This window comes from Vicinamibacterales bacterium, assembly GCA_036496585.1.
In the GTDB taxonomy this organism is placed as follows: domain Bacteria; phylum Acidobacteriota; class Vicinamibacteria; order Vicinamibacterales; family 2-12-FULL-66-21; genus JAICSD01.
Map to the genome: position 1 here is coordinate 1 of DASXLB010000072.1, position 57,671 is coordinate 57,671.

Genomic DNA, 57,671 nt, shown 5'->3' on the forward strand with positions numbered 1-57,671 from the left:
CGTTCGCCGGCATACGCTCGCGCGTGGGACGGCGACTAACGCACGTGCTCTCTACCCGTGGCCGCGGCCGCCGTGATCGTAGTCCCGCCTTTTCTTGTCCTTGTCCCAGTGGTGGTCGTGTTCCACCCTTCCGTGGTCGCCTTCCCAATACCCGTTGTAGTAATGCTGGCCTTCGTAGCGAGGTCCAACCCATCGCGCACCCGCGTACGGCGACTTCGTCCAGTAGCCGTTATGCCACGCGTAGTGGCTCCCGACGGGATACCAGTACCCGTCGATCCACACGTATTGCGGTCCCGGCCTCGCCGGCGCCGCATGCACCACCCGCGGCGCGGGCGGCGGCCCGATTCTGATCCCGAGTGACACTTGCGCGTCGACCGTTGATCCGACTCCGAGCAGCAGCACGCCCAGTAGTAGTGTCGTTTTCACAAGATGACGCATATCAGTCTCCGACTGGTCTTCCTGCAACGGGTGTGCCGTTCCCAAGCGCCGACTCGAGTGTGGAGGTCACATCGGGAAGGGTTACCTGATTGCCCTGGGCACGAGGTCCGCGTCCGTCAACGTCTGAAGAAACGCGAGCAGATCTTCGAGGTCCTGATCCGACATCGGCGGCGAACTATGACGCGGCCGGCCGTCGAGCGGCATCTGGGTGTCGATGTTGCCGCGATACGGAGCAGGCAGATCATCGAATTTCTGCACGACGCCGTCCACGCTCGGATACCACAACTCCGGGTCCGTGTCGCGCGTGTTGTAGAAGCGGAGCACGTCGCGCAACGACTTCATCTGCCCGTTATGGAAGAACACCTTCCGGGTCGCGACGTTGCGCAGCGTCGGCGTCTTGAACATTCCGCAGTACCTCGCACTCTCCGGCAGCGGGTGGTCCAGCCGGCCGCAAAGCCCGAGATCGGAGTACGCCGGATCGCGATTGGCCGGAATGTCCCGGTTGCGTGGCACACCGATCGCCGCATAGGTGAAGTCCGTGAAGAGGCGCACCGAACCGTTCAGCCCAGCGCCGTTGTAGTGGCAGGCGAAGCAGTTGCCTTTCGCCGGATCGTTGTAGACGGAAAAGCCACGACGCTCCTGCGGCGTCAGCTCGCCGCCGACCTTGTTGCTCGCATACCGATCGTACTTGCTCGTGTAAGGGTGGAAGCTGTCGTCCTCGAGCTGAAACGTCTGGAGCGCGGTCGCCGCCGCGCGAAACGCTTTGTCCGTGTCCGAGAAGATGCCGCGGCCAAACGCGTCTTCGAATTCGCGCGCATTTGCTGATGCCGCGATCCTGGCGACCACATCCGCCGCGTCGCGGTTCGCCATCTCGTTGGCCGCGAGCAACGGAATCCGCGCCTGTTCGGCCAGCGTCGGCGCGCGCCCGTCGAGCGTCAGTCCGCCGCCGGGGCCTGGTTTGCTGGTTCCGTCCGGATTGTCCAGCAGATCGCTGTAGGGCGGCGTGTATTCGCTGTAGCGCAGGGACGGGGCCGCGCGGGTGCCGCGGTCGCCAAGCGTCGGGCCTCCCGGCTGCACGGCGAGATCGTTCGGTGGTGCATACGCGTGCGCGGGGTCGTGACAGGTGGCGCAGGACATCCGCCCTGATGCGGACAGCGATCGATCGAAGAAGAGCGCCTTGCCAACCTTCGCCGCCGGGCTCACTGCGGCCGATGCCGCGACGAAAGGGAGTCCGCTCAATGCGAGAGCCGCCCCGATCAGGACCAGACAGCAGGAGGTGCGCGTCATCGTCTCGTCGACTGGACGAGCGCCTCGTCGCGGGTCAGCGCCCAGGCGTTCAGCTGAGTGGCGTCAGGACCGCGCTGCGGACCGGACGTCGTGAGGAAGCCGCTTTTCTGCAGATAGTCCGCGGGAATCGCATAGGCATGATTCATCGCCCGCACGGCGTCGAAATGCGGGTCGCCACTCTCGACGTATTCCGGCAGCTGCGTCGGGTGGGCGTCGATGAACCTCTGCGTGTATTTCGTCCGGTTCATGTATGACCAGTCGTCCCCGGGATCGGCGAGGCCGAACATATCCTGAATCGTCCGCACGAAGGAGATGTGGCTGTAGGCGTCGCTGTCGACGACGTGCTTGGGGGCCAGCGGCTGGTTGGTGAGGACGCAGAAGATGCTGGTGCCGTGCCCTTTGTTGCCCTGGCTGTACTGCGCGATCGACTCGATCGAGACGGAGCCGTCGGCGTTCTTCGTCAACGCGCCGAGCGATCGGCCCGCAATCGTGCGTCCTGCGCTCGGATTCCATCCGCAGCAAGCAGTGAAGCCGGTCGTGTCCTTGCCCTCGTCGAACATGATGACGATCGCGGTCCGCTTGTCGCGGTTCGTCCAGACCGACGACGCCTGGATCTTCCGGATGAGAACATCCACGAAGGTGTCACCGCGATACACGATCGCGTCGCCGCCGCAGTCGCTTGCCGGCTGCAGCGTCGGGTTTGCCGCCGTCGTGCCCTGGGTCTTCACGCCGTGCATGTCGTCGCACTGGTCAGGCTCGAGGAAATTGAGGTTGCCGACGTCGCCGCTCGCCAGGTCGCTCCCGAACTGATCGACATTCCATCCCGCCGGCGTCGTCAGGGCCGCCTGCATGGCCGCGTCCCACTGGCCGCCTCCCAGCGTCCGGTTGTTGCGGACGAATTCCGGTGAGTTGCGGACCGCCTGGAAATTGACCGAGCCGTTGTGCTTGGTCGCATACAACCGCGCCGGCAGGCGCAGCATCAGACCAGGCACCCCGATCGCGCCGACGGGGCTGTCGGCGGGATAGACCCGGTCGGGCGCCAGGATCGTCTCGTCAGCCGCGCTGTCCAGCCGCCAGTCCCGGCCGGGATTCATCGACTCGCTGTAGACCCGCCACGTCATTCCGGCGGCCGACATGGCGGAGAAGAGGTTCGGCCTGTTCCTGATGTTGTGATTGGTCGGATTGGCACAGGGTGGCATTCCCACAGGCAATGGATCCTCGGGCAGGTCGGCCGAGTCCCCCTCGGGCACGCAATTCCACGGGGCATCGTCGGTGATGCCGAAATCATCTCCGGCCGCCAGGGCGAGGCGGTTGGGCTCGCTCGGATTCCCGGTCGAGAAGTAACTGGTGAACTGATTGCCGCTCTTCAGGTAGTCGTTGATCTTCGGGGCGAACGGCGACCCGACAATCGAGGACGTGGCCTTGTTCTCGAGCATGACGATGAACAGATGATCGTAACGCGGGATCGCCTCCAGGTTCATCGCCTCCTGCTGTGCCGCTTTGATCGTGAGGTCATGCCGATCCGCCATCGCCGCCGCGAGGGAGAAGCGGTTTGTCAGGATGACAGACTCGCGCAAGAGTGACGCGCGTGTGCGCCCGTCCGTGATCGTGGCGGGATCGCCGGCAACGGCCTCGGCAGGGACATCGATCCGCGACCCCAGCGTCTGCTGGGCGGTCGCCTTGTCCAGGCCATCCGCCTCCATCATCCGGACGATTTCAGTGGACAGCGGAGAGACGACGACTGTTCGCGAACCGAGATCCACCAGCGCGCGCAGCACGAGATGGCGGGGGACCGCCTGATCATCGATGGTCGCATCTGTGGAAATGTCGGCGACGAGCGGCCAGCCGTCCGGATCGGCCAGCACGAACGCGCCCGCGGCGTCGGTCGTTGTCGTCGGCTCGCCGGGCCCGCAGACGCCGTCGTTGTTGGCGTCGGCGCAGATCTGCGCGTGACGATAGTGCGCGGCCGCAGCGACGGCGGGCCAGGCACCCGGCGCGCCACTGAAGCCGCTGCCTGCGACGACTCCTTGGATCTCGGGAGTCGCTGGCCGCTGTACTCGACCTTGAAGGAAGACCGGTAGGCAGGCGGACGATATCGCCAGGAGGATCACTCGTCGCGATGCTATCGATGTGAACGGAGACATGTCAGGCTATCCCTTCGGGGTGATCTTGCCGGAACGATACTGCGACTTCGTAAACGGCACGTTACGCCGCCGCGACTGATTCATCCTCCATTCATTTTCCTGTCATCCAGCGTTCATGCTCGCGGTGCGCAGTCGCGAAGTTGCGCAGACGTGATGCCGGCGTCACAACCCGGTTACGACAAGTCTCTAGCCTGCGGGTGCTCGACGCGGACGATGCCAAACGCCAACCGCCAGTTGGGGTCATCCGCCCTGAGATTGGAGGCCAATGTCCATGCTCACCCGCGCGTCAACTGTGTCCATTCTGCTCTGTCTTCTGATCGTACCCGCGACCGCGCGGGCGCAAAGTGGAAGCGCCTCCATTCGGGGACGGGTCACTGATACGGCGGGCGGCGTCCTGCAAGGCGCGATCGTGACGCTGACGCCCACTGCCGCGAGTGCCGTGACCGACACGCAGGGCGCCTACAGCATCGCCGGGCTGCCGCCGGGCTCCTACACCGTAGAGGTGAACTATGTCGGCTTCACGGTATTCACCAAGATAGTCGCGGTGGCCGTGGGCGCCGCGACACAGGTGGATGCGACACTCGCCGTCGCGGGGCACAACGAAGAGATTTTGGTGTCGTCGGAGCGGCCGAGGGGCGAAGCGTTGCAGATCAACCGCCAGCGGACCGCAGACAACGTCGTCCAGGTCCTGTCGTCAGAGGTAATCACCAGCCTGCCGAACGCGAACATCGCGGACGCCGTGGGCCGATTGCCGAGCGTGACGCTGGAGCGCGACGAGGGCGAAGGCAAGTACGTGCAGATCCGCGGAACGGAGCCCCGCCTGAGTAACACGACGGTCGACGGCGTGAACCTGCCCTCACCCGAATCGGGTGTCCGCCAGATCAAGCTGGACACGGTGGCCTCCGACCTGGTGGATTCGATTGAGATCAACAAGACGCTGCAGGCGAATATGGATGGCGACGGCATCGGCGGGAGCGTCAACCTGCGGACCAAGACCGCAGCCGAGCGGCCGATGGTGATGCTGTCGGGGATGGGTGGATTCACGCCGATCATCGGCGGACGAGGAGTGGCGCAGTTTGGCGAAACAATCGGCCGGCGCTTCGGCAGCGAACACCAACTGGGCGTGCTGGTTGGCAGTACCTATGACTACAACGGCCGCGGCATCAACGACATCGAGCCGTCGCCGACCGTCACGAGCGCCAGCCCCCACTACGACAGCATGGACCTTCGCGACTACATGTACTACCGCAAGCGCTGGGGCGTCTCGGGAAGTGGGGACTATCGACTAAGCAACGCGTCCAGTATCTCCGTGCGGGGCCTGTACTCGGCATTCCGGAACTGGGGCCAGAAGGGCGTGTTCTCGCTGAACGACGGAGACGTGCCGGCGGCGAGCATCGACTGGCGCCGGCCGGAAACCGCGGTCTCGAACGTCGTCGCCGACGGGCGGCACATCATGGGGCACGACTGGCTGACCTGGAGCGTCGCGGGGTCGCGCTCGTGGAGTTCGGGCGGCAGCGGCGGCGCGAATTTTAAATGGAACGGCGCGGATCCGAACTGCGCCTACGACCCGGCGGCGACGACCGATCCCAACCTGCCGCAGTTCAGCTCGTCGTGTTACACCGCCGGTCCGACCAACACGACAGACATCGGGAACTACGCGCTGACGACTTGGCAGCCACCCACGAACGGCAAGTCGGTGCAGTTGAATTGGCAGGGCGCGGCCGCCTTCGGGAAGAATTACCGAGTGGGAGAACGTTTCGCGACGTTCGAATTTGGCGGGAAGATTCGGGACAGCCACAAGGACAACGATACAAACAGCCCGAAGTACACGGTCCAGAAGGGCCTGACGATCCCGGCGGCGCAGTTTGCCGGCAGCTTCACGGACCCGAACTACTACGATGGCCGCTATCCGTGGCCGCCGGCGATCGCGGACTACAGCCAGATCCAGAGCTACGTCGCGGCACATCCAGAGCAGTTCACGTTCAGCGGCGGGCCTGGGCCGAACAAGTCCAGCTTCGACCTGACCGAGCGCGTCACGGCGGGGTACGTCATGAACACCATGGACCTCACGTCGCGCGTGCGGCTGGTGGCCGGTGCCCGAGTCGAGTCGACGCACGTCGACACCTTGAGTTTCCAGGCCAGCACCGGCCAGCAAGACTTCAAGGGAGGCGGCGACTACACGGACGTGCTGCCCAGCGCGGCGCTGAAGTTCGCCACGTCGGAGAACGCGAACATCCGGGTGGCCTACAGCAGGGCGCTGTCGCGGCCAGACCCGTCGGACATCACGAAAGCCGTTGGTATACCCGACCTGACGCAAAATCCGCCGACGGTCAGTCTGGGGAATCCCGATCTGAAGCCGGAACACGCGAACAACTACGACATTCTGTTCGAACGGTATTTCACTCCGCTCGGGATGGTGCAGGCGGGGTACTTCTACAAGTCGCTGACGGATCCGATCATCGCGACAGAAACGCGCCCGACCAGCGGTGAGTGGGCCGGGTTCCTGGTGTCGCAGCCGGGCAACGCAGGGAGCGCGACCCTGCAGGGCATCGAGATTGCCTACCAGCAGCACATGAACTTCCTGCCTGGAGCCCTGGCTGGATTCGGCCTGTCCGCCAACTACAGCTATACGACGTCAACCGCGCATGGCATCCCGCTCAGGACCGACAGCCCGGCGCTGCTGCGGCAAGCGCCGCACACGTGGAACTTCAGTCCGACCTACGACCGCGGGCCCCTCTCGCTCCGGCTCGGCGTCAGCTACAACCAGGCGAACATCTTCGCCTACCAGTACCAGAACCTGAACAGCGACGGGACGCCGATGGCACCGGCCGATCTGACAGCGGGGGGCACCGCGGGGCCGGGCGGCGACAACTACCTGTACACGCACCTCCAGATCGACGCGCAGGCGGCGGTGCGAGTCGCCCATGACCTCACCGTAGTGGTATCCGGACTGAATCTGAACAACGAGGTGTTCGGCTTCTACAACGGCAGCCCGCAATATGTCGTGCAGCGCGAGTTCTACAAGCCAACGTTTGCGATAGGCATCCGTTTCAACCCGTCGCTCAAGTAAGAGGCGGCGCCGTGAACAATTCGCTCTCGATCACGTCGGCCTCATTCTGTCGATCCCGTCGTCTCAATGTTGACGTGCGAAACAGCCGAAGCCGGTGGCGCTACTTCTCGGCCTCGCCGGCCAGTTTCGTCCGCACGGTCTGGATCCAGTTCAACACGACCCGGATTTCCGATGGGCCGGCGGCCTCGTCGACGCGCTCAAGGATCAGAAACCGCCCGTCGGTCGACATCTCGATCGATCGGTTCCGGCTCGTGCGAGGAAGATCGACGACTTTGACCGGTCTTCCCACCGGCATGCCGCTGTCGGGATTGATCGCGATGCGGCTGATGCTCGGACCGTCGAGGTACTGCACGCCGCGGCCATCGGCGGTCCACGTCGGGTGCCGACCGCTGGGCGCGATCGGCCAGCTGCGTGTGGCGTCGCCGGCCGGACCGACCACGATTTCCGGAGTGCCGCCCTCGAAGTCGATGTGCGTGATCCATTTGCCGTTGGGCGAGAAGGTGGCTTCGACTTGTGCGCCGACGCCGGACGCGAGCGGGCGCACGGCATGTGGCGGCGCCGTCGAGACGCCGAACAAACTGAGCGTGGGATACTCCTGGATGTACGCGATGGTCCGGCCGTCGGGCGACCACGCCGTCGGATAGAACCGGCCGCTGTCGGTACCGGCAAGCTTCTCCGATCGATCGCCGCCGTCGGCGGCAATCGTAAAGAGCCCCTTCTGTGCGTTCGACCAGAACACCAGACGGCGGCCGTCAGGGCTCCAGGCGAAATCGTCGACGGACTCTTCCCGCGGCGTCACGCGTGTGAAACCGTCGTTCGTTGTGTCGAACACCCAGAGGCCGGATACGCCGTGATCGAGTATGGAGAGCGCGATCCGGTGGCCATCCGGCGAGACGTGCGCGGCGCGATAGGGCTTCGGCTCGAGCGGCAGGGCGTCGGTCGTGCCGTCGCGGTGCAGCCAGACGACGCGGGACAACGCATCGCGATGCTCCGCGGCGACGTACGCGAGAGTGCCGTTGGCCGCGACAGAGTAGTCGGCGGCGCCGGTGTCTTTCGTGAGGATGCCGTCGACCAGCGCGACGGGCGGTGTGGTGACCGTCAGGGTCCGCAGATCGAAGCCCGTGCCGTAGAGGACGCCGCGGACGATGTAGACGAGGTGGCCGTCGGCCAGATAGCGCGGCATCGAACCGTCCGGCACGAGAACGCGCCACGTCGTCGCGCCGCGCGGCAGCACGGCGATGGCCAGATTCCCGTCCTCGCGCATGATCGTGAAGAGCGTGCCGGCGCCTCCAGGCAGCACGTCGGGCCAGACATGAAGGAGCTCGCCCCGCGAGCGATCAGGTGTCGTCAAGACGACCGGCGTGCCGCCGTTCGCCGACACCTGGAAGAGTCCGGCCCACCGCCTCGCGGTCGCAAACACGATGTGCCCCTCGTCGTCCCAGCTGGCGCCGCGCAGATCGTCGAGCCTGGCGAGAGGGCAGAGGGCGGTCAGCGAGCCGCCGGCGATAGGTGCCTTTGCCAGCACCGGCGCGAGTTGATCGCCAACACTCGTCTGAAACACCACCCAGGCACCGTCGTGAGAGAAGAAAGGCGCGTGAGGATTCTGTCCGAGGTTGGGCAGCGCCACAGGCTCGAAGGCGTCCACACGTCGTGAGAGCAGCTGTGTGGCGCTCACGCGCGCCCCTTCGGGATCCAACCGGCGGCTGGCGTAGATGATGCGGCGCCCGTCGCGCGAAATCGACAGATCGGGAGTCGCGTCCCCGATGACCAACGACGCGCCTGAGGTCTGCGCGAGGGTGAGACGTGCGACATCGGCCGCAGGTTGAACGCTGCGAGGCCAAGCTGCGACGGCAATCGCGCCGGCGAGTGCGGCGAGCGCGATCCAGCCGGCCCGGCCGATCCGCCGGCCGCGCTGTGGCGTCCGCGGGTGCGACGGGTCGTCCGGCCCGGCTGATGGCACAGCGAGCTCGAGTCGAGCGTCGCCGATATCGCGAAGGCGCAGTTTCGGATCGCGCTCCAGGCAACGCTCGATCAGGTGCCGGATGCCCATCGGTGTCGACGGCGGGAGCGCTCCCCAGTCCGGGGGATCGCGGAGCACCGCCGATAGCGTGTCGCTCACACTCTCTCCCCCGAACGCTCGACGGCCCGAGAGCATTTCGTAGAGCACGCATCCGAATGCCCAGATGTCGGCTCGCTTGTCGACGGCCTTGCCCCGCGCCTGCTCTGGCGACATGTAGGCCGCGGTGCCGACGATGATCCCCATCTCGGTCGCCCGCGCCGTGACTGTCGGCGATTTCATCGCGTCGACGCTCGACCCGCCGGCAGGATCAATCGCTTTGGCGAGGCCGAAGTCGAGCACTTTCACCGCGCCGTCGGGACGCACCTTGATGTTCGCTGGCTTGAGGTCGCGATGGACGATGGCCTGCTCGTGGGCGGAGTCGAGCGCGTCGGCGATCTGTCTCGCCATCGGCAGCGCGTCGACGAGAGGCACAGGGCCGCGCGCGATCACGGCCGAGAGGTCCTCGCCTTCGACGAGTTCCATGACCAGCGCCGTCGTCCCTTCGGATCGCTCCAGTCTGTAGATCGCGGCGATGTTCGGATGGTTGAGGGCTGCGAGCACTTCCGCTTCGCGCTGAAAGCGGGCCAGGCGCTCGATGTCATCGGCAACCGCCGCCGGCAGTACCTTGATTGCGACGGACCGTTTCAGGTTCGTGTCGGTGGCCTTGTAGACTTCGCCCATGCCGCCGGCGCCGATCGGCGAGTCGATCTCGTAGGAACCGAGGCGGGCTCCCGGTTTCAGCAGCGTTGAGTCCTCCGCGGCACGGTGTCGGAGATGATAGCCAACTTGCGCCGTGAATGACAGCACGACGAGGCGCGTGCGCGGATGACAGTTCTCGGGGCACTATGACGAAGAACATGGGCAAGAGGGAGTGATGCTGGCGACATTTCGCGCTCTGATGGTCGCGCTCGGAGCCGTCGTCTACGCGACGCCGCTCGTCGCGCCGACGGTCACCATTGACGACGTCACCATCATCAATGTTGTGACGGGGAAGCTGTCCCCCCACATGACCGTGGTGGTCGACGGGAACCGGATCGCGAGCGTGGCGAAGACACGCCCCGGCGCGGCGCATTCGGGGACGGTGATGGACGGCACCGGCATGTATGTCATCCCGGGCCTCTGGGACATGCACGTCCACGCCTTTTTCAACAACGACACGTCGCGCTTCCACACGGCCAGCGAGCTGATGCTCCCGCTCTTCATCGCCAACGGGGTCACCGGCGTGCGCGACATGGGGAGCAATCTCGACGGGATCCTCGCCGCGCGCGACGCTGTGGCGGCGCACCAGCTGATTGGGCCCAGGATTGTCGCCTCCGGACCGATGCTCGACGGGCCCACCTCGCGCTACAAGGTGATCATCAAGGTGACCACGGCGGAAGACGGGCGCGCGGCGGTGCGGGAGCTGCACGACCGAGGGGTGGACTTCATCAAGACGCAGTCGCTCATCCCGCGCGACGCCTACTTCGGGCTCGCCGATGAAGCGGCGAAGCTCGGGATGCGCTTCGAGGGGCACGTCCCCGACGCGATCCGCGCGCAGGAGGCAGTCGCCGCGCACCAGCACTCCTTCGAGCACCTCCTCGGCGTGTTCGGCGCGAGCACGACCATCGAGGACGAGTTCATCGCCGGGAAGAAACTGTCGAACGCCGAAGTCCTCGCGGCGCGGTCCGAGGCGAACGAGAAGGCGATCATCGCGCTGCTCGCGAAGAATCAGGTGTGGCAGTGCCCGACGATCCTCTCCGACCTGGGGACGGCCGCCGATGTCGTCTCCGATCCTGGACTGCCTTACTGGCTCAGGAACACGGTGGACGAGTGGAAGCAGCGTTCGCTGCGCGCGCTCGACTCCACCGACACCGCGGCGGCAGAGGTCAAGCAGCGGTTCGGCCTGTGGGAGCTGTCGCTGACGATGAAGCTGCACGCTGCGGGGGTGCCGTTTCTGGCAGGCACCGATGCGCCTCAAGGGTTCGACCTCGTCCCCGGCGCGTCGCTACACAGCGAGCTCGACTGGCTGGTGCGAGCCGGGTTCACGCCGCTCGAAGCGCTGCAGACCGCCACCATCAACCCCGCCACCTACCTCGGTAGGACGAAGGATCTAGGGACGGTGGAGGCGGGGAAGATCGCGGACATCGTCGTGCTGGCGAGGAATCCGTTGGCGAGCATTGGCAATACGCGATCTGTCGTGGCCGTCGTCGCTGATGGGCGGTTCTACTCGACGACGGAGCTCAACAAGCTCCGGCTGCATCTGATGGATGTGGCCGCGAAGTAGTCGGCTCGCTGGCGGCGGTTCGCTCGTAACGCTGAACGGCGCTCTGCACGTTGAAGAACAGACGCTCCAGACCGAGGGTCCGGCCAAGCGCGGACTGCTGAACTACCGTGAGCACTTCGGGGTTGAGCGCCGCCATCCACACCGTCACCCCCTGCTGGCGCAGCCGCTGTTCGGCTGCGATCAACAGCTTGAGGGCCGTGTACTCGATGTCGATGAGCCCGCCGCAGTCGAGCAGCACCGTGGTCGGCTTCGACTCGTCGATCAGCGACAGGAGCCGGTCGCCGATGCCCTGGGCATTGAGGAAGAAGGCTCGCCCCTCGATCCGCGCGATGAGCAATCCCGGCCACGACTCGTCATCCGCATGCTCCCTGGAACGCGGCCGGAACACGTCGGTGCCGCGCTTGCGGCCGAGGACGTGCACCGTCGGATGAAAGGCCTGCTGTGCGAGCGCCAACAGCGAGACAATCACCGCCACCACGATGCCCTGGAGCGTTCCCAGCAGCAGCACCCCGACGAACGCGATCACCGCCCACCGGAATTCGATGCGGCGGACGGCCCGAATGTCGAGGAATTCGATCGGCTGGATCAGGCCCACCGAATAAGCGACGACGACCGCCGCCAGCGCCGCCTGCGGCATCAGGCCGATTAGGGGACCGAGTACCAGGAGCGACGCGATCGCGATTCCGGCTGTCACCAGGCCGGCGGCCTGGGTGCGTGCACCGGCCTTCCGGTTGACCGCGGTCTGGGTCGTACCTCCCCCTGCCGGCATCGCGCCGAAGAGCCCTCCCGCGACATTCGCCGCCCCAACCGCCAGCAGTTCCCGATTCGGCTGGAGACGCGGTTCACCAGGCGCGGCGAAGGCGCGCGCGGCAGCGATGCCTTCGGTGAAGCTCATCAAAGCGATGCCAATCGCCGCCGGCCCCATCCCCCACATGACGTCGAGGCGTGGGGGGACCAGTCTGGGGAGGCCGCCAGGTATCGCGCCGATCACGGCGACACCCGCGTGATCGAGTCCGAGCAGCGCGGATGCGCCAATCGCGAGACCGATCGCGATGAGTGGGGCGGGCGCGTGCGGAAGGAATTTCTCGACGAGGAAGATCACCGCCAGTAACGACACGGCGAGGACCAGCGTCGTCATCGAAGTCTGCGGTACATGCCGGATGATCGAAAGCAGATCCCTGAAGAAGCCAGCCTTGTCGATGTGGATGCCGAGCAGCTTCGGAATCTGATCGACGACGATCACCAGGCCGATGCCAGACTTGAATCCGGTCAGGACTGGTTCGGAAATGAAGTTGGCCACGAAGCCAAGCCGGATCGCCGATGCCAGCAACAGCAACAGGCCAACCAGCACGGTCAGCGTTGCCGAGGCCGTGATCAGTTCCGCACCGCCGCCAGGGGCGACGCGCCCCAGCTCCGCCGCCGTCAGGATGGCCAGGGTCGTCGTCGTGCTGACGCTGAGCGGCCGCGACGTCCCGAGCAGGGCATAGATCACCATCGGCACGCTGGCGGTGTAGAGCCCGACCTGCACTGGCAGGCCGGCGATGGTCGCGTAGGCGAGCGCCTTGGGCACGACGACGGCCGCGGTCGTCAGGCCGGCAAGGATGTCCAGGCGCAGCACGCCCTTCGAGGAGCCTGAGGCTCCGATGGTGACCGCGTGAGATCCAAGATCCGCTGTCATCGACGCACTCAGGGCCTCAAATCCCGAAATCCCATCCCGCGTGACCGGGACACGCAGGTTCACCCGCGCCCGAGCGGCGTCTCAGGCTTACTTGGACGCCAGCACCTGGCGTCCGTAGAGCGGTTGGATCGGGCGCGCGTCATGCGGATAGACCTTGCCAAAGGCGTCGGCCTGACCCTGTGAAATCTGCTCGGGCGTTTTCAGCACGAACCACGTGACGTTCTCGCTGCAGGGCGGAGTCGTGAGCGATCCCGCAAACGTGTAATACCCGTGATCCCGCGGCAGCAGGCCCGTCGCGTCGACCTGCACATCGTCCAGCTTCTGTTCCGGTCCCTCTTGCGTAGGCAGGTGCTGCCAGAGACCTGCGACGGTCGGGTTCGCAGCTCCCGCGTCAAGCAGGACGGCGACGACGGCGATCCTGCCATCGGGGGCCGTGTGCACGAGGTGCGCGACCATATCAAAGCTCTTGCCGTTGATTCGCTCTTCGCTGGGATGATGGAAATGAAACTGCGTCAGCTGGTATCGCGTGTCGCCGATGGTGATGAAGCTGCCCGGCGCGTAGTTGACCTGAATCGCGTGACCGTTGTTGACGATGTGCAGCGGCGTGCTTTGATAGGCGAACTGGATCGGCGGCAAGTCGGCCGGCTTGGGAGATCGGATGTCGATCGGGGCCTGCTGATGGCCCACCCGGCAGGCCCCGAAGGCCTTGTCGAGATCGCCCCAGTGATCGGGTCCGGTGCTTCCACCGTAGGTCCAATGCGGTCCCGTATGCTCCTGAGCGAACGCAGCGCCAACGACGAGCGCAACGGTTGCGAACACTCCGCATATGAGGGTCACGCGTCGAGTCGTCAAGGTCGTCATGGGTGCCTGCTCCTCGTGTCTTACGCGGGCTTACGATGCACGGCCGTATCTGTCGTCCCGAACGCTTGTTCCTGGGTGAGGCGCTCCGAGAGTCGTCCTTTCTCCGACGCCAGCACGTCGGCGGCGGTGAGCCGGCCGAAGAGGTCGAGCAGGCGCGCGATCACGCCGGTCCAACCGGTCTGGTGACTCGCGCCGAGACCCGCGCCGTTGTCTCCGTGGAAATACTCATAGAAGAGAATGAGATCGCGCCAGTGTGGATCCTCCTGGAACTTGGCCGTCCCGCCGTAGACCGGACGGCGACCGTCCGCGTCCCTCAAGAAAATCCCCGCGAGGCGTCGGGAGATCTCGTGGGCGACCTCGAAGAGCGTCATCCGGTGGCCGGATCCGGTCGGGCACTCGACCGTGAAGTCGTCGCCGTAGAAGGCGTAGAGGTTGAGCAGCCCGCGAACGATGAGCGTATTCACCGGTATCCAGATGGGACCCCGCCAGTTCGAGTTGCCACCGAACATTCCCGTGTCCGATTCACCCGGGAGGTAGGAGACGCGATGGGCGTCAGGGCCGACATGAAAGACAAACGGATGATCCTGGTGGTGGCGCGAGAGTGAGCGGATGCCGTAGGGGCTCAGGAACTCGTTCTCATCGAGCAGATAGCCGAGCACCCGTTCGAGCTGCTTCTTCGAGAGCGGTGAGAGCAGGCGGCGCCCGGCGTAGCCGATGAATCCCTCAGCGGTCGGAGCGACCTGCGCCACGACCTCGGGATAACGCTCTTTGTACAGCTTGACGAGCTCCAGGAGCCGAGGGTGTCTGGCGATGTCGTCCTGGCCGAAAATCGTGGAGGCACAGAGGGGGAGCAGCCCCACCATCGATCGAACCTTGAGCCGGGTCGCCGATCCGTCCGGCAGCCGCAGGACATCGTAGAAGAACCCATCCGTCTCGTCCCACATCTCGTCATGGTTCTCGCCGATGCGGTCCATCGCGTAGGCGATCCACATGAAGTGCCGGAGGAACGTGAAGGCGGCCTCTTCGTAGATGGGATCGTGGTCGGCGAGGATGAGCGCGATCTCGATCATGTTCTGGCAGTAGAACGCCATCCACGCGGTGCCGTCGGCCTGTTCGAGCGACCCGCCGGTCGGGAGCGGCGCGCTGCGGTCGAAGACGCCGATGTTGTCGAGGCCCAGGAACCCGCCCGCGAAGACGTTCCGCCCCTCGGGGTCCTTGCGGTTCACCCACCAGTTGAAATTGAGCATGAGGCCCTGGAACGAGCGCTCGAGGAAAGTGACGTCCGCCCGTCCGAGGCCGCTCTCCATCTTGTAGAGAAAGAGCGTCGCCCACGCATGGACCGGCGGATTGACGTCGCTGAAGTTCCACTCGTAGGCGGGGATCTGCCCATTCGGATGGCTGTACATGCTTCGCAGCATGAGGAGCAGTTGCTCCTTCGCGAAGTCGAAGTCGACGATCGACAGCGCCAGCGTGTGGAACGCGAGATCCCAGGCCGCGTACCACGGGTACTCCCACTTGTCGGGCATCGAGATGATGTCGCCGTTGAACATGTGGAACCAGTCGGCGTTGCGGATCCGCCGCTCCGAGCCCCCGAGGAGCGGATGCGCGTCGTGCTCTTTCAGCCAGGTATCTACATCGAAGAGGTAGTACTGCTTCGACCAGAGCATCCCCGCGAGCGCCTGGCGGTGGACCCGCCGCTCGTCCTCGTTCAGCGAGCCGGGAGCGATCCGATCGTAGAATTCGTCGGCATCCTTGCCCCGGGCGGCGAGCGCTGCGTCGAAGCTCACCCCAAACGGCTTCGCTGGCTGCGTCGCTGACAATCGCAACCGGACGACCGAGGCGCCGCCCGCCGGCACGTCGAGGATGTAACGCGCGGCAGCCTTCGTCCCGGTCTTCTGCGGGTTGACCGCCGCAGCGTCTCCAGAGACGACGTAGTGGTGGAAGGCGTCCTTGACGAAGGACGTCGGGTTCGGCTGTCCCCACAGGCGGGAGGCGTTGCTCTCGTTCTCCGTGAAGAGCAGCTCCGGACCGCCGTCGCAGGCGAGCGTATAGTCGCCGAGCTCGGGGTGGGTGGCGTGGATCGCTCCGTCGCGTTCCCTCAGGAGCGGCCTGGCGCCTTCCTTGCCCCACGACCAGGTGTTACGGAACCACAGCGTCGGGAGGACGTGGAGGCGCGCGGCCTCGGGCCCGCGGTTGTGCACCGTCACCTGGATCAGGATGTCCTCGGGCCCTTCCTTCGCATACTCGAGGAACACGTCGAAGTAGCGATCGTCGTGGAAGGCGCCGGTGTCGAGCAATTCGTACTCGAATTCTTCCCTCGACCGCTGCCGGCTTGTCTCGACAAGATCCCGGTAGGGGAACTCCCGCTGGGGATACTTGTAGAGGTACTTCATGTACGAATGGGTGGGGGTCGAATCGAGGTAGAAGTAGTACTCCTTGACGTCCTCGCCATGATTCGACTCGCCGTTCGTGAGCCCGAACAGGCGCTCTTTGAGGATCGGATCGCGCTCGTTCCAGAGCGCGAGCGCGAAGCAGAGCCGCTGGCCATCGTCGGAGAGGCCGCCGAGGCCGTCCTCACCCCAGCGATAGGCGCGCGAGCGGGACTGCTCGTGCGTAAAGTAGTTCCACGCGTCGCCCGACTCGCTGTAGTCCTCGCGCACGGTCCCCCACTGCCGCTCGCTCAGGTACGGCCCCCACTTCTTCCAGGGAATCCCCGCTTCCCTGGCGTCGTTGAGACGACGCTGCTCCGAGACGTCGACGGTTGGCGACGACCGGTCCGGCCCCTGCGCGCTCTTGGGCACGGCCGCCTGTGCTGATCCCGTTGGTCTATTCGGCATGATCCACGTCCTGCACCGTCGGTTTGCACGGCACTCCCTCCCAAATGCCGTGGCTCGCAACGGAATACCGTGCGCTTCTCGAAGAGGCCGGTATCGAGTTCCCTGGAAGACTGAGGAAGAACACGATCTGGCGCGCTGGCGCACGTCGGGGCGTGCACGACCTGCGCCAGAGACGATTGCCTGCGACAACCGCTTCCCGCCGCAGTACCCGAAGCACACGTGTGGTGGCGGCGCTCCGGAAAGGCACGTCAGAATTGTGTCAGAACTGTGTGACAGGCCAGACCGGGGCCGACGGGATTGACCTCTTACCGCGTGGACGATCCGGTTGTCGCCTGACCCAGCGAGGGACCGATGCGACCGGTCGCCTCTCCGAGCACGACAATCACGCGGTGGGTCTGGCCGTCGTCGAGGAGCGGGATGTGATCGGGATCAACCGGCGATCCATCGAGTTCGGCGGATCGCGGTCCGCACGCCCGATGATCCGGGTTACTCACCGAAATGTGATACATCGTGCGACCGACCCGCCACTCGATCGAGAACTCGGGCCATATCAGCGGCACGCACGGCGCAACGCTGAACGTGGAACCGGCGCGGCGTAGACCGACGAGTCCTTCGATGGCCGCCTGGTACATCCACCCCGCAGACCCGGTGTACCACGTCCAACCCCCGCGGCCGAGATGCATGGGATGCGCGTAGACGTCCGCCGCCATCGCATACGGTTCCACCCGATATTGCTCGATGCCGTCCGGGGTGCGGGTGTGGTTGATCGGATTGACCATGTGGAAGAGTTCCATCGCTTCGTCCCCGAGACCGAGGCGCGCCAGCGCGATGATCGCCCACAGCGCCGCATGCGTGTACTGTCCGCCGTTCTCGCGCACGCCGGGCAGGTATCCCTTGATGTACCCGGGATCGTGAGGCGTGCGATCGAACGGAGGCGTGAGCAGCAGGACGATTTGTGCGTCACGCCGCACCAGATTGGCGCGAACGGCTTCCATCGCGCGCGCGGCGCGGCGGGGGTCGGCTTCCTGCGAGAAGACCGCCCATGACTGGGTCAGCGAATCGATCCGGCACTCGTCGTTCTGCGCAGATCCCAATGGCGTGCCGTCGTCGAAATACGCCCGACGATACCAGTTGCCATCCCACGCGAGTTCCAGCATGCCGGTCAGCCACCTGACCTCGCTCCGGTAGCGCTGGGCCCGGTCGCTGTCACCGCGTTCGTCGCAGATCGCGACGTATTGCTTGAGAATGACGACGAGAAACCAACCAAGCCAGACGCTCTCGCCGCGGCCGAGTTGTCCGATCCGGTTCATGCCGTCGTTCCAGTCGCCCGAGCCGATGAGCGGCAGGCCATGCGCGCCGTATTTCAGCGCCCGCTCGATGGCGCGAATCGCGTGATCGAGAATCGTGGCTGTGGTGTTCGACACCGAGGGCAGGCTGTAGGTTTCGCTCTCGTCCGGCGCGAGCGGCGGCGCCTCGAGAAATGGCACCACCTCGTCGAACAGCGACTGATCGCCGGTTCGGTCTACGTAGATCGCGGCCGCATACGGCAGCCACAGCATGTCGTCGGAGCAGCGCGTGCGCGTGCCGCGCCCGGCCGGCGGATGCCACCAGTGCTGGACGTCGCCTTCGACGAACTGGCGCGACGCGGCGAGTACCAGGTGCGCACGGCAGAGTTCCGGTCTCGAGTACAGCAGCGACAGGACGTCCTGAATCTGATCGCGAAACCCGAACGCGCCTCCGGGCTGGTACGGTCCGCTTCGCGCCCAGATGCGGCAACTCAGCGTCTGATACAGCAGCCACCGGTTCACCAGCAGATCGAACGAGTCATCGGGGGTATGGACCTGTATGGCGCCGAGAGTGTCGTCCCAGAATCGGGCCGAGCGGCCGATCGCGTTTTCGACGGCATCCAGGCGGGAGTAGGTGGCGGCGAGCGCGATGGCCTGCGCCCGGTCACGCCCCTGGCCGAGCACGAACGCCACGCGCCGCGTCTCGCCGGGAGGGATCTCGATGGCGATCTGCAGCGCGCCGCAGGAGTCGAGGCCGGCGCCCAGCTGTCCGCCCAGGCTATCGCGAAACAACGCGGCCGGCGCATTGAGCGTGCGGTTCCGGCCGATAAAGTCCCCGCGATCGCACGTGATCGAGCGCGGCTGCTCGGTGGCGTGCAGAAACGCGATGCGGTCCTTGAAGTCGGTGTTGTAGGCGTTTCTCGCGAGAATGGCCCCCGTCGAATCGTCCCGCTCGCACACCACGAAGCGGCGCTCGCCGAAACGCGGCGGACCGAGCACCCATTCGACGTAGACGAACGCCGAGACGCGTCGCGTCGTGTTCGACGTATTGGTCAGCGTCAGCCGTGACACCTTGACTGGATCATCCGGCGCGACGGCGACCGCGAGCTCCTGCTCGAGTCCGTCGATCGCGTAGTGAAAATACGACATTCCAGGCGAGTGACGGATCACCCACGACCCCGACTGTGCTGAACGGGAGAGCGGGCCGGGCGTCGCCCCCCAGACCGTGCCCGCCTCTTCGTCGCGGAGGAAGATCGCTTCTCCCGTCGGGTCACTGATCGGATCGTTGGCGAACGGGGTGAGGCGGTTCTCGCGACTATTGCCGGCCCAGGTATACGCCGCGCCCGACGCGCTGAGCGCAGTCCCGAACTCGGCGTTCGCCAGGATGTTCGACCAGGGAAGCGGGGTCTCGCGATCGCCGTCGAGCACAATCACGTATTCACGCCCGTCCGGCGTGAAGCCGCCGACGCCATTCTCCATCACGCGCGGACCGACCGAGGCGTGAACGGGCGCCGGCGTTGGGGCGCGCAGGGCGCTCGATTGCGGAATGATCTCACCGCGCGACAACCACGGCGCCTTGCGATCGAGCTGCGGCGCGAGCCCGCCGAAGTCGCCGCGCAGCACGATCCGCGCAACCGCCGAGAGCAGATGCCGATCGACGTCCGGCACGCCGTCCGACCGGACCAGGAACATCCCGCCCGGCTTGTCGAGCCAGCCCGCCCATCGCGGCTCCTGCATCAGGCTGGTGAGGTGCGCGTGCACTTCGTCGAGATAGTCGGCCGGGTGATCGTTGACAATCACCACGTCAGCGCGAAGATCCTTGGTCCGCCAGTACTCCTGCGCGTGCAGCAACTGCCGGACGAGGGCGATTTCGCTGACGTCGGCGACGTGGACGAGGAGGATCGGCAGGTCGCCGGAGATGCCGCGGCCCCACAGATTGGTCTGACCGAAGATGTTGCGGGCGATGTCGTCGGGGCTCATGCCCGACGGATCCGATCCGAACACGCGCGACGCCAGTCGATCGAACAGGATGGCCTGATCGTCGGTCAGTCCAAGGTGCTGAAGCGTGATGTGGACGTGCGTCGAGGCCATCGAGAAGGCGCGCGCCGCCGCGCTTGCGTCGCGGTACTTGTGGATCAGCGCCAGCGCCGTCGGTCGATCGTGCGCGACGCCGGTGGCGAAGGTGACGCGGACGAAGGCGCCCGGCGCCAGCCGCACCCGTTCGCGAAGCGCCGCCACCGGATCGAGCACCGCGCCGGTCGTTCCCGACAGCGCGCGGCCGTCGAGGGCGGCCGGGTTCGACGGTGACCGTCCACGCCCGAGGAAGCGTACACGGTCGGTCTCCCATTCGACGGCGCCGCCGAGCCGGCCGTCGACGGCGAGCACGTGAAAGGCCCAGGCGTGCGGTTCTTCCGCCGAACGCGGGCGTCGGCTGAACAGCAGGCCCGCACTCTGCGCGTCGTATTCGGTTTCGATGAACAGCTTGCCGAAGGCCGGATGCGCGAGATCGTCCTCTGGACGGGCGAGGACCATTTCAGCGTAACTGGTGACCTCGATCTCGCGCGGACGGCTGCCCCGGTTGGTGATCGACAATCGCCGCACCTCGACGTCGTCTTCAGGCGACACGACGATCTGCAGCTGCGTATCGAAGTCGCCGTCCCGGCGCCGGAGCGTGACCTTCTCGAGCTCGAAGACCGTCTCGAATTCATCCGGCTCGCGGCAGATCGGTTGATAGGTGGCCGACCAGACGCCGCCCGACCAGGGATCTCTGAGGTAGATGAAGTGCGCGCCGGCGTCAGAGGTGCGGTCGTCGCGGCGGCGGGTCACCGACAGACCGTTCCACATACTCGATCCGCCGCCGGCATGGGTCAGCGCTACCGTGTAGCGGCCGTTCGACAGGAAATGCGTATGCGGACTTCGGGTATGCGGCGTTTGGAATCGCCGTGACACGGCCGCGCCAATCGACGGCAGCGCCCGGCTCCCTTCCGCCGGCCGCGCCTCTGCCAGAATTGCTTCACGCGGCACTCGCTCCTGGAGCAGCAGCTCCGTGGCCTTGACGCGGGCGTCGGCGTGAAAGCGCGTCACGAAGACGTCCTCGAGAAGCACGTTGGCGAGCGCGACCAGCGACATGCCCTGATGGTGGGCAAAGAAGGCGCGCACGATCTCCGGCTGGCCGTCGCCGGCGGCCGGGTTGTCGTCGGCTGCCGGCTTCCGGGGACGGTTGTCCATCGCTTCGTAGAAGCCGAAGCGGCCGTCGATGCCCTGGCGGGTCAGCCGCCGGAAGTTCGACGCCGCCGCGGCCGGATCGATGAGGCTGCCAAGGGCGGTCGCATAGGGCGCCACGACCAGGTCGTCGGCGAGGCCACGTTTGAATCCCAGACCAGGCACGCCAAACGCCTTGTACTGGTAGTTGCCGAAGCGATCGGTGAACGCGTAGGCCGATTCCGAAATACCCCACGGCACGCCGCGTTCGTTGCCGTACTCGATCTGCCGGCGAAGACTGGCGCGGCAACTCTGATCGAGCAGCGTGCCAGGATAGCTCCGCAGCAGCAGTTGCGGCATCAGGTATTCGAACATCGTCCCGCCCCAGGACATGAGGGTGGCGCGGCCGTCGATGTTGGTGACGAGGCGGCCGAGATGAAACCAGTGCTGCTGCGGGACGTCGCCCTTGGCGATCGCGACGAAGCTGGCCAGCCGCGCTTCCGACGCCAGCAGATCGTAGAACGAGGTGTCGCGACGGCCGGGCCCTTCGGCATCGGCGAGGCGAAAGCCGATCGAGAAGATTCGGCGGCGGCGATCGTAGAGAAAATCGAACCGCATCGCGAGTGCGAGCGCTGACGCGCGTTCAGCGAGCCGGACGAGAAGGTCGGCCGGGGGTGCCGCGGCCGGAGCGCCCAACGCGGCGACGCAGTCTCGCGCCGCCGTCGTCCAGAAGGCGATGTCGCTCGATATGCCGGATGACACCTCGCGATCGGAGACCGACCCCGCGACCTCCGCGAGTTCCTGGGCGATGGCCGTAAGCGGGATGGTATCGCCGCCGGCCGCTTTGCGAGCCTGCGACGCGAGCTCGCGTGCGAGCCGATTGAGGTGTGCGATGGCGTCGCGACGCGGCGACTCCTGCGGCGGGACCGAGGAGGTTGCCTCCGAGAGCAATTCGGCGGCGTCGACGATCCCCTCGAACCGCTGCGTCGGGCTCTGCGGCTCGGCGGTGAGCGCCAGCAGGCCTTGCGCCAGGGCGATCAGGGCCGCCGCGAGATTGCCGCTATCCACCGTCGAGACGTAGCGAGGGTGGAGCGGCGCCAGCGTCGCCGTGTCGTACCAGTTGAGGAAGTGCCCCTCGTGCTTCTCGAGTCCTTCGAGCGTCGTCAGGGTTCTGTCGAGACGGGTGATCAGGGTGTCGGTGGTGAGATAGCCGAGATCGTGCGCAGCCAGCGTCGACAACAGCGTCATCCCGATGTTGGTGGGCGAGGTACGCCTGGCCAGGCGCGGCTCATCGCCTTCCTGGTAATTGTCGGGCGGCAGCCACGAATCGGCGGCCGTCACGAAGGTTTCGTAGTAGCGCCACGTCTTTCGCGCGATGTGGCGCAGCAGGCGCCGGTTGCGATCGCTGAGCGTGCGCTCGCGCGGTCCGACCGGCTTGCTCAGCCAGTAAGCGACGGCGGGCGCGATGACCCACAGCGTCAGGAAGGGGAGTGCCGAGGACAGCGCCGCTGGGCGGACGATCGAAACCAGCAGCGCGACGACCGCCGCGATGATCGGGCTGGCCATCATGTCGGCGGCAAATCGCAGCACGGCCCGTCCGCCGGCGATGCCGGCGGCACGCGCCGCCGTCGCGGCGGCGGTTTCCCATTCGAGCAGACGGCGTTTGGTGATCGTCAGCCGCACCAGCGTCAAGACGATCGCGTGCATCGTGTCCCACGCGTGGTAGGCGAGGAACGTCACGCTGAGCGCGACCTGGGCGAGCGCAATCGCCGAGTCAGCGCGGAGGTTTCGCCAGTAGACCGGGAAGGACTGCGCCTTGCGCGGTCCGATCACCATCTGCGCCACCAGCGGCAGCAACTGCGCCGCCATGACCGCCAGCACGGTCGCGGTCCAGAACCAGTGGGCGCCCGGCAGCAGCACCCAGCCGCCGACCAGCAGCGCCAGCAGCGTCGGCGAGACGAGACTGCGGCGCAGGTTGTCGAGGATCTTCCAGCGCGAAATCAGCGGGAACGAATTGCGCTTGAATCCGTGGCGCGTCGGGACGAACGGGAACAGCCACAGGAGGATCTGCCAGTCGCCGCGGATCCACCGGTGCTGCCGCCGCGCATGCGCAAGCACGCTCGATGGATACTCGTCGACCAGCTCGACGTCGGACACCAGCGCGACACGCACGTGCAGCCCTTCGAACAGGTCGTGTGAGAGCAGCGCGTTTTCCGGCACCGAGTCTTCCAGCGCGGCGGTGAACGCGTCCACGTCATAAAGACCCTTTCCGGTGAAGATGCCTTCGCGGAAGACGTCCTGGTAGGTGTCGGAGACCGCCGTCGTGTACGGATCGACGCCGGTGTGACCTGCGTAGAGCCGGGCGAACAGCGATCCGGCGGCGCTCGTGAACGTGACGCTCACGCGCGGCTGGAGAATGCCGTAGCCATCCGTCACGCGGCCGACGGCCGGGTCGAATGCGGGTCGGTTGAGTGGATGGGTAATGACGCCGATCAACTGGCGGGCGGCGTCCCGCGGCAGCCGGGTGTCGCTGTCGAGCGTGAGGCAGTAGCGAACCTGCGGCAGGATCGCGGCGTCGCCGACCGCAATCACGAAGCTGGTGTCGGTGGCGCCGCGCAGCAGTCGGTTGAATTCCTCGATTTTTCCCCGCTTACGCTCCCATCCCATCCACAGCCCTTCCTGCTGGTTCCACTGGCGGGTGCGGTGGAACAGAAAGAAGCGGTCGGCCCCGCCAGCGTCGCGGTGCTTCTGGTTGAGCTCCTTGATGGCGTCGGCCGCCGCCGCGAGAATCTCAGCGTCGAGCGGCAGCGTCTCGGCGCTGGCATCCTTGAAGTCGCTCAGCAGGGCGAAATGAATATTCGGATCGAGATTGCCGAGCGCCTGCACCTCGAGGTGGGCGGCGAGGTCCTCGGCGCGCGCGACGCTGTCGAGAATCGTCGGCACGATCACCATCGTGCGCGCCGACGCGGGAATCCGCGCCAGATCGAGTCGCGGCAGGCGTCGCGGCGGGATGAAGCGGCCGAGCAGCCGCTGAAGAATCTGGATGGTCAGCTCGCTCGTCGGCACGATGGAGAGCAGGACGACGATCAGCAACCATGGCCACCGCCACCCATGCGCGTGTGCGTAGGCAACCATGAGCGCGACCAGCGCCGCCGTGCCTGCCGCAATGGTGCCGAGATATCCCGGGGTCGCCAGCCGAAAGAATTCGCGACGGAGACGCGCCCCGATGCGAGGCCGCCACCCGATACCGCGTTCGAACTGCTGGCGGCCGTCTCCGATCAGGTAATAGCCGACGTGCGCTTGACGGGCGTCCGGTGTACGTTCGGCGACTTGCCGGGCGCGCTCGATGCTCTTGAGCGCCACGCTGACCTGGCCGTCGCCCGTCGGCTCGGCGAGTTCCTCGACGGCATGCCGATAGCGGTCGCGGCTGGCAAAATCCATCAGTCCGTAAACGGCCACCGGATCGCGCTGCAGAATCTGCTCGACCAGACTGACGCTCTCGAAGAATTCACTCCAGTCGAACGTCGAGACGAGCCGCAGGCTGCCAATCAGATTCGCCATGAACGTCTGTTCGGCTGCCTGGTGCCGCGCTTCGGAACGGATGGCATCCTCGACGGTCTGGCCACGCGCCGCCAATGCGGCGTCGAGTTCGCGCCGCAGCGACGCGGCTGCTTCCCGCTCGCGCGAGCGCTGCAGCAGCCGAATGACGAATGCCGGATGTACCTGTGACGGCCAGCGATCGCGGACGTGCGCCCGGGTGTCGAGCGCGTCCACCAGTCGGTCCGCTTCCAGGCGGTGAGCCCGGCTCGTCTCGAGCACGTCCGCTCTCGTGCGGAGGTGGTCCATCAGCGCGAGCTTCAATGCCGACGGCCACGCCCACAGTTCCCCCATCGTCAATGGCGTAACCGACTGAAAAGCCGTAACGAATCGGTGCACACGTTGCGGGTCGAGCCGCCCGGCGCTGCAGCGAATCAGCTCGAGCGCCATGGCGTAGACGCGGGGCGTCCCGGCGAACTCGTCGGCGGGAACCTGCGGGAGCCGCCGGAAGAAGCCAGGCGGCAGGTCGTGATGGATGTCGCGGAGTGCGGCGACGACGATATGGAAATTGTCGAGCAACCACTCGGCTGCAGGTGACGACGGCTCGCCGCGTTTGGCGTCCTCGGCAAGCGCGGTGTACACCCGCCGCAGCGTGTCCGAATGCTGGCGGAGCCGCTTCAAGTGGGCGCGACTGCTGCCGCGGTGTCGCAAGGAGACCGTGAGCAGAGCCGCCAGTCGCCTCGCATGGTCCTCGAGCGGTTCGATACCGAGGAGCTCGATGCCGCCAAGCGTCGAAGGATGGACGCCTGGATCATGCATCGGTTGACGGTCCCTCGTTTCTCGTGGGGCAGTACGGATTCATGAATGATGTTAACTCGGCAACCGGCTGGTCCGCGGATTTCTGAATGAACTCATCCGTGCCGAAGCGTGCTCATCCGCTCGAGACTCCACGCGAAAGGGGAGTCGGCGCCCGAATTGCTGTACACAGCGCAGGAGGTTACTGATGCGCATGCGCATTCCGGTTCAAGTCGGTGCGTACATGATGATTGCTCTGCTATTTACCGTCGTCCAGGCCAAGGCGGCCGATACGCCAGACGCGTGGCTGACCGCCAAGGCCAAAGTCGCGCTGATGACCACCGAAGGCATCCGGACGACTCATCTGAATGTCGACACGGTCAACGGCGTGGTGACGCTCCACGGACAGGTGCCGGCGGCTGATCAGAAGACGAAGGCGGCAGAGGTCGTCACCAAGCTCGACGGGGTGAAGGAAGTGAAGAACCTGCTCCAGGTCGTGCCGAGCGCCGAGCGTAAAGCCGTGAAGCGGTCAGACGACGAGATCAAGAAGGAGCTTGATGGCGCGTGGAAGAGCCACAAGGCGCTGGACGACAGCGGCATCAAAGTCCAGTCGGTGAACGACGGAGTGGTGCTGCTTTCGGGCACCACGAAGTCGCACGCCGCATACGTGGAATCGGTCGAGATCGCGGACGCGGTCCGCGGCGTGAGACACGTATCGTCGGAAGTCGTGCTCGAACCCTCGAAGTAGCATCGCCTCACGACGTCGCCGGACCTGGCTCGCCGCCAGGCCGGCGACTTCCTGCCGACTCGAGCCAGCCACTCGTCCGCGTCCGCTGATCGCGTAGACTTTGCGCGACACATGAGTCTCGCTTCCGGTACGCAGCTGGGGTCCTACCAGATCGTGGGGATGCTCGGCGCGGGGGGCATGGGCGAAGTCTACCGCGCCCGTGACACGTCGCTCGGTCGCGAGGTCGCCATCAAGGTCCTGCCGGCGTCGTTCTCGGCCGATGCGGAGCGGCTGCGTCGCTTCCTCCAGGAAGCCCAGGCCGCCGCGGCGCTCGATCACCCGAACATCCTGGCGATCTACTACGTCGGTCAGCACGACGGCGCGCCGTTCATCGTCTCGGAGCTGCTCAAGGGCGCGACGATACGCGAGCGGTTGCAGGACGGCGCCCTGCCGCTCCGCAAGGCGATCGACTACGCCGTCCAGATCGCGCGCGGCCTGGCGGCGGCGCACGACAAAGGGATCGTCCATCGCGACCTGAAGCCCGACAACGTCTTCGTGACCGAGGACGGCCGCGCCAAGATTCTCGACTTCGGCGTCGCCAAGCTGCGTCACGACGACGCGCCGGGTGATTCGACGCGCACGATTCAAACGGGCGAGGGTGTGGTGCTCGGCACCGTCGGCTACATGTCGCCGGAGCAGGTGCGCGGCCAGCCGGTGGATGGTCGGTCGGATCTGTTTTCGCTCGGCGCAATGCTCTACGAGATGGTCTCGGGCCGCCGCGCGTTTCACAAGGCCACCGCCGCCGACACCATGAGCGCCGTGCTCAAGGACGATCCGCCCGAGGTCAGCGCCGGCGATCGCGGCGTGCCGCCGGTCGTCGATCGCCTCATTCGCCGCTGTCTCGAGAAGAATCCGCACGAGCGTTTCCAGTCGGCGCGCGACCTCTCGTTTGCGCTGGAAGACACGACCGTGGCCTCGTCCTCCGGCGCGCACGCCACCACGATGGGAGCCACGGCCGCGCGTCCGCGATCGCCGCTGGCCGTCGCGGCCGCAGCCGTCATGCTGCTGGCGGCGGGTGTCGCCGGCGGGGTGTGGTCGGGCCTCGGACGGCACCCCGCGGCGACCCCGGTCTTCCAGCGTCTGACCTTCCGCCGTGGTCCGGTGCTCACCGCGCGCTTTGCGCCAGACGGCAAGACCATCGCCTACGGCGCGGCGTGGGACGGCAATCCGTCGGAGACCTACGTCGCCACGACCGACAATCCGGAATCGCGCTCACTCGGCTTTCCGAAGACAGATCTCTACGCCATCTCAGCCACCGGCGAACTCGCGTTGTCGCTGCGGACGCATGACCCGTTTCCGCCCCGCGCCGGCGTGCTCGCACGGCTGCCGCTCCTCGGCGGCGCCGCGCCTCGCGAAGTACGGGACGACGTCGAGTTCGCCGACTGGGCGCCGGACGGATCTATCGCGGTGACGCTCGACACCGGGGTCGGCGACCGCCTCGAGTACCCGATCGGGACCGTTCTCTACGAGAGCCTCAACGCGATCCATCACATCCGCGTGTCGCCGGACGGCGGCCGCGTCGCGTTCTGGGAGCCCGCCGACGGCGGCCTGGCGGTCGAGGTCATCGACCGCGCCAGGCAGAAGACGATCCTGGCGGGCGGCTGGCTCGACGTCGAGGGGCTGGCCTGGACGCCGGCGGGCGACGAGATATGGTTCTCGGCGCGCGACGCGAGCGGCTGGGGCATCTTCGCGGTGACGCCGGCGGCGAAGGGCCGTGTGGTGATGCGCTCGCCGGGTCAACTCCTCCTGCACGACATCGCCAAGGACGGGCGCGTCCTCGCCGCGCGCGAATCGCGAGAGAGGGGGATCCGCTTCGCGGGAGCCACTGGCGAGGAGCGCGATCTGTCCTGGCACGATCGCTCGGCACTCGGCGACCTGTCTGCCGACGGCCGCCGCTTGCTCTTCTCTGAGGTCGGCGATGCCGGCGGCGCCGCCGGCTCGCTCTACCTCAGGAACACCGACGGGTCGCCCGCAGTCCGCCTCGGCGACGGCGTCGGTCTGGCGCTGTCGCCCGACGGCCAGTGGGCCCTGGCGTCGGCGGTGTCCGGATCGTCGATGACCCTCCTGCCGACCGGGCCCGGCGCGGCACGGACGCTGGCGAAAGGCAACCTCGCGTACTACTGGGCGCAGGCGGTCTGGACACCCGACAGCCGCAGCGTCATCTTCTATGCGAGCGAGGCGAAGCGCGGACCACGATTGATCGTGCAGCCCATCGACGGCGCTCCGCGGGCGGTCGGTCCCGAGGGGCTGCTGGCCGGGCTCGCCCTGTCGCCAGATGCCCGGCAGATCGCGACAAACGTCGATGGCAAGGGGTATCTCATCGACGTGGTGAGCGGTGCGACGAAGCCCTTTCCCGCGATCGACGGGCGCCGGGCGATGGCCTGGGCGGCCGACGGCCGTTCGCTGTTGACCTACACCACTGACATCGCGATGACCGTCAGCAAGCTCGATCTGGCGACCGGCAGAGAATCAGCCTGGAAGACGTTCATGCCGGCCGACCGCGCCGGCGTCGTGGCCATCCTCGGCGCGCGTATCACGCCCGACGAGCGGTCCTACGCCTATACCTACGCGCGTCGCCTGTCGGAGTTGTATGTCATCAGTGGCCTGAAGTGATGCGGCCGCGCTCGGCGGGTGGGCGGACCGACAGGCGTCGGCGTCTCACGGAGCCCGACAAAGAGCATCAGGCCCGCCAGCGCAACCCCGTCCGCAGGGTCGCGCCGGCGGCCCGATTTCAGGTCACGCTCGTTTGATGGCGCGCGTCAGCGCGACGAGGATCACTGCGCCGACGAAGGCGACGATGATCGATCCGATCACGCCGCTGCCAGGAAGGATGCCGAGAGCGCCGAACAGCCACCCGCCGATGACGCCGCCGACCAGACCGAGAAGGATGTCGACGAGGACGCCATAGCCGCCGCCCTTCATGACTTGGCCTGCGAGCCACCCCGCGATCAAGCCCACCAGAATTGCGTAAATCACAATCACCCTCCATCCGGACCCAGGCGCAAGAGCTGGTCCGGCAGCAGCATAGCCCAATCGGCCCCAGGGGGGCACCGCCGCTGGCGGAACACCTTGCCGAACGCTGCCCACTCAGTCGCGTTCGTAGACCTCGCCTTCGATGTCGCCGAGCTTGGCCTGCACGAACGCGGCGGCATCGCGCACGCCCTGGTTGTAGACCGGCGGACCGAGCTGACGCACGAAGAAGTCGAGCAGCGCCTCGGCGCGAAACGCGCTGAGCCTTTCGTCGAACTCGGCCGCGTGGTATTCGGTGATCGATGCGAGCACCGCGGTGCGACGCTCGGCCGAGAGCCGGATTTTCATTGGCGAGGAACGTTGTGGTGAAGCCATGCCCGTCGAGTCTACCTGCTGCCAGACGGCCGGCCCTGCTTCAGCGCCGCGCGTATACAGTAGCGCCATGAACTGGCTGATGTTTGCGTTGATCTCCGCACTCGCGGCGGCTGCCACGGCCATTCTGGCCAAGGTCGGTGTCGAGGGTGTGCCTTCGAATCTCGCGACGGCGATCCGCACGGTCGTGGTCGCAGTGTGCGCCTGGCTGCTGGTCGGCGCCACGGGAGAAATCCGCGGCGCGATGACGATCTCACGCCGTTCGCTCGTCTTTCTCGGCCTGTCGGGCGTCGCGACGGCCATTTCCTGGATCGCCTACTTCCGGGCGCTGCAACTCGCGCCGGCGTCGCGGGTGAGCCCGGTCGACAAGCTCAGTCTTCCATTGACGATTGTCCTGGCGGCGGCGCTGCTCGGCGAACAGATCGGCTGGCGTGTGACGATCGGCGTGTCGCTCATGACGGTCGGCGCCATCCTCACCATCGGTCGCTGATCGAAGCCCGCGCGTCATTTGACCGTCGTCGCAACGGTCGCCGCGTTGTTCAGGGGCTTCGGATCGCGCGTATCGGCGACCACGGCGGCGGCCGCGACGACCAGACCTGCTCTTGACACTTTCACCCTGACCGTGAAGGTGAGCGACTGGCCCGAGGCCAACGTCGGCACGCACCACGCCCAGACGTCGTTGGTGCCGATCGCGGGTTGCGGCGTCGCGGACACGAGAGACGTACCCGGGCCGGCGAGCAGGGCAACCAGCGCGTTCGATGCGCCGGCCGGCCCATTGTTCTTGACGATCACGGTATAGGCGAACGTCGAGCCTTTCGTCGTGGCGCCCGGAGCGCTCAGGGTGACCGAGAGATCGGCCGACTTGTTCGCCGCGGCGGTCACTGTCACCGCGAAAGGACCCACGACGGCATCGGGAGTGACGCCGTTCGACGCGACGACACTGTAGTTGAACGTCGTCGTGCCCGACGGCGGCGTTCCCGTCAGGGCGCCCGTCGTGGCATCGAGAGTCAGCCACGCGGGTGCGTTGGAGAGAGCAAACGCTGGAGCGGGGATACCGCTGGCTGCGAAGGTGTACGAGTACGCCGCACCGGCGGTTGCGGTCAACGGTGGCGCGGCGGCGGTGAACTGCGGCGCCGAGTGAGCTGCCGTGACGACGGCCGTGGACTGCGTCGTCTGCGAGAAGCCACCGCTGAATACGGTGATGGCGACGGGATAGGTCCCGCCCGCGGCCCACGTGTGTGTGCCGGTGACGACGAACGTGCCGCCGCTCGAAAGCAACCCCCCGACCGACACCTGGTTGTCTCCCCAGTGGACCGTCGCCGAATACTCATTCAAGGTGTCTTGCGCGCCGATCGGCGGGAACGTGGCCACTGTTCCGGCAAACATCGAACCGGCGGTCGCCTGAATCGCTGGCGCGGTCACCGTCAGGACGGGCGTCGGGACGATCGCGGCCAGCATGTATTCGCCAAGTCTGGTCAGCCGAACCGTGATGGTGTGCGACACGAGATCGACCGCGCAGGCGGTGCACGGAGACTGATCGACCCACGCCGTGCCGCTCCACCAGTACAGGCTGAGCCTCGAGGCGTCGCGAATTCGCGCCGCAAGAAGATCGGTGTCGCGAAACACGAGAGTCGCCAGCGGCGCGTCTACGAGCGTCGTCACGGGCGCGCCCGACAAGGCGTCCACCGCCGTCAGTGTGAAGTCGAGTCCCGCGAACCTGAGCGCTCCGACCGGCCCCGTCGGTGTATCGGTCTCGGTGTAGGCGAATGTCGAGATCGCTGGTGTCACGTCTGCCGGCAGGCTGATCTGCCCGCGTCCATTCGGCAGCAGCAGGGTCGTTTGAGCCGCCGCCCCTTCGGAAGGGGAACCGTTCGTCGATGCGGTCGGCACCGCTGCGGCATCTGCCGCGGTTGGAGTCGGCTCGTCGTCAACCCGCGGTCCGCCCGGCCCAGGGTCGTCGCCGAGAGGTGCCACCTGTGGTGTCACGGTGACATGGAATGGCTGCGTGTCGTCGAAGCCGACCGCATTCGTCGCCACTACGGAGTAATCGAACGACGTCGTGCCGACAGGTGGTGTTCCGGTCAAGTGGCCGGAATCCTCGTCGATGGAGAGCCAGGACGGCCCGAACATCTTCAGAGAGAAGGTGGGATCGGGCGAACCCAACGCGGCGAACGTGTAGGTGTACGGCACACCTTCGAAAGCGACGGTTGGCGGGCTGGCGAGCGTGAGCAGCGGCGCGCTCGGGGGATCGGGCGCGGTGGCGCCGCCGCCGTTCCCGCTCGTGCTCGCAGCGGGACAGCCAGCCGCCGCCGCATTGGGGCCCAGGTCGATCGCCGCCGGCCAGCCCGCAACCTGCGCAGTGAACGTGGCCGGGCCGGCCGACAGGGTGATGGCCGTTGCCGGCAGGCCTCCTGCGCTCTTGAGCGCCGGAGCGGGCGTCCGAGTCGAGTAGAGCGTAATCGTCACGGGGTTTGCCGGCGCCGGATCGGTCGGGTCGGTGTGCTGATCGACCAGTCCGAGAACGTCACCACACGGCGAGAACTGCACCCAGGTCGCGAGGCTCGACGTAAAGGGGAGTTGCTGGACGTCGGTGTTCGACGGCAGGCTGACCAGCGTCAGCATCGGGCTCGTGGCCGTCAGCGCGACATAGGTGAAGCTGCTGTCGTCGGGCGCGAATCCCCAGAATTGCGAAGATGCGCCTTTGTACGGCTTCGCCACCGGAGCATGAATGGGCTGCCAGTTGTGACTCACGACGGGCCCGGCACCCGATGCGATATTGAGGATGAGTGTGTCGCTGATCGGCGGCGGGGTACTCTGCAGCTGCGCGGTGAGCAGGTATGTGCCAAGCGGGCTGAACCCGACCGAGCCATTGGTCGAGCCGCCGCTGAGGATCGGAATGGGCGACGACCAGACTTTCGTTGCGGGGTGCGCGCCCACGAGGTTGTACAGCTCGATCGTATCGACGCCACCTGCCTGGTAGTGGACGACGAACAGCTTGCCGTCGGGGCTGAAGCCGTAGGCGTTCGACCAGTCGTCGGGCCAGGTTGTCACCGGCGGCGCCGTAAACGTCATCACCACAGCGTTGGCGGGGGTCCTGATCGTCAGGCTCGTGGGCGCGTTGAGGGGACCACCAACGACCAGTCTGAACGGGAATGCCGGTGGCGCGGTTTGCACGGGCGGGACGACAACCGGATCGACGAACAGGCCGGTCGCCGTGCAGCCGCAGGCGCCGGTCCCGCCGCTACCGCCTCCGCCGTTGCCGTTTACCTGCGCGGTTCCGGTGAGGTTGACGATCTGGGTCGACGGATTCGCCGCGTCGGTGAATGTGAGGACGGCCGTACGCGGGCCCGCAGCCGCCGGCGTGAACGCGACCGTCACGACGCACGTGCCACCGCTGGGCACGCTCATATTCGAGCACTGGTCGGACACGATCGAAAAGTCGGCGGCGTTGATCCCGCCGAGCGCCACCGAGACGACTGCAACCGATCGGGTGGCTGGATTGGTGAGCGTCAGCCTCGTCGACTGGCTGGACGTTCCGACGGTGGTGTTCGGGAATCCGGCCGACGCGGGTGCCACCGCCGGCGCCGGCTGAGGCGTGAACTCCTCGAGCCGGACGACCTGCGGCGAGAAGGCGTCGTTGTCGTTGATGACCAGCGTGGCCGCATGGCTGCCGGCGCTCGTTGGCCTCGACACGACCCACACGACGCACGACGTTCCGGGTGCCAGCGTGGTCCCCGAACACCGGTCGTCGATGACGAAATTACTGCCGTCAGCCGCCGCCAGCGTCACGCTCGATACGGCGAGCGGCGCCGTGCCGGTGCTGCGGATGTAGACGGCGCGCGCCGGCGAGGCGACGCCCACCGGCGAAGAGGGGAAGCCCAGGAGCCTCGGCGTGACGAACCCGCGGGCTGGCCCGCCGCCGATATCGAAGCGTCCGACCGCCCCAGGCGGTGCGTTGAACCAGATGCCTTCGTCGGATCCGCCGGCCAGGTATCCGACGTTCTGCGCCGGAACCGGATACGGGGTGACGACTCCATTGGCCGTGTCGAGCGCGATCAAAGACGGGATGAAGGCGCTGCCATCGAACGTCGAGCCCAGTGCCCAGATTCGGCCATCGGCGCCAGCCGTGATCCCCGAGCACCCGACCGTCCACACCGGCAGGGCCAGGGCGATGGGCGTTCGGACGATCTCGCCCGAATTGGCGGCCACCGCGAAGCGAGCCAGGCTGCACACGCCGTTGCCGGAGGTCAGGAGCGCATAGAGGTTACCGTCCGCGCCGAGCGCGGCGGCACGTGGGTCGGAGGGCGTCGCCGTGAAATCGATCGCCAGGCCATTGGTGGCGAGTCTCAGGAAACCGCTCGGGGTTCTCGACGGGTTGCCGTCCGTGTTCGCGAGTCCGATCCAGGTCGTGCCATCGGGGCCGGCGGTCACGAACGACGGGTCGGCGCAGATGCTGCGTGCGTTGGCCGCGAGCCAGGCGGTCGTCACGCTGTAATCGACGGGCGCCTTCCCGGCCGCGTACTTCGTCACGAGGACGTCGCCGCCGCAGGCCCGCGCCTTCGCGTACCAGAAGGCATCGTCTGGGCCGCTGCCGACGGGGCCGAGCACGCCCGACTGGGGGTACTGCTGTTTGGAATTGCCCGAGGCAATGTCGAGCCACGCCGGGAAGCCCGGGGCACGCGTCTCGAGATAGGCGTACGAGCCGTCGGGCAGAGACGTCAACCCGGAGGGAATCCATCCGCCTGACTGCACCGCTCCCGGGACTTCCTGCACGCCGGCGGTCGCCGACACGCGGCCGATCCCCGGGGGAGAGTCGCGCGAACCGGCCTCGTCGAACAAGACCGACCCGTCTGCGGCTGGCGCGAGTTCACGCGGCTGCGCCGCGACCGACGTGCAATGGAGGGCGCCTTGGAACGGCGCGGCGGCCCTGGCCACGCCGGTTCCGCTCAGCAGCACCGCCTGCTGACCTCCTGCCGCGTTGTCGGAAAACGACAACGTTGCGGTCGAGGCGCAGGCCAGAATCGGAGCGAACGTGACGATCAGGGAGCACGACTGACCTGGCGGGAGTACCGCCCCGCCACAGGTGTTGGCGCTGATGGCAAAATCGCCGGGCTGATTGCCGCCCAACGTTATGCCGGTCACGGAGAGCGGCCCGGATCCCGTACTGCCGAGCGTCACGGTGACGCCGCTCGACGCGCTGCCGACCGCGATCTGACCGAACGCCACCGCCGTTGGCGCGAGCTGCGCCGCCGTGAGCGGGGTCACACCGGAGCCGCTGAGCGTCACCGTCTGCGGGGACCCGGCCGCGTCGTCGTTGACCTGGAGAGTGGCCGAGCGCGGACCGAGACCGGTCGGCTCGAACGCCAGGACGATCTGACACGTTTGGCCCGCCGCTATCGGCCTGCTGGCGCAGGAATCGGCCACGATGGTGAAATCCCCCGGATTCGCGCCGGCGACCGCAGTGGTGCCGAATGACGCCGGCCCGGATGCCGTTGCCGTCACGGTGATCGGCGTGGACACGGCACCAAGCGCCTGCGCGCCGAAGTCGAGGGTCGTCGCGTCGAGCGTCACGCCGCCGGCGGAACCCTGCACACGGCGGATCACGCCGTTGCCCGAGTCGGCGATGAACAGGGCTCCGGCCGCGTCGATCGCGAGCCCCTCCGGATGATTGAACGTCGCGCTGGTCGCCGGTCCGCCGTCGCCGGAGTAGCCGATGCCGTCGGACCCGAGTCCGGCGACGCGGTTGACGCTGATCAGCGCGTCTCCCGCGCACAACAAGCGGCCGTCGTCAGGTGTGAGCCGGTATATCGAGTGGGCCCTGCCGTCTTCACTGACATACACGCGGCCCAGGGCGTCGATAGCCAACCCTCCCCACGATCGCACGCTTCCGGAAGGAAAGTCCGTCCAGTAGACGAGGCCGTCTCCATTGCATGAGATCTGGCCGTTGAAGTCGTCGGCATAGGCGACGTTGTCGTCGGCGTCGACGAGCAGGCCGCGGGATCCCGCGCTCGCATCGAACGTGTCGATGCTGCCGTTGGCGGTGACGACTCTGACGACGTGGACGTCGTTTTCCCCGATCCAGACGCTGCCCCGTGAATCGACCGCCACAGAGACGGGGCCGTTGAGCGCCGCTGTCGTCGCCGCCTGATGGTCGCCGTCGCTGATGCCGTAGCGCACCCCGGTCCCTGCGAACGTGCTGATGATTTCGTCGCCGGCACCGGTCACGAGGCCATCGGCGCCCGCGGCGATCCGGCGCACGACGCTGGCGCACGGATCGGCGACGAAGAGGTCGCCGCCCTGACCAAAGGCGAGTCCGGCGGGGCAGTTCAGACGGGCCGCGACCGCGGGCGAGTGATCGCCGGTCGACCCGGGGACGCCGCTGCCGGCCACGGTGGTGACTGCGTGAGTGATGGCATCGCGACGGCGTACGCGGGCGTTGCCGGAATCGGAGAAAAACAGGTTGCCGGCGTGGTCGATGACCAAGTAGGAAGGCTGATTGACAGCGCTGCCGCCTGGCAGGCCGTCGCCCACATAGTCGGGACCAGTCTGGACCGCGCTGCTGATGGTTTGCGCCAGCGAGACGCGACGCAGGCGGTTGTTCTGCGAATCGACGACGAGCAGGTTCCCAGCCGCATCGACCGCGACGCCCGTTGGAAACGCCAGCGCCGCGCCGATCGCGGCGGCGCCGTCGCCGGCGTGTCCCGCCACGCCGACGCCGGCCACGGTCGCCAGCTGGTTCGACGCGGCCAACAGGACGCGGACGCGCTGGTTCGAGGTGTCGGCGATGAAGAGGTTGCCGACGCCGTCGAAGGCAAGGCCGGTCGGCATGAACAGACGGCCAGCCGTCGCCGCGCCGCCATCACCAGAGAAACCGGGCGTCGTGGTGCCCGCCACCGTCGAGATGATCTCGCTCGTATCGACCCGCCGCACGACGTTGTTCCCGGTGTCGGCGATGAAAAGGTTGCCGACACCGTCGAAGGCGAGGCCGCGCGGATGATTCAGCTTGGCGTCGATGGCGGGGCCGTTGTCGCCGGCGTAGCCGAAGGGGTTGTACCAGTCGCCGTCGAGGAAGATCGACGGACTGCCAGGGTTGCCGCCCGCCGCCAGATAGACGACGGTATCGGCGGTGCCGTCGATCCGGCCGCCGCCCTCCGTGCTGATCCGGTAGACGATGTCCCATGCTTCGTCGGCCACGAAGAGATCGCCGCTGCCCGGTTGGAACGCGAGCGCCCCTGGTGCGGCGAGATAGGTGAACAACGCGTCGTCGCCCTCGATGTCCTGCGGGTTGACCCTTCGGGATTGATTGCCGGCCACCGTGACGACTCTGCCCGACGCCACGTCGATGCGGCGGATCTGATGGGTGCTCGGTTCGGAGAAGAAGATGCTGCCGCCGGCGTCGATGGCGAGGCCGTTGCGGCCGGGGAAGACCGCGGCCTGCAGCGCCGGCACGTCGTCGCCGGTCGATCCGCCGGCGAGGCCGGCGATTCGTGTCGTCGTGGTCCCGCTGAGGCGGTAAATCGCGCCCGGCCTGTCGGTCGCGAAATAGACGGCGCCGGAGTTGCGGTCGACGGCGACGGCGATGACCTCCGGATTTCCCACGACAGTCGTGACGACCGATTGGGCCGCCGTCGGTGCGGTGAGGCACGCCCAGCTCAGCACCATTAGAGCGGCGCGAAGCGCCCCCTGCCCCCAGCTTTTGCCTTGTCGTGTCGCGGTCGAGTTCATCCAACCCTCCAGCTGTGATCGGTCCCATGAGAGAGCGCGTCAACTGCGGTGGAACCGGATCACGGTCGCGGGTGATCCGCTTGCCTGGCGGTTGACGCGTTCCTTCCTGAGGCGGCGTGTCAGGGGGCTGGCCTTTCCGCTCACGCCGCGACGGCTGCGCTCGCGTCGGCCAGGGGACGCCGGGAGGGGCGGTGGTATGCTCGCCGAAAATGGCGGATTCGAGCTCCGGGGCGGATATCACCACCCTGTTGCGGCGCTGGCAGGAGGGAGACGCGCAGGCGCTCACCGACCTTACGCCATTGGTCTACCGCGAACTGCACGGCATCGCCGTGCGTTATCTCTCCCGCGAGCGTACCGGCCACACGCTCCAGAGCACCGCGCTCGTCCACGAGACGTTTCTCAAACTGGTCGACCAGAATCGTGTCGACTGGCAGAGCCGCACCCATTTTTTTGGCGTGGCGGCACAGCTGATGCGCCGGATCCTGGTCGATCACGCCAGGCGTACGGGGCGCGTCAAGCGCGGCGCGCACGTCCTCAAGGTCTCGCTCGACGACAATGTGGACGCCGCCGGCACCGACGCCCTGGACCCGGCCGACATCCTGACGCTCGACGAGGCCCTGGTCGCGCTGGAAGCGGTGGACCCGCGGCAGTGCCGGATCGTGGAGCTGCGGTTCTTCGCCGGACTGACCGTTGAGGAGACGGCGGAGGCGATGAAACTCTCGGCCGGCACGATCAAGCGCGAATGGGCCGTCGCCCGGGCGTGGCTCTATCGACAAGTGACCACGGGACCCGAGTGAAGATGACGCCTGACGCCGAACGCTGGAGCCGCATCAAGACCGTGTTTCTCGAGGCGGCGGCGCTCGACCCGTCGGCCCGCCCGCAGTGGATCGCGAACGCCTGCGACGGGGACGCCGAGTTGGTCCGCGAGGTCGCCACGCTGCTGCAAGCCCACGACAGCGCCGGAGATTTCCTGGCGTCGCCAGCGCTGGCGGTGCCCGAGGCCGCGGCCGCGATGGTCGAGGCGACGCGGCTCAGCGTCGAGCAAACCGTTCCAGTGCGCTGCGGTCCCTACCGGATCCTGCGTGAATTCGCCCGCGGTGGCATGGGCGTCGTCTATCTGGGCGCGCGCGCCGACGATCAATTCGAGAAGACGGTGGCCATCAAGATCATTTCCGGCCACCTGCTCCATCCGGCCGCGCTCCGACGCTTTCACGATGAACGCCGGATCCTGGCGATGCTCGATCACCCAAACATCGGCCGTCTCCTCGACGCGGGCGCCACCGAAACGGGCGTGCCCTACGTCGTGATGGACTACATCGACGGCCAGCCTCTCGACGAATATTGTGCGACGCGCGCCGTCCCGATTGCCGGCCGCGTCGCGCTGATGATCAAGGTCTGCGCCGCCGTTCAGCACTCACACCAGCATCTGGTCGTCCACCGCGACATCAAGGCGCGAAACGTGCTGGTGACACCCGACGGGGAGCCCAAGCTGCTTGATTTCGGTATCGCCAAGCTGCTCGATTCGACCGGGATCGACACCAGCGTCACGCGGACGGGCCTCCGCACGCTGACACCCGACAGCGCGAGCCCCGAGCAGGTGCGAGGCGAACCGGTCACCGTGCTGACCGACGTGTATTCGCTCGGCGTCCTGTTGTATCGACTGCTGGCCGAGCGGAGCCCCTATCGCGGCAGCATGACGACGGAGTCCTCGATCGCGCGCGCGATCTGCGAAGAAGAGCCGATCGTGCCGAGCAGTGCCGCGGCTGCGGAGCCGTCCGCGAGCGCGGAGGACCTCGCGGCGGCGCGCCACCGCGCACGGGAGCTGCGCGGCGACCTGGACCTGATTACGCTCAAAGCGCTCGACAAGGATCCTCGGCGTCGCTACGGCTCGGTCGAGCAGCTCGCCCAGGATCTGCAGCGGCATCTCGACGGCCGGCCGATTGTCGCGGCGCCCGATTCATGGGGCTATCGCACCCGCAAATTCGTGGCGCGGCATCGTGGCGCTGTCGGTGCGGCCGCGCTCCTCACGCTGTCGCTCGCCGCGGGTATTGCCGCAACGGGCTGGGAGGTCCATGTCGCGCGGCAGGAACGCAACCGCGCCGAACGGCGTTTCAATGACGTGCGCCGGCTGGCGAATTCCTTCCTGTTCGAGTTTCACGACGCGATCGAGGGGCTGCCGGGATCGACCCGGGCCCGCGAGCTCGTCGTCCGTCGCGCCCTGCAGTATCTCGACAGCCTGGCCAATGAATCGGCGCACGATCCCTCACTGCAGCGCGAACTGGCCAGCGCCTATGAGCGGGTGGGCGACGTCCAGGGGCTGCCATCGTTCGCCAACCTCGGCGACACTCCAGGCGCGATCCGCAGCCACCTGGCGGCGCTGACCCTGCGCGAGCCGCTGGCGGCGTCGAGCCCGTCCGACCCGGCGCTGACGCGCGAGCTCGCCACGACGCACATTCATCTCAGCAGCCTTCTCGAGGTGACCAGTCAGCTGCCCGCGGCGATCGACCACGCCCGGCGCGCGCTGGCGATCCGCGTGGCGCTGCAGTCGTCCGGGCCCGACGGCGTTGACGACCGCGTCGCGCTCGCTGCCGGCTATCACCAGGTCGGGCGCGTCATGAGCGCAACGGGCGACTGGAAGGCGGCGCTCGACAGCGCGCAGCGCGAGGCGGCGGTCTTCGAGTCGATTCTGACGGCGGATCCGGGCAGCAGCCGCGCGCAGCGCAACGCCGCCATCGGCTACCGTCAGCTGGGTGCACACCTCGAAAGAGCGCGCGATCGTGATGCCGCGCTGGCCAACTATCGCAAGGCTGTCGCGCTCGACGAGCGCCGCGCCGCGGCGAGTCCTACGGATCGGCAGGCGCATCTCGACCTGTCGTTCGACTACGGCGCGATCGGGTATCTGCTCTCGACGCAAGGGAATGTCGAGGAGGCCCTGCGCAGCTATGCGCAGGCGCTGTCGTTGCGGGAGGCAGCGGCGGCGGCGGATCCGAACGACGTCGAAGCGATTGAAGCGGTCGGCCGGGCTCATCTGAGCATCGGTCAGGTGCTGCGCCGTGCCGGCAGGGCGCCGGAGGCCATCTCCGAGTTTCAGAAAGCCCTGCCGATCGCGCTGAAGCGGTCTTCGGCGGATCCGGTCAATCGATCGACCGGCGATCACGTAGCCAACGTCTACGGCGCTCTCGCGGGAGTCAACGCCGAGCGGGCCGCGACGACCACGGACCGTGCCGAATCCGCGCGTGCCTATCGCGCCGCTCGCGGCTGGGCGCAAGAGGCACTGGCGATCCGCACCGTCCACCGCGCGTCCGGCACGACCCCGTCGTCCGCCCAGAGCGAGATCGACTCCCTGACGGCACTCATCGCCAAGTGCGATCTCGCGCTGAATGGATTGGCCACGGTCTCACCGCCGGCCGGCGGATTGCGGCGTCGATAGGCGGCACGGCTGACGTGGTTCAAGACGACCGCCCGAGAGTCCATTGAACGTTCGTGCAAGTCTGGGATATCGTGCGCTGGACACTCATCCCGCCAGTCGGCGGGTGTGCCGCCACATCAAGGGGGCAACTATGACGATTACCATCCGCGCACGATTGGTCGCAGCGTTCGCGATCGCCGCGGCGGCCGGCATTCCGCTCGCCGGGCAGCAGGCCCCGGCGGCCGGCGCCGTGCCACAACCGGCGGCGCGGCCCGCGCCGCTGAAGTCGCCCGAAACCCATCCGGATCGCACCGTCACTTTCCGGCTGCTGGCGCCGAAAGCCACGGAAGTGACGCTCAACGGCAGTTGGGACAACGGCACGAACCTGCCGATGACCAAGGACGATCAGGGGGTCTGGTCGGCGACGATCGGTCCACTGGCGCCGCAGCTCTGGGGCTACTGGTTCATGGTCGACGGCGTCAAGGCCCTCGACCCGAACAACGGCGAGACGCAGCGTGACGGGTCGCGCTACGACAACCTGCTGATGATCTCCGGACCGGAATCCGAGTGGTGGGATTTCAAGGACGTGCCGCACGGCACCGTCGAAGCGGTGTGGTATCCGTCGCCGACGCTGAAGGCGGATCGCCGGCGGATGATGGTCTACCTCCCGCCCGGGTACGAGGAAGGGACGCGGAAGTACCCGGTCCTGTATCTGCTGCATGGCGGCGGCGGCGACGAGGACGCCTGGCTGACGATGGGGCGGGCGAACATCATCCTGGACAACCTGATCGCGGCCGGCAAGGCGAAGCCGGTGATCGTCGTGATGCCCAACGGCAATGCCACGCAATCGGTCTCGCAGGGCTACGGCTTCGGTCCGACCCCGGCGCGGCAGCAGGTGGTGGCGCCGGCGCCGCCGCCCGTGCAGGCGGCGCAGCAGGCGCCGGGCGGGGGAGCGGGCCGTGCCGGAGCCGGAGCGGCTGGCGGCGGCCGCGGCGGACCGCCGCAGACGTATGAGGGCTCGTACCCGGAAAGCCTCGTCAAAGACGTGATTCCGTTTGTCGAGAAGCGCTATCGTGTCCTTGCCAGCAAGGACGATCGTGCGATCGCCGGTCTGTCGATGGGCGGCGCGCACACGCTGATGGCGACCAACAACAATCCCGGCGAGTTTGCCTACATCGGCGTGTTCAGCGCCGGCGGCCGCACCACCGACGAGGCGTTCCAGAAGCAGCTCGAAGCGGTCAAGGCCGGCGGCGTGAAGTTCTACTGGCTCGGCGCCGGCACCACCGACATGGCGCACGACGGCACCGTGGCGCTGTCGGAACTGGTCAAGAAGGAGGGCTTCAACACCAGCTATCGCGAGATTCCCGGCCGCCACTACTGGTTCCTATGGCGCGACTTCCTCGCCCACTACACCCAGATCATGTTCCAGCCGGAGGGCACGAAGTGAAATCACTGTTGACTGCATGCCTGGCGCTGGCGCTCGGCGCCGGTCTCGCCGGCCAGCAGGCGCCGGCGAATCCCCAGGCGGTGCCGTCGGCCGCGCCCGCGGCGCCGACCGCCGATGCCCCGCGTCCGATCCACGTCTACATCCGCGCCGGCCTCAAGTCGCACGGTGAAGGTCTGCACGACTACCCGCAGTTCATCGCCGACTGGAGCAAGTTCCTCACCGATCACGGTGCGATTGTCGACGGCGGCCTGCATTTTCCCGACGCTCACGAACTGGCTGACGTCGACGTGATCGTGATGTACAAGGGGGACGCCGGCTACATGACGGCGAGCGAGAAGGCCATCGTCGAGGACTACGTCAAGCGGGGCGGCGGCATCGTCCTTTTCCACGACACGCTCTGCGGCGACGACCCGGCCTACATGGCGTCGATCGTCGGCGGCGGCAAAAAGCATGGCGAGGTCAATTTCTCGGCCGGCGAGATCAAGTACACCATCGTCGACAAACAGTCGCCGATCATGAAGGACATGGCCGACTTCTCGATCCAGGACGAGGCGTTCTTCAAGATGACCTGGGCGGCCGATCCGAAGATCCACGTGCTGGCGACTGCTGTGATGCCGGACACGCCAGGTGCGCAGGGCCACGTCGGCGAGGCGGTGCCGCAGATCTGGACGTATGAGCACACGATCTTCGGCGGCCAGCCGTCGCGCGCGTTCGTCTGGATGCAGGGACACACTTACGCGAACTTTTCGCGTCCCGACATTCAGAAGATGATCCTGCGCGGCATCGCGTGGACCGCGCGGGCGCCGATCGACACGCTCGTCAACGGGAGCGCGCCGCAGCGAGGCGGCGGGCGGGGGCGGCGTGGCGGCGGCGGTGGCGGCGGAGTTGAGCGTTAGACAGCGAGCGGTGACGTCTACAGCCGCGCGAGATCCTGCTCGAGGCGGCCGATGATCGCCGAGACGGCATTCGCCTGCGCCTCGGTGACCGTCACGCCAAGATTGGCGATCAGCGCGCCCTGACGCGCGTTGCGCGCGCCGACGATGCAACCGGTGACTCCGGGCGTGCCGAGGAGGACGCCGATGCAGAGCTGCGGACAGCTCAGCCCTCCCGCGATGGCGATCTCGGTGATCTCGCGGATCGCGTCGAGATGCCGCGCGAATCGAGGCCCGGCATAGTCTTTGTGCGAGCCGCGCGTGTCGCCGGGGGGAAAGGTCTTGTCCTTCGACCACGTGCCGAATAGCAGGCCGCGGAAGAGCGGCGAGTAGGCAACGACGCCGACGTCGTGGCCGTTGCACCACGGCAGGACGGTGTCCTTCACCGCCGGCCGCAGGATGCTGTAAGGCGACTGCAGCGAGTGCAGCGGCACTCCGGTCGCAGTCCACGCCTCCAGTTGCGCGACGGAGTAGTTCGACACCCCGATCGCGCGGATCTTGCCGGCCTCGAGCAGCTCCTCGCACGCCCGCGCCGTCTCTGCGATGGGATCCTCGGAGGGCCAGTGCTGCTGGAAGAGGTCGACGTGATCGACGCCGAGCCGCTTCAGGCTCGCGTCGCACTCGGCGATGACTTCGGCGCGGCTGGCGGCCCGACGGTTCACCGCAGTATCGGACCCGACGCCAAACTTCGTGAAGATGAATGGCCGGCGCGACGCAGGGAGGGCTCGTACGGCGCGGCCGACGATGAGTTCCGAGTGACCGCCGCCGTAGATCGGCGCGGTATCGATCCAGTTGACGCCGTTGTCCACCGCGGCGTGGATAGCGGCCGTACTCTCGGCGTCGTCCTGGCTGCCCCACATCCAGCCGCCGATCGCCCAGCTGCCGAGGCCAACCGTCGAGATATCGAGTCCGGACGCGCCCAACTTCCGTTGCTGCATCGGACGATTATATCGACGGCTGCCAGCGGCGATCGAACGCCTGGCGCTGGTCAGTCCTTCCAGACGACGCCGCGGGCGGCCAGGACGTCGCGCAGGCCGTAGATGTCGAGCCCGAGCTCGCCGGCCTTCAGCCGCGCGCGGGTCAGTTCTTCCTTGGCGAGCCGCGCATTCGCCGCGGCGACGACGGCTGGCGCCGTGTCACGCGGCACGATCACGACACCGTCGGCGTCGGCGATCACGACGTCGCCGGGATGCACCATCGCGCCGGCGCAGGTGATCGGAATGTTGACGCTGCCGGCGATCAGCTTGCCCGTGCCCTGGGCGGAGATGGCCTTCGACCAGACAGGGAAGCCGAGCGCTGTGATGTCGGTCGTGTCGCGGACGCCAGCATCGATGACGAGACCGGCCACTCCGAGCGTGCGGCACGACTCGGCGAGCAGGTCGCCGAACATTCCGTGAGTCGACTCGCCGTCGGCCGCGACGACGAGCACGTCCCCCTTGTGGACGACGGCGAGCGCGGCGTGCAGCATGAGATTGTCACCCGCCCCGCACAGAACCGTGACCGCGCTGCCGGCGACGCGGGCGCCCGTGAAGAGGGGGCGGATGCAGGGCGCGAGGAGACCGGCCTTGTTCTGCGCCTCGTGAACCGTGGCGACGCCGCAGGCGCCCAACTTAGCGATGTCGGCCGGATCGGCGCGCGAAATCGTGCGGACGATGGCCGGCGTCATGCGAGATCACCCGTGACCTGCGGGAACAAGCGCTGAAACGCCTCGGCGTGGACGATTCCCTTCCGGCCGGAATTGCGGACGGCCTGCGTGCCGCGGCGTCGGCTGAGATCCGAGTAGTAGTCGACGAGGTGCTGCTGCGCGGCCATCGACTCCATCGCCGCCCGCTTGGTGTCCCATACCGCTGTCACGTCGAGAAGGACGTCGGGGCGGAAGCCGCACTGCTCGGGCTGGTGCGGCTCGAACATGAAGACCGGCGGGGCGCCGAGCGCGGGTCCCTCCAGCGGATAACCTTCGGCCTGCGCAAAGACACGGGCGTTGAGCGACAGCTGATGCGCCATCGGGTGGTCCGGGTTGTAGGGATCGGCAGCCGAGTGGGTGAGCACCAGAGCCGGGCGGCAGGTGCGGTATTCCAGCACCAGCTGCTCGATGAGCGCGTCGGTGGCACGAAGCGGATAGTCGCCGGCATCGAAGAAGCGGACGTCGGCGCCGAGCAGCCCGGCGGCCCGCTGCGATTCGGCGCGCCGGAGATCCTTGACGCGCTCGACCGTCATGCCGGGCTCTCGCCAGGCCCCCTGGCTCTCGCCGCGCTCGCCGAAGGAGAGGCAGAGGATGCGCACCCGCCATCCGCGCGAGGCGTAGAGCGCGATGGCGCCGCCGGCGCGCCAGACGAAGTCGGCGGCGTGGGCGCTGAACACGAGAACAGTGTCGGCCATGGCGCGGATGATACAGGCGAATTGCACGCCCGTTCAATTGGGTTGTATGATGCGCGCCTATGTACGGAGAGGGGAAGGGCGGCGGTGGACGGTAGCGTCACCGCCGCGGTCCGCAGCTGGCACGCCTTGCTCGGCGAGTATCCGGGCACGCGCGCGCTGCGCGACGGCCGCGTCGAGTCGGCGCTGCTCCGCCTCGAATTCGCCGACGTCGCCGTACCCAACAAAGCGTTCAAGCGCGTCGTCCGCGACCTCGAGTTCGACGTCGCGGAGCTGGCGCTGATGACCTTTCTGATGGCGCGTGCCCGCGGCGTGCCGCTCCGCCTCCTGCCGATTGCGCTCTTCAGCCGCAATCCCCTGCGCTACCTGGTCTGCCGCGCGGACGGGGGGAGGCTGCATCCGCGCGGCCTGGCCGGCCGTAGCATCGCCGCCCGCTCCTACACCACGACCACGGCGGTCTGGGCCCGGGCGCTGCTGGTCGATCAATTTGATATCGACCTCGATCAGCTCCGATGGCTGACCTGCGAAGAAGGGCACGTCGCCGGCCTCTCGGACCCGCCGAACGTGCAGTGCGACCCCGGTCACGCAGACCTGGTCGGGATGCTGCTCGACGGCGTGGTGGATGCCGCGATCGTCGATCCGGTGCCCGACGATCGGCGGCTCACGACGGTGGTTCCGAACCCGGACGCGCCGTGGCGGGCCTGGCAGGCCAGGACGGGGGCGCGGACGATCAATCACGTGGTCGTCGTGCGGGAATCGCTGGCCGGAAGCACGACGCACATGCGCGAGCTGTTCCGGCTGTTCCAGGACAGCCAGGCGCTCGCCGGCCCGGCGGCAAACGGCGCGATCTCCGGATTCGACGGGATGGCGCGCAGCCTCGAGGTGGCGGCCGCGACGGCTGCCGCGCAGCACCTGCTTCCGCACCCGCTGAGCATCGACGATGTGATGACCGGCACGCTGGCCTCGTTGACGTGAGTTCCGAGTTGTCGATGAGCCCATTCCCGGTATTCGGCGACGTCGCCCACCTCGGCCACGTCGAGCTGTTCACGCCGACCCCCGACGCGAGCCTCGCGTTCTTCACGGCTATCGTCGGGTTGCACGAGACGGCCCGGCTCGGCGACTCGGTCTACCTCCGCGCATGGGGCGACTACGAGCGGCACACGCTCAAGCTGACCGCGCAGGCCACGTCGGGGTTGGGTCATCTCGGGCTGCGCGTGCGCGACGGCGCGACATTGCAGCGGTTCGTCGGACGTCTGGACGCGGCCGGGTGCGCCGGCCGGTGGGTCGAAGACGCGCTGCACGGACCAGCCTACCGGTGCGAGACCCCGGATGGACACGCCGTCGAGCTCTACTTCGAGACGCAGCGCTTCGTCGCGACGCCCGACGTGGCGACCGAGTTCAAGAACCAGCCGCAGCGCTACGTGCCCCACGGCATCGCGCCGCGGCGGCTCGATCATCTCAACCTGCTCGCCAGCGACGTCGCACCGACGCGCCGCTTCTTCCAGGAGCTGCTCGGCATGCGCCTCACCGAGCAGATCGTCTTCGACGACGGCGTCGAGATGGGCGCCTGGACGGCGGCGACCAACAAGTCCTACGACCTCGCGATCACGAAAGATCGCAGCGGCGCCCGCGCGCGGCTGCATCACCTGACCTACATGATGGACAGCCGCGAAGACGTGCTGCGGGCGGCCGACGTGCTGCGCGACGCGGGCGTGCCGATCGAAACCGGACCGCACAAGCACACCATCGGCCAGACCTTCTTCCTGTACTGCTACGAACCCGGAGGAAACCGCTTCGAGATCGGTGCCGGCGGCTATCTGATTCTCGCTCCCGACTGGCAGCCGGTCGTCTGGACGCAGGCGGAGCGGGCGAAGGGGCAGGCGTGGGGCCTGCAGACGGTCAGCACGTTTCACACCCACGGCACGCCTCCGGTGCCCGACCCGTCGTCACACTGAAATGCCATCGTTCGTCCACGAACAGGTCACTGGTCAGTCGTAGAGACACTCATGATCCACCACAGTCGACAGGCATTCGTACTCGGCGTGGCGCTGCTCGCGGCGCCGGCATTGGCGGTCATGCCGCAGCGGAGTTCCGCCAACCCAGCGGCCGCGGGCACCGCTCGCATCGTGGCCGAGGCGCAGGCTGTGCTGTCGTCGCTCGACGCTGCCGAACGGGCCAAGGTGCAGTTCCGGTGGGACGACACAGAACAGCGCCGGCGCTGGTCGAACTTCCCGAGCCCGATGTTCGAACGGCAGGGGCTGCGGCTCGGCGACACGACTGACGCGCAGCGGGCCGCGATCATGAAGCTGCTGCAGGCGGCATTGAGCGCGAACGGCTACCGCAAGGTCACCGAGATCATGCGCGGCGACGAGGTGCTCAAGAGCACGGACGGTGGCCGCGGACCGCGCGGCGGCGGGCCTCCCCAAGGCGGTCCGCCTCCGGGCGGTGGTCCGCCTCCGGGAGGACCGGGACGTGGCCGCGGCCCGGGCGGCGGCCTGACTTTCGGTCAGGACCAGTACTGGCTCGCCTTCCTTGGGACGCCGTCGACGACGACTCCGTGGATGCTGCAGTTCGGCGGGCATCATCTGGCGATCAATCTGACGATTGGCGGCGCCGACGCGAGCATGACCCCGAGCCTGCCCGCGGCGCAGCCGGCCAGCTACACCTTCGAAGGCAGGGAAGTCCGGCCGCTCGGCCAGGAGAACGACAAGGCGTTCGCGCTGATCAACGCGCTCGACGACGCCCAGCGCAAGCAGGCGATCCTGACTTACCGCGTCGCCGACCTCGTGCTCGGGCCGACCCAGGACGGCAAGACGATCCAGCCGGAGGGGATCAAGGCGGCCGCGCTCACGCCGAAGCAGCAGGACATGCTGCTCGACCTGGTGAAGGAATGGGCCGGCATTGTCACCGACGCCTACGGCGAGCCGCGGATGGCGGAGCTGCGCGCCAATCTTCTCCAGACGTACTTTACGTGGAGCGGTCCGACGACGAACGGATCGGCGGCCTATTTCCGGATCCAGGGGCCGACGCTGGTCATCGAGTACGCGCCGCAGGGCAGCGTCGATCACATTCACACGATCTACCGCGATCCGACCAACGACTATGGTGCCAGGTTCGCGAAATAGGCGCGCGGCGTGTGCGGCGTGTCTGGCGGCCGCGATGGTGTCGACCGTCTCGGCGCATCGCCGCGACGAGTACCTGCAGGCCGCACGACTGGCGATCGATCCGGGGCGCGTCGAAGTCGAGCTCGATCTGACGCCGGGGATCGCACTGGCCGACAGGATCATCTCCGAGATCGATCGCGATCGCGACGGCGTGGTGTCGGACGGCGAAGCGCGCGCCTACGCGGAGGTCCTCGAGCGCCAGACGGCGCTCGAACTCGACGGCCGTCCGTTGGCGCGGCAGCTTCTCGAAGATCGGCCGGCCGGCGAAGAGGCGATGACACAAGGAGAGGGAACGCTGCGGTTGCGTTGGACGGCGGCGCTGCCGACCCTGGCGGCGGGCACCCACCGACTGCGCTTCATCAACGCACACCACACCGACATCGGCGTCTATCTGGCAAACGTGATGGTGCCGTCGAGCAGCCGCGTGGCCATCACGGGACAGGATCGCGACATCGACCAGCGGCACTTCACCGTCGAGTACGAAGTGCGCGGCGGAGGTGGCGCCAGGCCCGCCATCCTGGCGGCCGCGATCGGCGGCGTACTGGCGGCGGCGGCGCTCGCCGCGCCGCTCGTCCGCCGCCGGCGTGTCAGGGCGCCGTCCCTCCAGCCAGGAGCGCCTGTTTCCCGTAGCTGACGCATTTGGCGATCTCGGCGTCCCATGTCGAACCGGGCGGCACCAGGTACTCGAACTCGATGCCGACGGGGATCGCCCACCGGTGCTTCTTCAACGTCTGCAGCACGTCCCTGATCGGTGTGTCGCCGTCGCCCCACGGCATGTTCTCGGATCGATCGTGGCAAAGCTTTTTGCGATCCTTCAAGTGCATGCTGTAGATGCGCGAGTGCAGTTTTTCGATGAGCGGCACCGGGCTCTGGCCGGTGCCAGCCACGTAGTGGCCGATGTCGAGCTGCAGGCCATTGCGGGGCGACGCCGCCAGCACGTCGTCCCACGCCGTCATCGAGGCGGTGGTGTGCAGGTGATAACCAATGTTGACGCCATGCTTCTCGCCGGCCTGGCCGATGCGCCGGGCCAGCCCCGCGTCGTGCGGATGCTCCATCGTGATCTGCGACGCGCCGAGCGCCTTGGCGGCATTGAAGGCATAGTCGTAGTCGGAATCGGCCATGTCGCTGGTGAGCGTGATGCGATAGGCGTAGACGTGCACGCCGGCGGCGTCGAACGTCCCGCGAACGTCGACGAACTTGTCCATCGCGACGGTTGCGCGCCACTTCGCAAGGGCGTCCGCCTGCGCGCGCGCCGCGGCCTGCTGCTCGGGACTCTGCCCGCGTCCGCCCCCTCCGGGCGCCGCGGGCGCGCCGGTGGGCACCCCTCCCTCGCAGGGAATCGCCATCGGCGCCGGCGCGAGCGGCGGTGCGGCGTTGGCCGCGGCAGGGGTCGCGGGTGCTCCACCACGACCGCCCGCCGCCTGCGGCGCGCCGACATGGCGCTCGACCACGGCGGCGGTCACTTCGGCATAGCTGACGCCGAACTTGACGAGCGCGGCGAGCGCGCCCTCGAGATCCGAGGCATCCGGTCCGAAGCGATACGGCGCGAATATGCCGAACGGCACGCCGCCCCAGAGTGAGTCTGGTTTTCCTGAGGACTGATTCGCCCACACATCCTTGACCCTGCCGGCCATCGCGGCGGCGGGAAAGGCCGCCAGCGCCAGCCTGGCGAAATCTCGGCGCGAGTATCGGAATCCGGCGGTATGCAGGTCAGTCATGGAAAACCTCCCGGTGGCGGAATGATACACGCTCGTCCGGTACCTTTGAACGGCCGTACAAACGCCGCCCTGCGGGTATGCTCAGCCGGGTGAAGAGCGCCACCGCACGCCGTCGCGCCCGCGTGATCGCGCCGGCCGATCCCTCGGCTGACACGCGAGAGAAGCTGCTGCGCGCCGCGGAACGGCTGTTTGCGCAGCACGGCTATACGAACGTGTCGGTCCGCGCGATCGCCGCCGCGGCCGGCGTGAACTGGTCGCTCGTCGGCTATTACTTCCGAGGCAAGGAGGGACTGCTCTCCGAGGTCTACCGCCGGCATTGCAGCACCTTGAACTCCGAGCGGCTGCGGTTGCTCGGATTGGCGGCGCGCGGCCGAGGGCGGTTGGAGCAGATCATCGAGGCGTTCGTGCGACCGGCGCTGGCGGAGATTCAGACCGGCGGCCGCGCCGCCGGGTTCAGTCGACTACGCGCGATTCTCGCCGCCGAGGATTCAGCGCTGCTGACGCAACTCGTCGCCGAGAACTTCGACGTTTCGAGCCGTACGTTCGTCGCCGCGCTGCGCCGGTGCCTGCCGGGCGTACCGGCCGACGAAGTCCTGTGGCGCTTTCACTTCATGCTGGGGACGATCTACTACTCGGTCTCGAGCCCGCAGCGTATCAAGACGTTCTCGAAGGGGCGGTGCGATCCCGGCAACCTGGAAGACACTCTGCAGCATCTGGTGCCGTTTCTCGCTGCGGCATTCCGGGCCAAGGGAGTAACGATCAGGAGGCGGTGAGGTTCATGACCCTGCGGCCGCAGCCGCGATCGCTCGCACATCTGGTAAGCGCTCGATGCCGCGACACATCTCGATCAGGCGCCGTGCCTGCCCATCCGGCAGCACGCCTTCGCACAAATCGATCACTTTAGCGTCGAGCGCGGCGTCGGACAGGGGCTGTTCGACGCTGCCGACCGCGTGCTCGATGAACCGCTCGAGCCGCCGCCCGTCCCGAAGCGTGATCACCGCGCGCGCTTGCGCTTCGCCGACGGCCGGATCGACCGTGGCGACGATGCGATCCTGAAGCGCGACGACGGACGGCTCACGGACCCACGCGTCGGTGAACTGTTTTACGCCTGCCGCCCCGCTCGCCAGCGCGACGGCCGCCGCGAAATACACGCTGAACTTGCCCTCGAGCCCGGTCTGGGGGGCGTGCTTGCCAGTCAGCTCGAGCACGAGTGGGTGCACCGCCAAATCCACGTGTGCGATCTGCTCGGGCGTGAGTCGATATTCCAGGCGGAGCTGCAGGCACGCGTCGATGGATGGGTGCAGGACGATGCCGCAGGCAAACGGCTTGTAGGTGTTGAGCCGGATCTCGTAGTGCTCGCCGAGGCCATCGGTGATCTGTCCGTAGTCGCACGTCGTGCTCAGAACGTGCGCCCAGCCAGTCGGCCCTTCGATCGGCGTATTGCTGCTCGTGAAGTTCTGCCGCGCCAGGAGGGCGGCCGTCAGCCCGTTCTGGGCCGCGCGCCCAGGATGGAAGCTCTTGGTCATCGTGCCGAACATTTCGCGCAGGCCGACCGGCTGGGTCGCGGCGAGCCCCAGCGCCCAGCGCATCTGCTGCTCGGAAAGGCGCAGCAGGCGTCCGGCCGCGGCGGCGGCGCCGAAGGCGCCAACCGTGCCGGTGATGTGCCAGCCGCGATCGTAGTGGGCGGGGTAGACGGCGTTGCCGATGCGGCACTCGACCTCGACGCCGAGCACCAGCGCGTGCAGGAAGTCGCGGCCTGACACCGGCTGACTTTCGGCCAGCGCGAGCAGCGCCGGCGCCACCGGGCCCGCCGGATGGATGACCGTCTTCAGGTGCGTGTCGTCGAAATCGAGTACGTGCGAGCTGATGCCGTTGATGAGCGATGCCTGCAGGACGTCCATCCGCTCGCGGCGGCCGAGCAGCGTCGCCAGCCTCGGCCCTGAAAAGGGATCGAGCGTGCGGACGGCGATGTCGACAGTCTCGTGGGTCGATCCGCCGACCGCACAACCGGCCCAGTTGAGCAGCGTGCGGCAGGCCTCGGAACGGATGGCTGACGGCACGTCCTCAGGCCGCGCCTGCACGACGTAGGCGGCGAGCCGCGTGGTGACGTCGGTGTTTGGCGGCGATCCGGCCTGGGCTGGTTCGCCGCCAGCTGCCGCGTCCGGGCGATGCAGCAGGCCGAGCAGCCCAAGGGCGCCGGTGCCGACGAAGCCGCGGCGATCGAAGTCGGCCATTACCCGTCGCGATCGCGCGACACCACGGAGCGCGGTGTCATACCGCCGCTGCGAGACACCGGAAGACCTCTCGGTAGAACGCCGGATGCTGCACCCAGGTGGGCGCCGAGACTACGCGCCCGTCGCGGACTGCGTCCTGCCGCACGTAGGTGGCGCCGACCGTCTCGACGTCCTTGCGGACGTGCTCGTAGCAGGTCACCGTCTTGCCGCGAATGACGCCCGCCGAGGCGAGCAGTTGCAGCCCGTGACAGATCGCGAAGAGCCACTTCTCCGCGCGGTCGAAGTCGCGGATGATCTGCAGGACGCGCTCGTCGTTGCGCAGGTATTCCGGCGCCCGGCCGCCGATGCAGAGGACTGCGGCATAATCGTCGACCTTCACCTGATCGAAGGTCAGGTCGGATTCCATCGCGTAGCCAGGCATTTCACGGTACGTGTCCCAGCCCGGCTCGAAGTCGTGCATGACCAGGTTCAGGCGTTTCTTCGACGGCGCGGCGACCCGCGTTTCGTATCCGGCTTCTTGAAAGCGATGCACGGCGAACCACGTTTCGTAGCTCTCTCCGCCGTCGCCGACGATGACGAGGATTTTCTCTGCCACAGCTAGCTCCTTAGGGGCGCAAAGCAAAAAGGATATAGCATTTTGTGGAGCATGCGGATCACGAGCGGTGGACGGCTGGCCGCGGCGATGCTGGCGGCGGTGGTCATGGCGGGATGCGCCGCGGCCATCGGGTCGGCGGGGAAGCTGCTGACCAGGAACGAACGGTTCATGGTGCTGCGCCGCGCGCAGGTCTGGACGCCGACGACCGTCGGCTCGATGGACGTGACTCGCGGACCCGACGGGGGATTCCCGCCCGGCGCCGACGTGGACTGCGACTACCACGAAGTGACGTACGCCGGACGATCGCCGAAATTCGGCTGCCAGCTCTCCGAGCACGACGTGGTCAAGGTGCGGTACGGGGCCGACAACGGCGAGATCTACGCGGGAGTGGCGGCGACGCGCCTCTTGTGGGCGCTCGGGTTCGGCGCCGACGCGCTCTACCCGGTGCACGTGGTCTGCCGCAACTGTCCGGCGCTGCCGGGGGCTGGTGAATCCGTCGACGGCCGGCGGCGATTCGATGTCGCGGCGATCGAGCGACCCTTCTCCGGTCACAAGATTGAAGTCGGAGATTCGGACAGCGGCTGGGCGTGGCCCGAACTGCTGGAGGTGGACAGCGCGGCCGGCGGAGCGCCGCGGGCGCAGCGCGACGCGCTTCGCCTGCTCGCCGTGCTCCTCCAGCACACCGACAACAAAGGGGAGCAGCAGCGCCTGCTGTGCCGCAGCCCTGGACATTCCCACGACGAACTCGCCAACTGCTCCGACCCGTTTCTGATGGTTCACGACCTCGGGCTGACCTTCGGCCGCGCCAACTGGCTGAACCGCCAGAGCGTCGGCAGCGTCAATCTGGCAATGTGGTCGCACACCCCCGTCTGGAAGGACCAGGCGGCGTGCGTTGGCAACCTGTCCGAGTCGCACACCGGCACGCTGCACGATCCGGTCATCACCGAAGAGGGACGGGCGTTTCTCGCCAGCCTGCTCGCGCAACTGAGCGACCGCCAGCTCCACGACCTGTTCAGCGTGGCGATGTTCGATCGCAAACCGCACGGGAGCGGGCCAATCGACGCCTGGGTCGAGGCGTTCCGTCAGAAGCGGACTGCGATTGCGAGCGCTCGCTGCCCGTCATAAGAGAACGGACATGGGCCGAGACCCGGTCGAGCCGATGCCCTGACGGCCCACGCCGGTGCGCTCAGGCCGCCTCGTCCACGCACCGGACGTCGGCTTCGTCTTCACATCCATGGGGACAACGGCAATTGGCGCAGATGGGGTCGCCGCAAGGCGAGCAGAGCCTTTCTGTGTCGATGCGGCAGACGGCGCATTCGGCGTAATCGTCCGTGGCGGGATCGGGAAGAAGCATCATGCGACGCACTGTCGCATGCGCGGATGACAGAGCAGGTCAGGTGCTCGTCGGGGGATCGTGTAATTCCTTTCCGCGGCTGAGTTGTGATTCCGGTCGAGTCGGCGGTGAGCCCGACCGCAGAACATTCGCAAATCCGCTGATCGCGAGGGCAGCGGTCTTGCCGTTCTGCCATTCGTCCTATGAAGGCCCTCTCATTCATCCTGTGTCTGGTTGTCTTACCCGTGAGCGCGGTTGCCGCCCGCGCCCAGTCGCTCCCATCCGGCTGGAGCAGCGCTGACATCGGCGCCGTCGGGGCGCCGGGAAGCGCGAGTGGGAGCGGCGGCACGTTCACCGCCGCGGGCGCCGGGGCCGACATCTGGAACCAGTCGGATGCCTTCAGGTTCGTGTACACGAGCTTGAACGGAGACGGCACCATCGTGGCGAGGGTTGCGAACGAGCAGTCGGTGGCGAGCTGGACCAAGGCGGGGGTCATGGTGCGCGCGTCCCTGGATCCCGGCTCTCAGCACGGGTTGATGCTCGTCAGTCCAGGCAAGGGGCTGGCCTTCCAGCGCCGCGTCGAGACGAACGGCGAGTCCACGAGTACGCCGGGTGGGTCCGGAACCGCACCCTGGTTCGTGAAGCTCAGTCGTACCGGCACCACGGTCGCGGCATCGATGTCGCCGGACGGCGCGAACTGGACGCTCGTCGGCACCGACACGATCGCGATGACACCGACGATCCTGGTCGGCCTGGCGGTGAGCAGCCACGTGGCCGGCACACCCGCCACCGCCACGTTCACGTCGGTCGCGGTCCAGCCAGCCGGGTCGTCGCCGACCACAGAGACACTCGTTTTCTTCCGGCACGGCGAGAAGCCGGCCTCAGGCAACGGCCAATTGACCTGCCAGGGTCTGAACCGGGCGCTGGCGCTCCCGGCGGTCCTCGCCAATCAGTTCGGCGCCGCGCAGTATCTGTTCGCCCCGAACCCGGAGACGATGATCCCCGACGCGGCTGGCTCCTTCTACTACGTGCGGCCGATCGCGACGATCGAGCCGACCGCCATCCGTCTGGGCCTTCCCCTGAACACGAGGTACAGCTACACCGATACCTCCGGGCTACAGGCCGAGCTGACGAGCGGCGCGTACGCGTCCTCTACGGTGTTCATCGCATGGGAACACCAGTATCTGCAGGCGATCGTACAAAGCCTCATCAACACCTATGGCGGCGGCGTCAGCGTCCCGGCCTGGGTGACGGGAGACTACGACAGTCTGTACGTCGTCCGGATCACGCGCGCCAACGGCATCGCCACCGCCCAGTTCACTCATGACTACGAAGGCTTGAACGGCGTGTCGACGGCCTGCCAGTAGCGTCGACGAACGTGTGAGCAAGGTGTTCCAGAGCCCCGTCGCGGTCCGAGCGCACAGGAAGGACGAACCGGCATGATCACGGTTGCGCTCTCGCACCTGCTGGGCCGGGGCGTTCGGCTGGAGACGGCGGAGGCGCTGGCGATCGCGCAGCTCGTCGCCTCGAGCGGGGGCGGGTCTGCGATCGACGCCCTCGTGCTGGGCAGCGACGGCGGCGTGCGCTGCACCGGGCAACGTGCTGTCGCGACGTTGACATCGGTGGCGGGCCTGCTCGACGCGCTGCTCCCGGCCGAGGGGGTGCCGGGCGCGGTGCGCTACGCAGTGGCGCGCGCGCTGGGAGCCGCGGTCGCGCCGCCGTTCGCCACGCTCGAGGAATTCTCCCGCACGCTGTGCCGCTTCGAATCCGGCGAGCGGGGAGTGGTGATCGCGAAACTGGTGGCGCGCGGCGCGCGCTCCGCCACCGCCACCGCCGTCGTGTCGAGCGCAGAGCCGGCCGGCGACGTGATTCTCGACCGGGTGCCGCTGCCGATCGAGACGACTCCACGCATGCGGGCGTGGCACGTGGTGGTGGCGCTGACGCTCTCGACGGTCGCCGGTTTCGCCGGCGCCACCGCATGTCATCAGAAGGTGCGAAGCGTCGCGCATGACGTGCCGAGAATCTCCGTCATCGATGCGAGGCCGATTCGCGACGCGATGCCCCAGCAGCCGGTGCCGACCGACGCGCCGCTGCCGGGCATCCTGGATGTGGTCGACGGCGGCCTGGCGGAGCGGGAAATCAGCACGCTCGGCCGTGCGTTTCCGCCGGCCTCTCGTACGCAACGACGCTGACGGCAAGCGGGATCGATCCTGGGCTTTACACTTCGGGCGGACCCGTCGCTCGCAGGGTTGTCAGTTCCCTTCCAGCAGCGCGGCAGCTATCTGGTCCCACTCCGCCTCCAGGGCGCCGGACGCCACGCTGCGGTTCGCCCGGCGATACCAGTAAGCGGCGTTGCCGAGGTCTCCCTCCTTGCGGTGCAGATAGGCATGCACCCAGGCGCCCTCCTCGTCATCGACATCCTGTGCGACCGAGTGCGCCGCATTCCAGTCGCCGCGCGCGCCGCGCCAGAGGGCGACCAGCACCGGCCGAAGGGCAGTGGGAGGGGCCGGGGAGGTGAGGGTCGCCTTCAGCTCATCGAGCGTCACTTCGCACCCGCCAGATCGCCGTAGCTGCGGACGCGCCCGCTGTCGACGCCGCGCAGCAGATCGTCCACCGATGCCACCTGCGACACGCTGTTGTCCCCGGGCCGCGTGGGTGTGACGGGCGCGCGCGCGAAGAACGAGCGGATCACCACGGCATTGCCGGCGTGCGGGACGCGCTTGAGATTCGCGACGAACTGGCCGAACGTTCCCTCCCGAAAGAGGTAGAACTCGACGTTCGAGACGTAGAAGGCGGACAGCTTCTCGCCGCGCGCCGAGATCGCCTTACCGATGTTGGCGATCGCCGACGGGCCGGCCAGATCGCCCACCACCGGAATCACCAGATCGCGACCTTCGAGATCGCGCAGGAACCGATAGCCCTCCTCTGCGGCCAGGAAGTGCGCCGGCTGACCGGCGGCGTCGCGGTCGACCAGCATGTCGCCGTAGGTCGGGTAACCCCACTGCGGCGGCCGGCCGGTGGACTGGAAGCGCAACGCCAGGCCGGCGTCGATGAAGCGCTGGTGGAAGCCCGCGATGGTCTTCATGTCGTCGGCCGACAGCGGCACGCCGAAGGCGCGTACGACCTTGTCGAGTCGCGCGTGCAGGGCCGCCG

Annotated in this window: 36 protein-coding genes (1 of these 36 running past the window's edge); 17 read left to right on the forward strand and 19 right to left on the reverse strand. The window is 67.4% G+C overall.

The window, feature by feature from the left end; genetic code table 11:
- Positions 1-51: 51 nt before the first annotated feature.
- The 3 genes from VGI12_20495 to VGI12_20505 form a co-directional block, all read right to left on the reverse strand.
- Positions 52-426, reverse strand: a complete 375-nt coding sequence (locus VGI12_20495) for a hypothetical protein (protein HEY2435061.1) — start codon at positions 424-426, stop codon at positions 52-54.
- A gap of 93 nt (positions 427-519) precedes the next feature.
- A complete protein-coding gene (locus VGI12_20500; protein HEY2435062.1) occupies positions 520-1,677 on the reverse strand; it encodes a cytochrome c peroxidase in 1,158 nt (385 codons plus the stop codon).
- A gap of 44 nt (positions 1,678-1,721) precedes the next feature.
- Entirely contained in the window at positions 1,722-3,836 is a 2,115-nt protein-coding gene (locus VGI12_20505) for an alkaline phosphatase family protein (GenBank protein HEY2435063.1), read from the reverse strand.
- A gap of 304 nt (positions 3,837-4,140) precedes the next feature.
- Here VGI12_20505 and VGI12_20510 point away from each other — a divergent pair, with 304 nt between their 5' ends.
- On the forward strand, positions 4,141-6,939 hold the full coding sequence (locus VGI12_20510; protein ID HEY2435064.1) for a TonB-dependent receptor: 2,799 nt from the start codon (positions 4,141-4,143) through the stop codon (positions 6,937-6,939).
- A 100-nt stretch (positions 6,940-7,039) separates the two neighbouring features.
- On the opposite strand, the gene VGI12_20515 is transcribed toward VGI12_20510, so the two are convergent.
- Complete coding sequence (locus tag VGI12_20515) at positions 7,040-9,805, reverse strand: protein kinase (GenBank protein HEY2435065.1); 2,766 nt, start codon at positions 9,803-9,805, stop codon at positions 7,040-7,042.
- 67 nt (positions 9,806-9,872) lie between these two features.
- Between VGI12_20515 and VGI12_20520 the strand changes: the two genes are divergently transcribed.
- The gene (locus tag VGI12_20520) at positions 9,873-11,261 is read left to right on the forward strand and encodes an amidohydrolase family protein (GenBank protein HEY2435066.1); all 1,389 of its coding nucleotides are present in this window, start codon (positions 9,873-9,875) and stop codon (positions 11,259-11,261) included.
- Here the strand turns inward: VGI12_20520 and VGI12_20525 are convergent.
- The 4 genes from VGI12_20525 to VGI12_20540 all read right to left on the reverse strand — a co-directional run bounded on the left by VGI12_20525 (position 11,218) and on the right by VGI12_20540 (position 25,480).
- Positions 11,218-12,939: a SulP family inorganic anion transporter gene (locus tag VGI12_20525; protein ID HEY2435067.1), complete on the reverse strand. Its 1,722-nt coding sequence runs from the start codon at positions 12,937-12,939 to the stop codon at positions 11,218-11,220. The two genes, VGI12_20520 and VGI12_20525, sit on opposite strands and share 44 nt — an antisense overlap.
- 87 nt (positions 12,940-13,026) lie before the next feature.
- Positions 13,027-13,800: a carbonic anhydrase gene (locus VGI12_20530; GenBank protein HEY2435068.1), complete on the reverse strand. Its 774-nt coding sequence runs from the start codon at positions 13,798-13,800 to the stop codon at positions 13,027-13,029.
- A 20-nt stretch (positions 13,801-13,820) separates the two neighbouring features.
- Positions 13,821-16,637: a hypothetical protein gene (locus tag VGI12_20535; protein HEY2435069.1), complete on the reverse strand. Its 2,817-nt coding sequence runs from the start codon at positions 16,635-16,637 to the stop codon at positions 13,821-13,823.
- Positions 16,638-16,942: 305 nt separating this feature from the next.
- Positions 16,943-25,480, reverse strand: a complete 8,538-nt coding sequence (locus VGI12_20540; GenBank protein ID HEY2435070.1) for a glucoamylase family protein — start codon at positions 25,478-25,480, stop codon at positions 16,943-16,945.
- 223 nt (positions 25,481-25,703) lie between these two features.
- On the opposite strand from VGI12_20540, the gene VGI12_20545 reads away from it, so the two are divergent.
- Both VGI12_20545 and VGI12_20550 read left to right on the forward strand, forming a co-directional pair.
- Complete coding sequence (locus VGI12_20545; GenBank protein ID HEY2435071.1) at positions 25,704-26,204, forward strand: BON domain-containing protein; 501 nt, start codon at positions 25,704-25,706, stop codon at positions 26,202-26,204.
- 111 nt (positions 26,205-26,315) lie between these two features.
- The gene (locus tag VGI12_20550; protein ID HEY2435072.1) at positions 26,316-28,856 is read left to right on the forward strand and encodes a protein kinase; all 2,541 of its coding nucleotides are present in this window, start codon (positions 26,316-26,318) and stop codon (positions 28,854-28,856) included.
- Between the two features lie 123 nt (positions 28,857-28,979).
- On the opposite strand, the gene VGI12_20555 is transcribed toward VGI12_20550, so the two are convergent.
- Entirely contained in the window at positions 28,980-29,219 is a 240-nt protein-coding gene (locus tag VGI12_20555) for a GlsB/YeaQ/YmgE family stress response membrane protein (GenBank protein ID HEY2435073.1), read from the reverse strand.
- Positions 29,220-29,330: 111 nt separating this feature from the next.
- Positions 29,331-29,561, reverse strand: a complete 231-nt coding sequence (locus VGI12_20560) for a DUF2164 domain-containing protein (GenBank protein HEY2435074.1) — start codon at positions 29,559-29,561, stop codon at positions 29,331-29,333.
- A gap of 94 nt (positions 29,562-29,655) precedes the next feature.
- Between VGI12_20560 and VGI12_20565 the strand changes: the two genes are divergently transcribed.
- Complete coding sequence (locus VGI12_20565) at positions 29,656-30,075, forward strand: EamA family transporter (protein HEY2435075.1); 420 nt, start codon at positions 29,656-29,658, stop codon at positions 30,073-30,075.
- A gap of 14 nt (positions 30,076-30,089) precedes the next feature.
- Here VGI12_20565 and VGI12_20570 read toward each other — a convergent pair whose 3' ends face one another.
- Positions 30,090-37,247: a choice-of-anchor D domain-containing protein gene (locus VGI12_20570; GenBank protein ID HEY2435076.1), complete on the reverse strand. Its 7,158-nt coding sequence runs from the start codon at positions 37,245-37,247 to the stop codon at positions 30,090-30,092.
- A gap of 272 nt (positions 37,248-37,519) precedes the next feature.
- Here VGI12_20570 and VGI12_20575 point away from each other — a divergent pair, with 272 nt between their 5' ends.
- The 4 genes from VGI12_20575 to VGI12_20590 all read left to right on the forward strand — a co-directional run bounded on the left by VGI12_20575 (position 37,520) and on the right by VGI12_20590 (position 43,062).
- Positions 37,520-38,107, forward strand: coding sequence for a sigma-70 family RNA polymerase sigma factor (locus tag VGI12_20575; protein ID HEY2435077.1), 588 nt, complete (start codon positions 37,520-37,522; stop codon positions 38,105-38,107).
- A 2-nt stretch (positions 38,108-38,109) separates the two neighbouring features.
- Positions 38,110-40,740: a serine/threonine-protein kinase gene (locus tag VGI12_20580; GenBank protein HEY2435078.1), complete on the forward strand. Its 2,631-nt coding sequence runs from the start codon at positions 38,110-38,112 to the stop codon at positions 40,738-40,740.
- Between the two features lie 130 nt (positions 40,741-40,870).
- Positions 40,871-42,166, forward strand: coding sequence for an alpha/beta hydrolase-fold protein (locus tag VGI12_20585; GenBank protein ID HEY2435079.1), 1,296 nt, complete (start codon positions 40,871-40,873; stop codon positions 42,164-42,166).
- On the forward strand, positions 42,163-43,062 hold the full coding sequence (locus tag VGI12_20590) for a ThuA domain-containing protein (protein HEY2435080.1): 900 nt from the start codon (positions 42,163-42,165) through the stop codon (positions 43,060-43,062). Before VGI12_20585 ends, VGI12_20590 begins: the two co-directional genes overlap by 4 nt.
- Positions 43,063-43,079: 17 nt before the next feature.
- Here the strand turns inward: VGI12_20590 and VGI12_20595 are convergent, their stop codons facing one another.
- Genes VGI12_20595 through VGI12_20605 form a run of 3 tightly spaced genes read right to left on the reverse strand, consistent with a single transcriptional unit; the run spans position 43,080 to position 45,477 of the window.
- Positions 43,080-44,036, reverse strand: coding sequence for an aldo/keto reductase (locus VGI12_20595; protein ID HEY2435081.1), 957 nt, complete (start codon positions 44,034-44,036; stop codon positions 43,080-43,082).
- A gap of 50 nt (positions 44,037-44,086) precedes the next feature.
- Positions 44,087-44,764 carry a 4-carboxy-4-hydroxy-2-oxoadipate aldolase/oxaloacetate decarboxylase gene (locus tag VGI12_20600; GenBank protein HEY2435082.1) on the reverse strand — a complete coding sequence of 226 codons (678 nt, stop codon included), beginning with the start codon at positions 44,762-44,764 and terminating at the stop codon, positions 44,087-44,089.
- On the reverse strand, positions 44,761-45,477 hold the full coding sequence (locus VGI12_20605) for a PIG-L deacetylase family protein (protein ID HEY2435083.1): 717 nt from the start codon (positions 45,475-45,477) through the stop codon (positions 44,761-44,763). The genes VGI12_20600 and VGI12_20605 overlap by 4 nt, the downstream gene beginning before the upstream one ends.
- Before the next feature lie 84 nt (positions 45,478-45,561).
- On the opposite strand from VGI12_20605, the gene VGI12_20610 reads away from it, so the two are divergent.
- From VGI12_20610 to VGI12_20625, 4 genes are read left to right on the forward strand one after another with little or no spacing between them, the layout of a single operon-like run.
- Positions 45,562-46,449: a hypothetical protein gene (locus tag VGI12_20610; protein ID HEY2435084.1), complete on the forward strand. Its 888-nt coding sequence runs from the start codon at positions 45,562-45,564 to the stop codon at positions 46,447-46,449.
- Between the two features lie 14 nt (positions 46,450-46,463).
- A complete protein-coding gene (locus tag VGI12_20615) occupies positions 46,464-47,429 on the forward strand; it encodes a catechol 2,3-dioxygenase (GenBank protein ID HEY2435085.1) in 966 nt (321 codons plus the stop codon).
- Between the two features lie 51 nt (positions 47,430-47,480).
- Complete coding sequence (locus VGI12_20620) at positions 47,481-48,599, forward strand: DUF3500 domain-containing protein (GenBank protein ID HEY2435086.1); 1,119 nt, start codon at positions 47,481-47,483, stop codon at positions 48,597-48,599.
- A gap of 34 nt (positions 48,600-48,633) precedes the next feature.
- Entirely contained in the window at positions 48,634-49,272 is a 639-nt protein-coding gene (locus VGI12_20625) for a hypothetical protein (protein HEY2435087.1), read from the forward strand.
- Here the strand turns inward: VGI12_20625 and VGI12_20630 are convergent.
- Complete coding sequence (locus VGI12_20630; GenBank protein HEY2435088.1) at positions 49,226-50,356, reverse strand: TIM barrel protein; 1,131 nt, start codon at positions 50,354-50,356, stop codon at positions 49,226-49,228. The two genes, VGI12_20625 and VGI12_20630, sit on opposite strands and share 47 nt — an antisense overlap.
- 89 nt (positions 50,357-50,445) lie before the next feature.
- Here VGI12_20630 and VGI12_20635 point away from each other — a divergent pair, with 89 nt between their 5' ends.
- Positions 50,446-51,129, forward strand: coding sequence for a TetR family transcriptional regulator (locus VGI12_20635; protein ID HEY2435089.1), 684 nt, complete (start codon positions 50,446-50,448; stop codon positions 51,127-51,129).
- Between the two features lie 3 nt (positions 51,130-51,132).
- On the opposite strand, the gene VGI12_20640 is transcribed toward VGI12_20635, so the two are convergent.
- Together VGI12_20640 and VGI12_20645 are read right to left on the reverse strand one after the other, a co-directional pair.
- The gene (locus VGI12_20640) at positions 51,133-52,590 is read right to left on the reverse strand and encodes an MmgE/PrpD family protein (GenBank protein HEY2435090.1); all 1,458 of its coding nucleotides are present in this window, start codon (positions 52,588-52,590) and stop codon (positions 51,133-51,135) included.
- Between the two features lie 37 nt (positions 52,591-52,627).
- Positions 52,628-53,185, reverse strand: coding sequence for a DJ-1/PfpI family protein (locus tag VGI12_20645; GenBank protein HEY2435091.1), 558 nt, complete (start codon positions 53,183-53,185; stop codon positions 52,628-52,630).
- Between the two features lie 51 nt (positions 53,186-53,236).
- Between VGI12_20645 and VGI12_20650 the strand changes: the two genes are divergently transcribed.
- The 3 genes from VGI12_20650 to VGI12_20660 all read left to right on the forward strand — a co-directional run bounded on the left by VGI12_20650 (position 53,237) and on the right by VGI12_20660 (position 56,710).
- Positions 53,237-54,310, forward strand: coding sequence for a hypothetical protein (locus tag VGI12_20650; GenBank protein ID HEY2435092.1), 1,074 nt, complete (start codon positions 53,237-53,239; stop codon positions 54,308-54,310).
- A gap of 411 nt (positions 54,311-54,721) precedes the next feature.
- Positions 54,722-55,885, forward strand: coding sequence for a hypothetical protein (locus tag VGI12_20655; GenBank protein HEY2435093.1), 1,164 nt, complete (start codon positions 54,722-54,724; stop codon positions 55,883-55,885).
- A gap of 72 nt (positions 55,886-55,957) precedes the next feature.
- Complete coding sequence (locus tag VGI12_20660; GenBank protein ID HEY2435094.1) at positions 55,958-56,710, forward strand: hypothetical protein; 753 nt, start codon at positions 55,958-55,960, stop codon at positions 56,708-56,710.
- 60 nt (positions 56,711-56,770) lie between these two features.
- Here VGI12_20660 and VGI12_20665 read toward each other — a convergent pair whose 3' ends face one another.
- Positions 56,771-57,064, reverse strand: coding sequence for a hypothetical protein (locus tag VGI12_20665; protein HEY2435095.1), 294 nt, complete (start codon positions 57,062-57,064; stop codon positions 56,771-56,773).
- Positions 57,061-57,671, reverse strand: the 3' portion of a protein-coding gene (locus tag VGI12_20670) for a hypothetical protein (protein ID HEY2435096.1). 469 nt of this gene lie beyond the right edge of the window; 611 of the gene's 1,080 nt are visible here — the last part of the coding sequence; its start codon lies off the right edge, out of view; the stop codon is at positions 57,061-57,063. Before VGI12_20670 ends, VGI12_20665 begins: the two co-directional genes overlap by 4 nt.

Coding starts and splice junctions, on each gene's coding strand:
- VGI12_20535 (HEY2435069.1), bottom strand. CDS start 16,637: ATGCCGAATAGACCAACGGGATCAGCACAGGCGGCCGTGCCCAAGAGC.
- VGI12_20545 (HEY2435071.1), top strand. CDS start 25,704: ATGATTGCTCTGCTATTTACCGTCGTCCAGGCCAAGGCGGCCGATACG.
- VGI12_20660 (HEY2435094.1), top strand. CDS start 55,958: ATGATCACGGTTGCGCTCTCGCACCTGCTGGGCCGGGGCGTTCGGCTG.
- VGI12_20640 (HEY2435090.1), bottom strand. CDS start 52,590: ATGGCCGACTTCGATCGCCGCGGCTTCGTCGGCACCGGCGCCCTTGGG.
- VGI12_20510 (HEY2435064.1), top strand. CDS start 4,141: ATGCTCACCCGCGCGTCAACTGTGTCCATTCTGCTCTGTCTTCTGATC.
- VGI12_20540 (HEY2435070.1), bottom strand. CDS start 25,480: ATGCATGATCCAGGCGTCCATCCTTCGACGCTTGGCGGCATCGAGCTC.
- VGI12_20580 (HEY2435078.1), top strand. CDS start 38,110: ATGACGCCTGACGCCGAACGCTGGAGCCGCATCAAGACCGTGTTTCTC.
- VGI12_20520 (HEY2435066.1), top strand. CDS start 9,873: ATGCTGGCGACATTTCGCGCTCTGATGGTCGCGCTCGGAGCCGTCGTC.
- VGI12_20605 (HEY2435083.1), bottom strand. CDS start 45,477: ATGGCCGACACTGTTCTCGTGTTCAGCGCCCACGCCGCCGACTTCGTC.
- VGI12_20570 (HEY2435076.1), bottom strand. CDS start 37,247: ATGGTGCTGAGCTGGGCGTGCCTCACCGCACCGACGGCGGCCCAATCG.
- VGI12_20650 (HEY2435092.1), top strand. CDS start 53,237: ATGCGGATCACGAGCGGTGGACGGCTGGCCGCGGCGATGCTGGCGGCG.
- VGI12_20560 (HEY2435074.1), bottom strand. CDS start 29,561: ATGAAAATCCGGCTCTCGGCCGAGCGTCGCACCGCGGTGCTCGCATCG.
- VGI12_20575 (HEY2435077.1), top strand. CDS start 37,520: ATGGCGGATTCGAGCTCCGGGGCGGATATCACCACCCTGTTGCGGCGC.
- VGI12_20525 (HEY2435067.1), bottom strand. CDS start 12,939: ATGACAGCGGATCTTGGATCTCACGCGGTCACCATCGGAGCCTCAGGC.
- VGI12_20655 (HEY2435093.1), top strand. CDS start 54,722: ATGAAGGCCCTCTCATTCATCCTGTGTCTGGTTGTCTTACCCGTGAGC.
- VGI12_20595 (HEY2435081.1), bottom strand. CDS start 44,036: ATGCAGCAACGGAAGTTGGGCGCGTCCGGACTCGATATCTCGACGGTT.
- VGI12_20630 (HEY2435088.1), bottom strand. CDS start 50,356: ATGACTGACCTGCATACCGCCGGATTCCGATACTCGCGCCGAGATTTC.
- VGI12_20600 (HEY2435082.1), bottom strand. CDS start 44,764: ATGACGCCGGCCATCGTCCGCACGATTTCGCGCGCCGATCCGGCCGAC.
- VGI12_20565 (HEY2435075.1), top strand. CDS start 29,656: ATGAACTGGCTGATGTTTGCGTTGATCTCCGCACTCGCGGCGGCTGCC.
- VGI12_20550 (HEY2435072.1), top strand. CDS start 26,316: ATGAGTCTCGCTTCCGGTACGCAGCTGGGGTCCTACCAGATCGTGGGG.
- VGI12_20625 (HEY2435087.1), top strand. CDS start 48,634: ATGGTGTCGACCGTCTCGGCGCATCGCCGCGACGAGTACCTGCAGGCC.
- VGI12_20530 (HEY2435068.1), bottom strand. CDS start 13,800: ATGACGACCTTGACGACTCGACGCGTGACCCTCATATGCGGAGTGTTC.
- VGI12_20615 (HEY2435085.1), top strand. CDS start 46,464: ATGAGCCCATTCCCGGTATTCGGCGACGTCGCCCACCTCGGCCACGTC.
- VGI12_20620 (HEY2435086.1), top strand. CDS start 47,481: ATGATCCACCACAGTCGACAGGCATTCGTACTCGGCGTGGCGCTGCTC.
- VGI12_20585 (HEY2435079.1), top strand. CDS start 40,871: ATGACGATTACCATCCGCGCACGATTGGTCGCAGCGTTCGCGATCGCC.